Below are 57,133 nucleotides of genomic sequence, written 5' to 3'. Positions count from 1 at the left end.
CAGGTTCGCGGTCTCGGCCTCGGAGAGGTCGAGGTAGTAGCGCAGCACCAGCGCCTCCCGCTGCCGGGTCGGCAGGGTACGCAGCGCCGCCATCACCGCGTCGTGCTGGAGCAGGTCGAGCGCGCCGCTCTCCGCGCTCGGCGCGTCCGCCACCGGCCCGGCTCCGGCCAGATAGGCGGTCACCACCCGGCGGTGCCGCAGCGCCGACCGGCACCGGTTCAGCACGCTGGTCCGCAGGTAGCCGAGAGCGCGGTCGGCGTCGCGCAGCCGGGACCAGTGCCCGTGCAGCGCGACGTAGCCGTCCTGGACGATCTCCTCGGCCGCTCCCTGGTCGTGCAGGAGCAGCGTGGCGAGTCGTACCAGCGGACGGTAGTGCGCGGCGAAGAGGCTGCTGATGGCCTCGTCCGCCGACCACTGTGGTGGTGCCGGTCGTGTCATGGTCCTCCCGCCTGGCGGGTCGGAGACCAGTTGGGTCGTCACGGTTGCATGACGCGCTACCCCCCGTTCCGGTTTACCCGCCGCGGTGGTCCGACACCACTCGACAGGCCGGTGACGGGCGGAAATGCCCGGGTGATCGATGAGATTGTCTATGGATCTTCGTCGACGTGTGCCTATGCTGTCGGCCATGGCTCGCCGATCTCTGCCGGTCGCGCTCACGACCGCCACCGTTGTTCTCGCGGCCCTCGTCGGCTGCGCGCCCCAGAACCAACCCGCACCCAATCCGGCGCAGGCCGCCTGCACCAAGGCCGAGCTGAAGACGCGTACCCCGGGCAAGTTGACCGTGGCGACCGACGACCCGGCGTACGCGCCGTGGTTCGCCGACAACCTGCCCGGCAACGGCAAGGGCTTCGAGTCGGCGGTCGCCTACGAGGTCGCGAAGCAGCTCGGCTTCGCGAGGATCGACGTGCAGTGGGTACGGGTCAAGTTCGACACCGCGATCGCGCCGGGGCCGAAGGAGTTCGACTTCGACATCAACCAGTTCTCGATCACCGACGAGCGCAAGCAGGCGGTCGACTTCACCTCGCCGTACTACCTGGTCCGGCAGGCGGTCGTCGCCGGGAAGGGCTCCCGGATCACCGGGAAGACCCGGCTGGCCGATCTCCAGGGGGCCAAGCTCGGCGCGCAGGTGGGCAGCACCAGCTACCAGGCGATCACCGACGTGATCAAGCCGACGGTCAAGCCGCAGGTCTACAACACCAACGACGACGCGAAGAAGGCGTTGCAGAACGGCCAGCTCGACGGCATCGTGGTGGACCTGCCCACCGCCTTCTACATCACCTCGGCCGAGGTCAAGGACGCCACCATCGTCGGGCAGTTGCCACAGGTCGGGCTTCCGGAGGCCTTCGGCCTGCTGCTCGACAAGGACTCGCCGCTGACCGGCTGCGTCAGCGGTGCGGTCGACGCGCTCCGTGCCAACGGCACCCTCGGCAACCTGGAGCGGACCTGGCTCTCCGAGGTGGCCGGCGTAGCCGACATCACGTGACCCTGACCGACCACCACCCGTCACCGATCGCCCGCCAGCGGACCGCCTACCGGAAACGGCAGACGGTCCGCTCGGTGCTGGTCGCCGCCGCCTCGACCGGAGTACTCGGCACCCTGCTGGTGGTCGCGGTGACCGGGTCCCCCGGCTGGGCGCGGGTACGGGAGTCCTTCCTCGACCCACGCATCGGCCGGGCCGCCCTGCCGGAGATCCTCACCGGGCTCTGGCTCAACGTCCGGCTGCTCTTCTTCTGCGCCCTCGGCGCGCTCGCCCTCGGCCTGGTGGTGGCGGTGCTGCGTACCCTGCGCGGGCCGGTCTTCTTCCCGGTCCGGGCGCTGGCCGCCGGCTACACCTACACGTTCCGCGGGCTGCCGCTGATCATCGTGATCTACGTACTCACCCTCGGCGTGCCGGGGTTGCGGTTGCAGGGGATGCCACCGGTGCTGGTGCTCGGCGGGATCGCCCTGGTGCTGACCTACGGCGGCTACCTCGCCGAGGTGTTCCGGGCCGGCATCGAGTCGATCCATCCGAGCCAGCTCGCCGCCGCCCGGTCGCTCGGGCTCACCTACCGGCAGACGATGCGGCACGTGGTGCTGCCGCAGGCGGTCCGCCGGGTCGCCCCGCCGCTGCTCAACGACGTGGTCGCGCTGCAGAAGGACGTCGGGCTGGTCTCGCTGGCCGGTCCGATCGACGCGGTACGGGCCGCCCAGATCGCCACCGCCGAGAGTTTCAACTTCACCCCGTACATTGTCGCGGGGGTGCTCTTCGTGCTGCTCGCCGTGCCACTGATCGCGGTCACCGACTGGGTGACCCTGCGTGCCGCCCGCCGGCAGGCCGCCCGATGAGCACACCGGTGTTGAGCTGCCGGGGGCTGCGCAAGGTCTTCGGCGGGCACGTCGTACTCGACGACCTCGACCTGGACGTGACCGAGCACGAGGTGGTGGCGTTGATCGGCGCCTCCGGCTCCGGCAAGTCCACCCTGCTGCGCTGCGTGAACCTGCTGGAGGAGATCGACGACGGCACGATCCACCTGGACGGCGAACACGTCACCGACCCGCGCGTCGACCCCGACCTGGTACGCCGACGGATCGGCATCGTCTTCCAGGCGTACAACCTCTTCCCGCACCTGCGGGTGCTGGACAACATCACCCTGGCACCGGTCCGGGTGCACCGGCGGGACCGCGCCGAGGCCGAGGCGCAGGCCCGGGAGCTGCTCGCCCGGGTCGGGCTGGCCGAGAAGGCGGCCGACTATCCGGACCGGCTCTCCGGCGGCCAGCAGCAGCGGGTGGCGATCGTCCGGGCGCTGGTCAACTCGCCCCGGCTCCTGCTGCTCGACGAGGTGACCTCGGCGCTGGACCCGGAGCTCGTCGGTGAGGTGCTGACGATGATCCGGGACCTGAAGGCGGACGGCATGACCATGGTGCTGGCCACCCACGAGATGAGCTTCGCCCGCGAGGTCGCCGACCGGGTCTGCTTCCTCGACGGCGGACGGGTGATCGAGGAGGGGCCGCCGGAGCAGGTGCTCGGCGAGCCGACCCAGCCCCGTACCCGGCAGTTCCTCCGCCGGGTCATCGAGGCGGGCCGGCTCCAGGTCGGCTGACCGGCGGCCCGGGCCGGGCTACGGCCGGGCGGCGATCGCCCGGATCGCCACGGCGGCCTCCAGGGCCGCCGTGGTGGCCGCCCAGCCCTTGTCCTCGGCCGAGCCGGGCAGCCCGGCCCGGTCCCGGGCCTGCTCCAGGTCGTTCACCGTCAGCACGCCGTGCGCCACCGGCTTAGCACTGTCCAGCGCGACCCGGGTCAGCCCCTCGGTCACCGACTGGCACACGTAGTCGAAGTGCGCGGTGGCGCCCCGGATCACCACGCCCAGCGCGACCACGGCGTCGCAGCGCCGGGCCAGCGCCTGGGCCACCACCGGCAGCTCCACCGAACCGGCCACCCGGACCACGACCACGTCGTCCACCCCGCACGCCTTGGCCGCGGTCACCGCCCGGTCGACCATGTGGTCGGTGAGTTCGCCGTGCCAGCGCGCGGCCACCACCCCCACGGTCAGCCCGGACGCCTCCACCGTCGACAGTCCCGGCTCTCCGAACCCCGCCATCGTCACGCCAACCTTTCCGTCATCTCCGCGAGTTCCGTCAGCTCCCCGGCGTCGGCCGGAGCCTCCAACCCGTCCAGCAGGTGCCCCATCCGGTCCCGCTTGGTCCGCAGGTAGCGGACGTTCTCCGGGGTGGCCCGGACCGGCATCGCCTCCCGGCCCACCACGGTCAGCCCGTACCCCTCCAGCCCGGCCCGCTTGGCCGGGTTGTTCGTCAGCAGCCGCATCGAGCGGACCCCGAGGTCGTAGAGGATCTGCGCGCCGGTGCCGTAGTCCCGGGCGTCGGCGGGCAGCCCGAGGTCCAGGTTGGCGTCGACGGTGTCCCGGCCGAGGTCCTGCAACTGGTACGCCTGGAGCTTGTGCAGCAGCCCGATCCCGCGCCCCTCGTGGCCGCGCATGTAGAGCACCACCCCCCGCCCCTCGGCGGCGACCCGGGCCAGTGCGGCGTCGAGCTGCGGGCCGCAGTCGCAGCGCAGCGAGCCGAAGACGTCCCCGGTCAGGCACTCGGAGTGCACCCGTACCAGCACGTCCTGGCCGTCGCCGAGGTCGCCGTAGACCAGCGCGATGTGCTCGGCGCCGTCCTGCCGGGCCCGGTAGCCGACCGCCCGGAACGGCCCGTACGGCAGCGGCAGCCGGGTCTCGACCACCTGCTCGACGTCCGTCTCGGTACGCCGCCGGTAGGCGATCAGGTCCGCGATGGTGATCAGCGTGAGGCCGTGCTCGGCGGCGAACTTCTCCAGGTCGGGCAGGCGCATCATGGTGCCGTCGTCGTTGACCAGCTCGCAGAGCACCCCGGCGGGGCGTCCTCCGGCGAGCCGGGCGAGGTCGACGGCCGCCTCGGTGTGCCCGGGACGACGCAGTACGCCGCCGGTCTTGGCCCGCAGCGGGACCACGTGCCCCGGCCGGCTCAGGTCGGTGGCGTCGGTCGCCGGGTCGGCGAGCAGCCGGATCGTGTGCGCCCGGTCGGCGGCGGAGATGCCGGTGCTGACCCCCTCCCGCGCGTCGACCGTCACCGTGTACGCGGTCCCCCGCTTGTCCTGGTTGGTGTGGTACATCGGCGGCAGTTCGAGGCGGTCGCAGTCCTCCTCGGTCAGCGGCGCGCAGATGTAGCCGGAGGTGTAGCGGACCATGAACGCGACCAGTTCCGGAGTGGCCCGGTCGGCGGCGAAGATCAGGTCGCCCTCGTTCTCCCGATCCTCGTCGTCGACCACGACGACCGGTCGACCGGCCGCGATGTCCGCCAGTGCGGCTTCGATGGTGCCGAATTCGGTGCTCATGCCGGCCTCTCCGCCGCGCTCCGGGCCGCCATGAGGCTCATCCGCACCGAACCGGCTGATTCGCTCGCCCCGCTCGCTCATGCCACGGCCTCCAGTCCGTCCACCGGCAGTCGCCCGCCGGTCGTCAGCAGTCGTTCGACGTACTTGGCGAGGACGTCAACCTCGAGGTTGACCGGCTCGCCGACACCCTTGCGGCCGAGCGTGGTGGCGGCCAGCGTGGTCGGGATCAGCCCGACCGAGAAGGTCTGCGGGGTCAGCGCGGCGACGGTCAGCGAGACACCGTCGACGGTGATCGAGCCCTTCTCCACGACGTATCGCCCGAGGTCGGCGGGGAGACCGAAGGTGACCGTCTCCCACTGCTCGGCCGGCTCCCGCCCGATGATCTCGGCAACTCCGTCGACGTGCCCCTGCACCAGGTGGCCGCCGAGCCGGCTGCCGAGGGTGGCGGCCCGCTCCAGGTTGACCGGGTCACCCGGGCGCAGCGCCCCCAGCGCGGTACGCCGGAACGTCTCGCCCATCACGTCGGCGGTGAACGTGTCACCGTCGACGGTCACCACGGTCAGACAGACCCCGTTGACGGAGATCGAGTCGCCGTGCCGGGCGTCCGAGGTGACCACCGGGCCGCGGATCGCGACCAGCGCCGAGTCGCCTCCGGTGTCGTCCCGCCGGACCAGCTCGCCCAACTCCTCCACGATGCCGGTGAACATGCTCAGCCCTCCGTCTTCCGGGGATACGCGGTGACCCGCAGATCGGGGCCGACCGGTGTGACATCGGTGAACTCCAGGTCGATGACCTCGGAGATCGAACGCGCGCCCGCCTCGCCGAGCGCGGCCGGGCCGGCGCCGAGCAGCTTCGGCGCCAGGTAGCCGACCACCTTGTCGACCAGGCCGGCGGCGAGGAAGGCGCCGGCCAGGGTCGGGCCGCCCTCCAGCAGCGCCGCCCGGACGCCGCGCCGGTAGAGCTCGGCGAGCAGCCGGGGCAGGTCGACGTGGCCGTCCGGGCCGGTGCCGACCTCCTTGGCGGTCGCCACCCAGGTCGGTGCGGCGCCGTCCCGGACCCGGGCGTCCGACGGGGTACGGCCGGTGCTGTCCACCACCACCCGCAGCGGCTGCCGGATCGCCAGGCTGCCGTCGCGCAGGTTCCGCACGGTCAGTCTCGGGTCGTCGGCGAGCACGGTGCCGACCCCGGCGATCACCGCGTCGACGGTGCCGCGCAGCGCGTGCACGTCGATCCGGGCCGCCTCGGAGGTGATCCACATGCTGGTGCCGTCCGCCGCCGCGATCCGGCCGTCCAGGGTCGCCGCGTACTTCCAGATCAGGTACGGCCTCCTCCGGCGTACCGCCGTCAGCCAGGCCAGGTTGCCGGCCTCCGCCTCGGCGGCGCGTACCCCGACCTCGACCTCGACCCCGGCCGCCCGCAGTCGCTCGATCCCACCCGTCGCGATCGGGTTCGGGTCGGGCACCCCGACCACCACCCGGCGGACCCCGGCCGAGATCAGCGCCCCGCTGCACGGCCCGGTACGCCCGGTGTGGTCGCAGGGTTCCAGGGTCACCACGGCGGTACCGCCCCGGGCCCGCTCACCGGCCTGGGCCAGCGCGACGATCTCGGCGTGCGGCCCGCCGGCGTACGCGTGGAAGCCCTCGCCGACGATCTCGCCGCGCGGGTCGAGCAGCACGCAGCCGACCAGGGGATTGGGACTCGTCGTGCCAAGGCCGCGGGCCGCCAGCGCGATCGCCCGGCGCATCGCCTCGTCGGCGGAGACGCCCCCCATGCCGTTCCCTCTCCCTTGCCCGTCGTCGTAGCGCGCGGGCGGGACGCGGGAGGGGCACCGGCCGGTGGCCGGGCGTGCGGCGGCGGAGCATGGGGACGACGGCAGGCGCCGACCCCGGCGGACCGCGGGTCGGCGCAGACGCACCGGCCGGCGGACCCATCCGTCCCGCGCGCTGTCTCCCATCCGGACTGTCTGGGCGCGGAAACTGCCCGCCCCCAACCGTCGGCCCTGGGTTCTCACCAGGTCCACCGGGCGGCCGAAGCCGACCGGGTCGCGGGCTTACCGGGCTTGCGCCCGGATCACCGCCGGTTCGGAATTACACCGAGTCCCGCCAGCGCGTGGTGGGTACGGATCGAGTGTGACACGGAACCGGGGCTACCGGACCGGTGAGGCGACCCACCTCACAACAACGTGACCGTCGTCACTTCGCTCCGCGCCGCCGCTCCCCCGCGTCGGCGGCCGGTGCTCCCGGGGTACGTCGTCGGTCCATCGCCACGTACGAGCCGGGCTGGCTCTTGGCCACCGTCTTCATCTCGGAGGCGGCCGCGATCACCTCCAGCGGGTCGGTGAACCGGCGCTCCGGCACCGACAGCGACACCCCGATGGAGAGGGTGACCAGGTGGGCCCGCTGGATGTTGCCGCGCCGGTCCTTCAGCTCGACGTAGCCCCGCTTGGCGTCCTCCGGGTCGTAGAGTTCGTCGGCGGTCTTCTCGAAGTCGACCACCGCCCGCTCGGTCAGCGGCCGGACCTGCTCCGGAGCGCAGACGATCACGAAGTCGTCGCCACCGATGTGCCCGAGGAAGGCCGGCGGCAGCCCGACCGAGACCACCGCCCGGTGCAGGCTGCGGGCCAGCGCGCTGATGAACTCGTCGCCCCGGACGAAGCCGTACCGGTCGTTGACGCTCTTGAACCGGTCGATGTCGATGTAGCCGACCGCGTAGTCGACGCCGCTGCGTACCCGGTCGCCGATCTCCCGGCGGACCCGGGTGTTGCCGGGCAGCCCGGTCAGCGGGGAGACCTCGCGGAACTCCTTGTTGCGGCGCAGCGTGGAGCTGATCCGGGCGATGAGTTCGGCGGTGTCGAAGGGCTTGACCAGGTAGTCGTCGGCACCGGCGGTGAGTCCGTGCACCTTGTCCACGGTCAGGCCCTTGGCGGTGAGCATGATCACCGGCAGCGCCGAGGTCATCGGGTTGGCCCGCAGCCGCCGGGTCAGCTCCAGCCCGTCGATCCGGGGCATTCGCAGGTCGACCACGGCCAGGTCGGGGCGGCGCCGCTCGATCACCTCGAGCGCCTCCTGGCCGTCGCCGGCCTGCACCACGTCGAAGCCGTGCAGCTTGAGGTTGAACGAGACGAACCGGACGATGTCCTCGTCGTCGTCGACCACCAGGATCAGGTCGGGCCGCTCCTCGGCGACCCCGTCGACGCTCACGAGGCGGCGACGGCGCGCTCGGCGAGCCGCCGTAGCTGGGTCACCGCCGCGGCCGGGTCGGCAGCGCCGTAGACGGCGGTGCCGGCGACGAAGGCGTCCGCGCCGGCCGCCGCCGCCTGCTCGATGGTGTCGGCCGCGATGCCGCCGTCCACCTCGACCCGCAGCTCGAGGTGGCCGGCATCGACGTGCCGACGGGCGGTCCGGACCTTGTCGAGCAGCTCGGGGATGAACCGCTGCCCCCCGAAGCCCGCCTTGATAGTCATGATCAGCAATGTATCGAAGCTGGGCAGCAGGTCAAGGTACGGTTCGATCGGGGTGTCCCGGTCGATCGCCAGCCCGGCCTTCGCCCCCGCCGAGCGGAGGTCCTTGGCCAGCGAGACCGGGTTGTCGCAGGCCTCGACGTGGAACGTCACGTTGTACGCCCCGGCGTCGGCGTAGCTCGGCGCCCAGCGCCGCGGATCGTCGATCATCAGGTGTACGTCGAACGGCAGCGCGGTCACGGCCAGCAGGCTCTGCACCACCGGCAGCCCGATGGTCAGGTTCGGCACGAAGTGGTTGTCCATCACATCGACGTGCAGCCAGTCCGCCGTGGACTCCACCGCCTGCACCTCGTCGGCGAGCCGGGCGAAGTCTGCGGCGAGGATGCTGGGCGCGACGATCGGCGCTGGTACGGTCACCGCGCCAGTGTACGAATGCCGGTCACCTCGCGCGCCCGTCACCCTCTGATCGTGGCGGCACCCGAGAAGAACCGGTCCGGTGTGATCGGCAGGTCGCGTACGCGTACCCCGGTCGCGTGGTGCACGGCGTTGGCGATCGCCGCGGCGGTACCGACGATGCCCAGCTCGCCGATTCCCTTCGAGCCCATCGGATTGACGTACGGGTCCTCCTCGACCAGCGTGTGCACCTCCACGCAGCCGACGTCGGCATTGGTCGCGATGTGGTACTCGGCGAGGTCGTGGTTGACCACGTGACCGAACCGGGGATCGACCACGCACTGCTCGTGCAGCGCCATCGACAGTCCCATCGTCATCCCGCCGAGCAGTTGGGAACGGCCCGTCTTCGGGTTGATGATCTGGCCGGCGGCGAAGACGCCGAGCATCCGGGGCACCCGTACCTCGCCGGTCGCCTCGTGCACCCGGGCCTCGACGAACTGCGCGCCGAAGGCGTACATCGAGAAGCGTTCCCGGTCCGGGTTCGCCGGCATGTCGGCACTGACCTCGATGCCGTGCGGCGGCGGGTCGGCGTGCTCGGCCGCCACCCGGGCCCGGAGCCGGCGGGCGGCCTCGACCACCGTGCTGCCCCACGACGTCATCCCGGACGAGCCACCGGCGGACATCGCCGCCGGCAGGTCCGTGTCACCGATTCGCAGCACGACCCGGTCGACCGGTACGGCCAGCGCGTCGGCCGCGATCTGGGTCAGCGAGGTCCAGGTGCCGGTGCCGAGGTCGGCGGCGCCGATCGAGACGACGTACCGGCCGTCGGGCTCCATCCGGATCGTCGCCGAGGATCCGGGGAGCTGGTAGACGGGGTACATCGAGGCGGCCACCCCGGTGCCGACCAGCCAGCCACCGGCGGCCCGCCGGACCCCGGGAGTCGGGTCCCGGCCGGCCCAGCCGAACCGGCGAGCGCCCTCACGCAGGCAGGCCACCAGGTTGCGGGTGGAGAACGGCCGGTCCAGCTCGGGATCGAGCGGCGGTTCGTTGGCGATCCGGAACTCGACCGGATCCTGCCCGCAGGCGATCGCCATCTCGTCCATCGCCGACTCCAGCGCGTACATCCCCGGGGCCTTGCCCGGGGCGCGCATGATCGTCGGTACCGGCACGTCGAGCCGGACCATCCGGTGCGTGGTACTGCGGTGCGGCGCCGCGTACATCACCCGGGTCGGTGTGGCGGTCTGCTCGGCGAACTCCTTGTGCCGCGCGGTCTGCTGCACCACCTCGTGGCCGATCGCGACCAGCCGGCCGTCCGGGCCGGCACCGAGCCGGACCCGCTGTACCGACGGGGTGCGGTAGCCGACCTGGGAGAACATCTGCTGCCGGGTGAGCGCGAGTTTCACCGGACGGCCGGGTACGGCGAACGCGGCCAGCACCGCGAGCACCACGTCCGGATGGGTGTGCAACTTGCCGCCGAACGCGCCGCCGACGTGCGGCGAGACGATCCGGATCCGCTCCGGGTCGAACCCGAGGAGGGTGGCCAGCGACTCGCGCAGCCGGTGCACGCCCTGGGTGCCGACGTGCAGGGTGAGCCGGTCGTCGGCCCACTGGGCGATGGTGGAGTGCGGCTCCAACTGGGCGTGCTGATACCAGGCCGTGGTGTAGGTGGCGTCCAGGCGTACCGCCGCGTCGGCCAGCGCCGTCTCCGGGTCGCCGAGCACGCTGTCGGTGGCGAACCCGCCGTTGAGCACCTCCGGGGCGTACCGGTCCGGATGGTCGGCCCGCAGTACGACGTCGTGCGGGCTGGCCTGGTAGTCCACCCGGACCAGACCGGCGGCCCGACGGGCGGCCTCGGAGGTCTCCGCCACCACCCCGGCGACGAACTGCCCCCGGTACGCCACCTCGGGCGTTTGCAGGATCACCATCTCGGGGTCGTCGAACGAGGCGACCCGGGCGGCGTTCTCGTGGGTCAGCACGGTCAGCACGCCCGGCTCGGCCAGCGCCGCCGAGGTCTGCACCGCGACGACCCGGCCCGCCGCGACGGTGGCCTGCACCGGAAACAGATAGGCCGGCCGGTCGACGGGGTGCTCGAAGGCGTACCGGGCGGTCCCGGTGACCTTCGCCGGCCCGTCGAACCTGTCCAGCGGAGTGCCGATGGCCCGGACCGGCATTGTCTTCCCGTCCACACCTGCAATGTATGTAAGGAAGTGTCCCGACCCACCCGCTTCGGTGGAAGTCGAGCCGGATGCCGACCGGCGCCACCCGCGCCATTGCCGGCCGCCACCGGCGGCCGCGCCGCTGCCGGTTCAGCTTCGGCGCAGCTCAGCGCCGCCGCCGGTCAGCTTCGGCGCAGCTCAGCGCCGCCGCCGGTCAGCTTCGGCGCAACACCGCCAGGAACATCGCGTCGGTGCCGTGCCGGTGCGGCCAGAGCTGCACCGTCGGGCCGTCGCCGAGGCCGGGCATCCCGGCCGGCAGCAGCGGGCGGGCGTCGACGAAGTCGACCGGTACCCCGGAGCGCCGGGCCGCCTCGGTGACCGAGACGTGCGTCTCCACCACGTGCGGCGAGCAGGTCACGTACGCCACCACCCCGCCCGGACGGACCGCCCGGAGCGCGGCGCCGAGCAGCTCCCGCTGCAACCGGGTCAGCGCCGGCAGGTCGGAGGGCTGGCGGCGCCAGCGGGACTCCGGACGCCGCCGCAACGAGCCGAGACCGGTGCAGGGCGCGTCGACGAGTACCCGGTCGAAGGAGTCCTCCGGCAGGTCCGGGTCACGCCCGACGGTGCGCCCGTCGACGTTGAGCACGGTCACCGGCAGCCCGCGTACGGCCTGGGAGACCAGTCGGGCCCGGTGCTCGGCCACCTCGACCGCGGTCAGCGAGGCCCCCCGCTGGGCGGCGAGCGCGCCGAGCAGGCCGGACTTGCCACCCGGCCCGGCACAGAGGTCGAGCCACCGTTCGTCGGTACCCTCGACCTCGGCGGCGATGAGCGCGGCGGCCACCAGTTGGGAGCCCTCGTCCTGGACGTGCGCCCGGCCGTCGGCGAGCACCGCCAGCTCGCCCGGCGCTCCCCCGGCCAGGTAGACGGCGTACGGCGAGAAGGCGCCCGGCGCGCCGCCCACCTCGTCGGCGACCTCGACCGCGTCCGCCCGGCCCGGCCGGGCGCAGAGGTGCACCGGCGGCCGCTGGTTGTCCTCGATCAGCAGTCGGGTGGTCTCCCCCAGGTCTCCGCCGAGCGCCTCGGAGAAGGCCCGCACGATCCACTCCGGATGGCTGTAGGTAAGGGCCAGGTGCCCGATCGGGTCGGTCTCGGCCGACGGGGCCAGCTCGGCCAGCCAGGTGTCGAGGTCCTTGCCGGCGACCTCCCGCAGCACGGCGTTGGTGAAGCCGGCCGCGCCCGGTGCGAGGGAACGGACCAGGTCGACCGTTGAGGAGACGGCGGCGTGCGCCGGGACCCGGGTGTAGAGGATCTGGTAGGCGCCGAGCCGCAGCGCGTCCCGGGGCTGCGGGTCGATCCGCGCGACGTCCCGGCCGGCGGCGGCGGTGAGGATCGCGTCCAGGGTGCCCCGGACCCGCAGCGTGCCGTAGGTCAGCTCGGTCGCGAAGGCCGCGTCCCGGCCGTGCAGCCGCCGGTCGCGCAGGATGCCCGGCAGGACGAGGTTGGCGTACGCGTCGTCCCGGTGCACCGCCTCGATCGCCTCGTACGCCGCCTGCCGTGGCAGGTCGACCGCCGGCCGTGCCGCCCGGGGCGGACGCCGGTCCCGGTCCCACTGGCCCGCGCCCCGGCCGCCCCGGTCGGCGCCGCCCTGTCCGGTACGCCCCCGGGGGGCGTCCCGCCGCTGGTCGTCGCGCCGCTGGTCGTCCCGCTGCCGGTCGGTGCCGCCCTGCGCACGGTCCTCGCGTCCCCGGTCGGCTCCGGCCCGTGCGGTGCCGCCGACCTGTCCGGTACGTTCGCTCACCCGAAGTGCTCCCCACCGGCGACCCGTACGCCCCGGGCCCAGTCCGGTGCCGGCATCGCGCGCTTGCCGGCCGCGCGTACCTCGCCCAACTCCACCGGGGTGCTGGCGGTACCGGCCAGCACCCGGCCGCGCTCGACCAGCAACTCGCCGGGCTTGAGATCGGGACCGTTGCCGACCGGCCGCACCGGACCCAGCTTCACCCGGTCGCCCCGGAACCGGGTCCAGGCACCGGGCGCCGGAGTAGCGGCCCGGATCCGCCGGTCCACCGCGAAGGACGGCTCCGACCAGCGCACCTCACCGTCGGCGACGGTCAGCTTCGGCGCCAGCGAGACCCCGTCGGCGGGCTGCGGCACCGCGTGCGCGGTGCCCTGCCCGATCGCGTCGAGCACGGCGACCAGCAGGCCGCTGCCGCTGGCGGCGAGGCGCTCCAGCAGGTCACCGGCGGTGTCGGTGGGCCGGATCTCCTCGGTCACGGTGCCGAAGACCGGCCCGGTGTCCAGCCCGGCCTCCAGTTGGAAGACGCTGGCGCCGGTGACCTGGTCGCCGTGCAGCACCGCGTGCTGCACCGGCGCGGCACCGCGCCAGGCGGGCAGCAGCGAGAAGTGCAGGTTGACCCAGCCGTACGCCGGGATCTCCAGTGCCTCGGGTGGCACCAGCGCGCCGTAGGCGACCACCGGTACGCACTCCGGGGCGAGCTGGCGCAGCCGGTCGAGGAACTCCGGCTCCCGGGGCTTGGCCGGGGTCAGCACCTCGATGCCACGCTCGTCGGCCCAGGCCCCGACGGGTGACCGGGCCAGCCCCCTGCCGCGACCGGCCGGGGCGTCCGGCCGGGTGACCACGGCCAGCAGTTCGTGTCCGGAGGCGGCGATGGCGTCCAGGCTGGGCAGGGCGACGGCCGGGGTACCGGCGAAGATCAGGCGCACCGGCCGGGTCACCGACCCAGGCCGAACGGGCTGGCGGAGCGCTCCGAGCCGCCCAGCCCCAGCTTGGCGGCGAGGCCCTGGCGCCGGTTGGCCGGCGGGTCGTGCGGGCTGACCTTGATCACCGGCGGGGCGTCCTGGTCGTACCAGTCCGCCTGCCGGATCGCCTTCATCGCCTCCTTGCGCCCCTCGGCGTCGAGGCGGTCGAGGAAGAGCACTCCGTCGAGGTGGTCGGTCTCGTGCTGCACACACCGGGCCATCAGGCCGGTGCCGACGATCTGCATCGGGTCGCCGTACTCGTTGAAGCCCTTGGCGACCACGTTGAGCCGGCGCTTGGTGTCGAAGTAGAGCCCGGGGATGGAGAGGCAGCCCTCCGGGCCGTCCTGCTCGTCTTCGTCCGGGAACTCCAGTACCGGGTTGACCAGGTGTCCGAGCACGTCGTCGACGTCGAAGGCGAACACCCGCAGGCCCACGCCGAGCTGCGGCGCGGCCAGGCCGGCGCCGTTCTGCTCCCGCATCGTGTCGGTCAGGTCGGCGACCAGTTTGCGCAGCTCGGCGTCGAAGTCGACGACCGGTTCGGCCGGGGTGCGCAGCACCGGGTCCCCGAAGAGACGGATGGGCTGGACGGTCACGCGGGACGGCTCCTTCACGGATGGGATCGGTGGTGCCGTACCCAGTCTACGGGCGGACCAGGGGGACGACCGGTGCGCCGGCCCCCCGCCGGAGCCGGAGAGTACGACCGCAGGTTCGGCGCGAGCCGGTCGTGACGTCGGTCACGGCGCGGGGCGGGCCGCCCGGTGGGACGGGACGGTGCCGAGGGGCGGGCGACGGATCAGGGTTGGGTGCCCGGCTCGCCGGCCAGTACGGTGTCGGTGCGCTCGAGGATGTGCTCGGGGAGCGGAAGCTGGGTGCCGTGCGCGGCGTCCCAGTCGTAGATCACGCTCAGCCCGACCTCGGCCCGGAAGTACTCGATCGCGCTGAGCCCGCCGACCACGTGCTCGTCGCACTCGGCGACGAGTTGCCCCGGCACCAGCTTGAAGCCGTTGCGCAGCGCCGCACTGAGCCGGCGGTGGCCGTCGACCACGAAGAACTTCTCGCCGGTGTAGCCGATCCGCAGCGGCTCCAGCGCCTCCTCGCCCGCCTGTCCGACCTGGGCGACGAAGTCCGTCTCCCAGAGGCCGCGCAGCCCCTGGATCTCCTGGGTGGGGTAGATCCGGGCCGGGTCGAGCAGCAGCAGCGGCGGGGACTCCCGAAGGATCTGCTGGCCGAAGGAGCCCTCGTAGGCGGCGATGACGTGCTCGACCACCTCGTCCGCCGACGCCTTGGTGGTGTCGCAGATCAGGTCGTAGTTGCGCAGCTTCGCCTTGTCGACGCCGTACCGGACCAGGAAGCGGTTCCGCTCGCTCTCGCTGCGTTCGTGCAGCTTGGCCCGGGCCTCCTCGATCGAGGTGTAGCTCTCCGCCGGCCCGGACGGCCGGGCGAGCACCCGGCGGGCCGCCTCGGTCGGCTCGGTGATCATATGGATCTTGAGCGCGTCCTTGAAAAAGTGCCAGGCGAGCCGGCTGTCGACGATCAACTGCTCACCGGAGTCGGCGATGTCCTGCTGGAGCTGGTCGACGTAGCCGTCGACCGCCTGGTCCAGCTCGGCGTGCAGGTTGAGCTGGAGCGCGGTCATCTTCCGCTGCTGGGCCATCTCCCGATAGAGGTCGCCGACGCTGACCCGGCGCAGACCGAGTCGTTTGGCCAGCTCGATGGAGACGGTGCTCTTACCGCTGCCAAGGTCACCGTTCAGGACGATCGACTGCCGACCGGTCACGACCTACCCACCCCTGATCCCAGGTTATTCAAGATCAATAGTTGAACGCCGAACCGGCGCGGTCACTCTCCGTCACGCCTCTCGCGTGGAGCATGAGGGGCGATGGTATCACCCGGATCTCCGACCACAGGTCGGACTCTGAGTGCGCCCCCTACGGATACCCACTGCGGACCGTAGTCGAAACAACCCTCCGTGTCGGCTTCTCGGTCGGTACCCGGTCAGAAGGCGTCGATCGATTCCACCGTCGTCAATCGGTACCCGTCAGAAGATGTCCTGCGGGTCGACCTGGACCCGGACCGGCTGGCCGGCCTTGCGGGCCGTGCGGAGCGCGGCCGCCTCGTGCAGGGCGGCGGCCAGCGCGGCGGCCTGGGACCGGGGCACCCGGATCAGCATCCGCTCCTGTCCCTCCGGGGCCGGCACCGGACCGAGCACCTCGGCGGCCGGCGGCAGCCGGGCCTCGTCGAGCAGTTCCGCCACCGCCGCCGCCACCCCGGTCAGGCTGGCCATCCGGGCGGCCGGCGGGAAGCCCAGCTCCCGCCGCTCGGCCAGCTCCCGGCCGGCGAACCAGCCCGGATCCCAGCGCAGCAGCGCCTGCACCGGCGCCAGCGACCCGTCCGCGACCACCACCACCCGGCCGCCGGCGGCACCGGGCCGGGCCAGCGCCGCCGCCGCCAGCCAGCGCCGCAGCGCCTCCTCCCCGGCCCGCAGGTCCGCCCGGGTCAGCAGCGCCCAGGAGTCCAGCAGCAGCACCGCGCCGTAGCCGCCGTCGGCCACCGGCTCGGCACCGGGCGTCGCGATCACCAGGCCCGCGTCGCCGGGCACGGAACGCAGCACCTCCTCCCGCCCCGAGGTCCGCACCGGCACGCCCGGAAACGCCCGGCCCAGCTCCTCGGCGGTACGCCGGGCACCCACCACCGCCGCCCGGAGCCGGTGCCCGCCGCACTGTGGGCAGGCGTATCCGGCGGTCACCCGGGCGCACCACCGGCAGGCCGGAGGGGCGCCGGCCGAGCGCAGGGCGAGTGGACCGGAGCAGTGCGGGCAGCGGGCCGGCGCCCGGCACTGCGCGCAGGCCACCGCCGGCAGGTAGCCCCGCCGGGGCACCTGGACGAGTACCGGCCTGTCGGCCTGCAACGCCGCCCGGGCCGCGTCCCAGGCCAGGCTCGGCAGCCGGGCCGAGGCCGCGCCGGGATCACGGGCCAACTGCGGGTCGTCGCCGGTCGGGGTGATCCTCGGGGTACGCGACCGCAGCGTCGACCGGTCCGCCACGATCTCCCGCGCCCAGCCGGTCTCGACCAGCAGCCGCGACTCGGCGGTGCGGGCGTACCCGCCGACCAGCACCGCGGCGTCGCCGAGCCGCGCCCGGGTGAGCAGTACCTCCCGGGCGTGCGGGTACGGCGCCCGGGGCTCGGCGTGCAGGTCGTCGCCGTCGTCCCAGATCGCCACCAGTCCGAGGTCGGCGACCGGGGCGAACATCGCCGCCCGGGTGCCGATCACCACCGGCACCCGACCCCGGCAGGCGGCGAGGAAGGCCCGGTACCGCCGCGCCGGCCCGAGCGCCGCGGAGAGCGCCACGTGCCGCCCGGCGCCGAGCAGCCCGGTCAGCGCGGCGTCGAGTCGTTCCAGGTCGCGGGCGTCGGCCACCACCGCCACCACGCCCCGGCCGCCGCGTACGGTGGCCGCCGCCGCCTCCGCGAACCGGGTCGCCCAGTCCTCGCCGGGCAGCGCCGACCAGACCGCCCGGGGCGCCCGACCGTCGGCCAGGGCCCGCAGGAACCCGGGTCCGGCCGGATAGTCCCGCCAGCCCGCCTCGACGGGCCCGTCGGCGCCGACCAGCCCCTCGGCCCCGTCCGGAGTCGATCCGGCCAGTCCACCGACACCGTCCGGAACCGCTCCGGCCGGTTCGTCGGGACCCTCCGGAACCGCTCCGGCCGGTACCGCCGCCACGGGTTCCGGCCCGGTGTCGTCCACCGCCGGTGCCGGTTCCGGCGTGGCATGGGGGCCGGTCGACGGGGGCGGCGCGGTGGGCGGGGCGGCCTCGCGCTCGACCCGGGCGTGCCGGGGCGGGACGGCCAGCCGCAGCACGTCGGCGAGGTTGCCGGCGTACCGGTCGGCGACCGCCCGGGCCAGCCGGGCGATCTCCGGGGTCAGCACCGGCTCCGGCGAGACGACCCGCTCCAGGTAACTCAGCCGGCCCTCGTGGGCGGAGAGTTCGGCCCGGTCCAGCAACCAGCCGTCGACGAGCTGGCCGGCGAACCGCACCCGCACCCGGGTGCCCGGCCGGGCCTGGTCGGCGAGGTCGGCCGGGACCAGGTAGTCGAAGGGCCGGTCCAGGTGGGCCAGTGGCACGTCCACGCAGACGCGAGCGACCGGCAGCCCAGGTGCGGGCTGCCGGTCGCTGCGCTTGCTGGTGGTCAGGCTCCCGCGGCCGACTTGAGGTCGGCGGCGCGGTCCGTGTTCTCCCAGGTCAGGTCGGGCAGCTCACGGCCGAAGTGACCGTAGGCGGCGGTCTGCCGGTAGATCGGGCGGAGCAGGTGCAGGTCCCGGATGATGGCTGCCGGCCGGAGGTCGAAGACCTCGCCGACCGCCCGCTCGATCCGGTCCACCGGCACGTTCTCGGTGCCGAAGGTCTCGATGAAGAGGCTCACCGGGTGCGCCTTGCCGATCGCGTACGCGACCTGGACCTCGCAGCGCTCGGCCAGCCCGGCGGCCACCACGTTCTTCGCCACCCAGCGGGTCGCGTACGCGGCCGAGCGGTCGACCTTGGACGGGTCCTTGCCGGAGAACGCCCCACCGCCGTGCCGGGCGTACCCGCCGTAGGTGTCGACGATGATCTTGCGGCCGGTCAGCCCGGCGTCGCCCATCGGCCCGCCGATCTCGAACCGGCCGGTCGGGTTGACCAGCAGCCGGTAGCCGTCGATGTCGAGGCCCAGCTCCTCCAGCTCCGGGGCGATGACGTGCTCGCGGATGTCCGGGGTGAGCAGCGACTCCAGCGAGATGTCGGCGGCGTGCTGGCTGGAGACGACGACCGTGTCGAGCCGGACGGGGCGCAGCCCGTCGTATTCGATCGTGACCTGGGTCTTGCCGTCCGGCCGCAGGTACGGGATGGTCCCGTCCTTGCGGGTGGCGGAGAGCCGCCGGGCCAGCCGGTGCGCCAGGGCGATCGGCAGCGGCATCAGCTCGGGCGTCTCCGAGCAGGCGAAGCCGAACATCATGCCCTGGTCACCGGCGCCCTGGGCGTCCAGCGCGCTCTCCGACGAGCCGGAGCGCAGCTCGATGGCGCTGTCCACACCCTGGGCGATGTCCGGCGACTGCGAGCCGATCGACACGCTGACGCCGCAGGAGGCGCCGTCGAAGCCCTTCTTCGACGAGTCGTAGCCGATGCCGAGGATCGTCTCGCGGACGATCGCCGGAATGTCGGCGTACGCCTTCGTGGTCACCTCGCCCGCGACGTGCACCTGGCCGGTCGTGATGAGAGTTTCGACCGCGACCCGGCTACGCGGATCCTGGTCCAGCAGCGCGTCGAGGATGCCGTCGCTGATCTGGTCAGCGATCTTGTCCGGGTGGCCTTCCGTGACCGACTCCGAGGTGAACAAGCGACGTACCACGGTGCTCCTAAAGATCTCGAATTCAGTTAACGCGGCAGTGTAGTCACGGCCGCCTGGTCCCCTGACCGTGCCCGGTAAGCGTGCTACCCGGTCATGACAGCCCGGTTAAGCGCGTTACTACCAGATCCCAGACGCCGTCGGCGAGATCTTCCTTGGATTGCTCGGGAAACGCTGTCGTCGAACCGTCAGCACCGAGCACGACGGCGGTGTTGTGGTCGGCACCGAACACCTTGTCTGGGCCGACCTCGTTGACCACGATCAGGTCGGCGCGCTTGCGGCTCAGCTTGGCCCGGGCGTTCGCCTCCGCGTCGCTGGTCTCGGCGGCGAAGGCGACCAGCACCTGCTCCGGCCGCCGGCGCTGGCCCAGCTCGGCCGCGATGTCGGGATTGGCCACCAACTCGACGGTGAGCGCGTCGCCCCGGTCCGACTTCTTGATCTTGTTGGGCGCGTACGTCGCCGGCCGGAAGTCCGCCGGTGCCGCCGCCATCACCACCGCGTCGGCCGTCTCGGCCGCCTCCAGGGTGGCCTTGCGCAGCTCCTCGGTCGTGGAGACCCGGACCACGTCCGCCCCGGCCGGGTCCGGCAGCGCTACGTTCGCGGCGACCACCGTCACCTGGGCGCCCCGGGCCACCGCCGTCCGGGCGAAGGCGTAGCCCTGCTTCCCCGACGACCGGTTGCCGAGGAACCGCACCGGGTCCAGCGGCTCGCGGGTGCCACCGGCGGTGACCACCACCCGGCGGCCGGCCAGGTCCCGGGGCTCCGCGACGCCGCGGGCGAGCACCCGGCGGGACAGCGCGAAGATCTCGGCCGGGTCGGGCAGCCGGCCCTTGCCGGTGTCGACGCCGGTCAGCCGGCCGCTCGCCGGCTCGATCACCAGGACGCCGCGGCGACGCAGCGTCACGACGTTCTGCACCGTCGCCGGGTGTTCCCACATCTCGGTGTGCATCGCCGGGGCGACCACCACCGGGCAGCGGGCGGTCAGCAGGGTGTTGGTGAGCAGGTCGTCGGCGAGACCGTGCGCGGCCTTGGCCAGCAGGTCGGCCGTTGCCGGGGCGACGACCACCAGGTCGGCGGCCTGGCCGAGGCGGACGTGCGGCACCTCGTGCACGTCGGCCCAGACGTCGTCGGCGACCGGCTGGCCGCTCAACGCCGCCCAGGTCGGCGCGCCGACGAAGCGCAGCGCGGAGGCGGTCGGCACGACCCGGACCCGGTGCCCCGACTCGGTGAAGAGCCGAAGCAGCTCACAGGCCTTGTAGGCGGCGATGCCACCGCCCACCCCGAGAACGACCGCGGTCATCGCCGACGCCCGGACGACCCTACGGCTGGTCGGTCGGCTCGGCGGTGAGCAGACCGGCGTTGATCTCCCGCATCGCGATCGAGAGCGGCTTCTCCTGCGGGGTGGTCTCCACCAGCGGGCCGACGTACTCCAGCAGGCCCTCGCCGAGCTGGCTGTAGTAGGCGTTCACCTGGCGGGCGCGCTTGGCGGCGAAGATCACCAGGGCGTACTTCGAGGTGGTCTTCTCAAGCAGCTCGTCGATCGGCGGGTTGGTGATGCCTTCGGGACTGGCGATGGATCCCACGGGGATAAACCTCGGTGTCTTCTCGACCGCCGGGCGCGGCGGTCAGGTCGGAGTTGGCTCAGGTCTGTGCCCGCCTCGAATCCGCGTCGACCGTGTCGGCAGCACTCGGGTCGGTTTCCCGCGTCGGCGTTGCCTCAGGTCGGCGTCAGAAAGGACGAACCGAGCAAGCTTACCAGTTCATCCGCAGCACGCCCGAGCACGTCGTTCACGACCGTGGCGTCGAATTCGCGACCGGCCGTGTCGGCGTCGGACCGGGTCGGGGCCAGGTAGACCATTCGGGCCTGCGGCATCGCCGCCCGCACCTGGTACGCGCCGCGCAGGTCGATCGGGAGCAGCACCGGTTGGCCGGCCGACAGCCGGATCCGTACCGGCTCGCGGGGCGTGCCGTACCGGTGGACGCCGATCTCCGACCACTCCAGCAACTGCCCGCCGTCGAGTAGCCGGCCGAATTCGGCCCGGTCGAGGAAGCGGTAGTGCACCCCGTCGATCTCGTACCGCCGACGGGGGCGGGTGGTCACCGGGACCGGGAGCCACAACCGGGGCGACCGGGACCGGACAAGTTCCGTCACGCTGTCCTTGCCGGCCCCGGAGGGACCGGCAAGGACCGTGAGACGAGCCGCTGGGCGGACATCGTCATGCGTACCCACTGCTTGTTTCTACACGGCGAGTGGAACTAGTTCGCCGAGAATTCTCCAAGCAGTGCCTTGCGCTGCTGCTCACCGAGGCCACGGAGGCGACGGCTGTCGGCGATCTTGAGCTTCTCCATGATCTGGGTGGCCCGGATCTTGCCGATTCCCGGCATGGCCTGAAGTACGGCCGATACCTTCAGCTTGCCGACCACGTCGTCCGACTCCGCACGGTCGAGGACGGCGGCGAGGTTGGTCTTGCCCTGCTTGAGCTCTTCCTTGAGCTTCGCCCGGGCCTTGCGGATCTCCGCGGCCTTCTCCAGCGCGGCTGCGCGCTGTTCGGGGCTCAGTTGGGGGAGCGGCACCAGTTCTCCTCAGGTCCCTATCGCGACGGGCGGGACGCGCCGTCGCATCTGTGAAACGTGGTGTGCCTGGCAACCAAAGGGGTATGTGGTTCCCAGCGCCGGGAAAACTAGCGGCCAACGGAGGTTTCGGCAACGTGGGCACGCCATGATCATGTCAGCGTAACCGTGAGATCACTGACCGCCGCCGGTCAGCGCGGCCCGGCAATCGGCCAGCGCCCGCTCCGCGGCGGCCCGCAACGCGGCGGGCTCGGGACCCGCCCCGAGCACCTCCCGGGAGTACGACGGAAGCACCCGACGAAGCTCGTCGCCGAAGACCGTACGCAGGTCGTCGGCGCGTCCGCCCTGCGCGCCGAGGCCCGGGGCGAGCAGTGGTCCGCCCACTCCGGAGAGGTCGTGTCCGGTCTCGCCGATGGTGGCGCCGACCACCAGCCCGAAGCTGCCCAGCGGCTCCGCACCCGCATTGAGCTGCGAAATCTCTTCAATGATCGTTTGCGCGACGGTGCGCCCGTCCGCACCGACGGCGCGCTGGACGCTGGCGCCCTCGGGGTTGGAGGTGAGCGCCAGCACGAAGACGCCGCCGCCGTGCTTGCGCGCCGTGTCGAACATCGGGGCGAGCGAGCCGACCCCCAGGAAGGGGCTCGCGGTGACCGCGTCGACATACATCGGGCTGGATGGATCCAGGTACGCGTCGGCGTACGCGGCGACCGTGGAGCCGATGTCGCCGCGCTTGACGTCAAGCAGAACGAGCGCGCCGGCACCCCGCAACTGTCGGATAATTGACTCAAGTACGCCGACCCCGCGCGAGCCGAACCGCTCGAAAAACGCCGACTGCGGCTTGACCACCGCGACCCGGTCGCCGAGCGCCTCGACCACCGTCTCGGCGAACCGGGCCAGCCCGTCGACATCGTCGCGCAGCCCCCACCGGCTCAGCAGCGCGGGATGGGGATCGATGCCGACGCAGAGCGGCCCGCGCTCCGCCATCGCCCGGTGCAGTCGACTGCCGAAGGTCTCCATTCGCCTCTCCTCTCCGCCAGCGCCATGACCATCTGTCATGTCGCCGCGACCAACTGTCACGTCCCCGGTCGGCCGGTTCCGCCCCGCCCGCCTACCGCCTCGGGCGGATGGACTTCGGACGGCTCCGCCGCGCGTCGCCCCGCCCGGCGGCCCGACTCGTCCGGTCAGCCGGCCTGGGCGGCCGCGCCGATCGCCGCACAGATCAGCGCCAGGTCGTCCTCCCCGGTGACGTACGGCGGCATCGTGTAGATCAGGTCCCGGAACGGGCGCAGCCAGACCCCGTACGCCGCCGCGGCCTCGGTCGCCGCCGACATCTTCACGTCGTGGTCGAGTTGCACCACGCCGATCGCACCCAGCACCCGGACGTCGACCACCCCTGCGGCGCCCCGTAACGGCGCCAGGCCGGCCGAGAGCCCCGCGGAGATCCTCGACACGTCCACCGCCCAGTTTCCGGCCTCCAGCAGCCCGAGAGAGGCGTTTGCGACCGCACAGGAAAGCGGGTTCCCCATGAAGGTCGGGCCGTGCGCCAGTACCCCGGTCGCGGAGATGCCCTCGGCGACCCCCGGGGTGCAGAGCGTGGCGGCCAGGCTCAGGTAGCCACCGGTGAGCGCCTTGCCCAGACACATCACGTCCGGGGTCACCCCCGCGTGGTCCGCCGCGAAGAGCGCGCCGGTCCGGCCGAAGCCGGTGGCGATCTCGTCGAAGATCAGCACGATGTCGTGCGCGGTGCAGACCTCGCGGAGCAGCCGCAGGTACTCCGGGTTGTGGAAGCGCATCCCCCCGGCCCCCTGCACCACCGGTTCGACGATCACCGCGGCGAGTTCGCCGGCATGCCGGTGCAGCGCGTCGGCGAGCGCGGTCGCGTACCCGGGGTCGACCGGGGCGGCGAAGCCGGGCGGCGGCTCGGCGGCGAAGACCTGCCGGGGCAGTACGCCGGTCCAGAGCGAGTGCATCCCGCCGACCGGGTCGCAGACGCTCATCGGATGGAAGGTGTCCCCGTGGTAGCCACCCCGCCAGGTGGCCAGCCGGTGCCGCTGGGGCCGGCCCCGGCCCCGCTGGTACTGCAACGCCATCTTGACCGCCACCTCGACCGAGACCGATCCGGAGTCGCAGAGGAAGACGTGTTCCAGGCCGGGCGGGGTGATCTCGACCAGGGTGCCGGCCAGCCGGACGGCGGGCTCGTGGGTCAGCCCGCCGAACATCACGTGGCTCATCCGGCCGAGCTGGTCGGTGACGGCGGCGTCCAGCACCGGATGCCGGTACCCGTGGATCGCCGCCCACCACGACGACATGCCGTCGACGAGTTCCCGGCCGTCGGCCAGGCGCAGCCGGACCCCCTCGGCGCTCTGCACGACGAAGGGGTCGGTGCTGGCCGGCATCGGGGCGTACGGGTGCCAGACGTGTGCCCGGTCGGCCGTGACGATCTCCTCCGGGGTCACCGCCGCTCCCCCGGTCCCGCTGTGGCGGCCTCCCCGAGGCTCACGGCCGGCTCGCCCGGGCGACCGCGCGGACCAACCCCGGCCCGCCGTAGACGAAGCCGGTGTAGAGCTGCACCAGGCTGGCTCCGGCGTCCAGCAGCGCGGCGCCGTCCGCCGGGTCGAGGATGCCGCCGACCCCGACCACCGGCAGCGCCCCGCCGGTCTCGCGGCGCACGAAGGAGACCACCTCGCGGGTACGCGCGGTCAGCGGCCGCCCGGAGAGCCCGCCCGCCTCACCGGCCCGGTGCGCGTCGGACGGGGCGATCCCGTCCCTGCCCAGCGTGGTGTTGGTGGCGATCACCCCGGCGGCGCCCCGGTCCAGGCAGACCGCCAGCAGCTCGGCGATGGCCGGCTCGGTCAGGTCCGGGGCGATCTTGACCAGGACCGGCTTCTCCCCGACCAGGGCGGTCAGCAGCGCGTCGAGGTGCGCCCGGTCCTGCAACGCCCGCAACCCCGGCGTGTTCGGTGAGGAGACGTTGACCGCGAAGTAGTCGCCGTACGGCGCCAGCGCCCGGTACGAGGCGAGATAGTCGGCGACGGCGTCGTCCAGCGGGGTGACCTTGGACTTGCCCAGCGAGATGCCGAGCGGCACCCCCAGCGGCCGGCGCAGCGCGGCCAGCCGGGCGGCCAGCGCCTCGGCACCGGCGTTGTTGAAGCCCATCCGGTTGATCACCGCCGCGCTGGACGGCAGCCGGAACAGCCTCGGCCGGGGGTTGCCCGGCTGCGGGTGCGCGGTGACCGTACCCACCTCGACGAAGCCGAAGCCGAGCGCGGGCCAGGCCGGCAGCGCGGCACCGTCCTTGTCCATCCCGGCGGCCAGCCCGACCGGGTTGGGGAACCTGACCCCGAAGACGGTACGCGGGGCGGAGACGGCGTACCGGGCCCGCAGCACGGCCAGCGCGGCCGGGCTGCGGGAGAGCCCGGCCAGCCGGCGCAGGGTCCACTCGTGCGCGGTCTCGGCGTCACCGCCGCCGAGCCGGAACAGCACCGGCCGGACGATCCGGTCGAAGACCGCTCCCCCGCCCGTCGGGCGCCGCCCCTGCTCCGCCGTTGCCGTCGGCACGCTCACTCGCCGGCCCGCAGCGCCGCGTGCAGCTCCTGCAACGGCCGGACCGCCATGTCGCCGCGGATCAGCGCCTCGATCCCCATCACCGCCGCCGCCGCGCCGGGCACGGTGGTGATGCACGGGGTGTCCGCGCCGACCGCCGCGCTGCGGATCTCGTAGCCGTCGGAGCGGGCACTCGCGCCGGAACCCTGCGGCGTGTTGATCACCAGATCCACCTCGCCGGCCGCGATCAGCGAGACGGCGTCCGGCGAGTCGGCGCCCTCCTCGTAGTGCTTGCGGATCAGCGTGCAGGAGATGCCGTGCCGGCGCAGCACCTCACCGGTGCCGGTGGTGGCGACGATCTCGAAGCCGAGGTCGGCGAGGCGCTTGACCGGAAAGATCATGCCGCGCTTGTCCCGGTTGGCCACCGAGACGAAGACCTTCCCCCGGACCGGCAGCGAGCCGTACGCCGCCGCCTGCGACTTGGCGAAGGCGTGCCCGAAGGCGGTGTCGATGCCCATCACCTCGCCGGTGGACTTCATCTCCGGACCGAGCAGCGAGTCGATGCCCTTGCCGGTCGGGGTGCGGAACCGCTTGAACGGCAGCACCGCCTCCTTCACCGCCACCGGTGCGTCGACCGGCGTCGTCGTGCCGTCGCCGGTCGGCGGGAGCAGCCGCTCGGCGCGCAGCTCGGCGATGGTGGCGCCGAGCATGATCCGGGCGGCCGCCTTGGCCAGCGGCACCGCCGTCGCCTTGGAGACGAACGGCACGGTACGCGACGCCCGGGGGTTCGCCTCCAGCACGTAGAGGGTGTCGTCCTTGAGCGCGTACTGCACGTTGAGCAGGCCGCGCACCCCGATCCCCCGGGCGATCTGCACGGTGTAGTGGCGTACCGCCGCCAGGTGCGAGCTGGCCAGGGTGATCGGCGGCAGCGCGCAGGCCGAGTCGCCGGAGTGGATGCCGGCCTCCTCGATGTGCTCCATCACCCCGCCGACGTAGACCTCGCCGTCGGCGTCGCAGAGCGCGTCCACGTCGATCTCGATCGCGTCGTCGAGGAAGCGGTCGACCAGTACCGGATGGTCCGGCGAGATGTCGGTGGCCCGGGCGATGTACCCGCGCAGCGTCTCGTCGTCGTAGACGATCTCCATGCCCCGGCCGCCGAGCACGTACGAGGGCCGGACCAGCACCGGATAGCCGATCTCGGCGGCGATGCCCTGGGCCTCGGAGAAGGAGGTGGCGGTGCCGTGCGCCGGGGAGCGCAGCCCGGCCCGGTCCAGCAGCGCGCCGAACGCGCCCCGCTCCTCGGCCAGGTGGATCGACTCCGGGCTGGTGCCGACGATCGGCACCCCGGCGTCCTTGAGCCGCTGCGCCAGGCCCAGCGGGGTCTGCCCGCCGAGCTGCACGACCACGCCGACCACGCCCGGCCCGCCGGCCGCCCTGCCGGAGCTGTCCTCGGAGTGCCAGACCTCCAGCACGTCCTCGAAGGTCAGCGGCTCGAAGTAGAGCCGGTCGGCGGTGTCGTAGTCGGTGGAGACGGTCTCCGGATTGCAGTTGACCATCACCGTCTCGTAGCCGGCGCCTTCGACACCGGGACCGGACGCAGCGGCTGAGCCCAGCGGCGCGCTCCGCAGCGCCTGTACGGCGTGCACGCAGGAGTAGTCGAACTCGATGCCCTGGCCGATCCGGTTCGGCCCGGAGCCGAGGATCAGCACCTTGGGCCGGTCCGAGGCGGTCACCTCGGTCTCTTCCTCGTAGCTGCTGTAGTGGTACGGAGTACCGGCGGCGAACTCGGCGGCGCAGGTGTCCACGGTCTTGTAGACCGGGCGTACCCCGAGCCGGTGCCGGAGTGTCCGTACCCCGTCCTCGGCGGCCAGCTCCGGGCGGAGCGCCGCGAGCTGCCGGTCCGAGATGCCGGCCCGCTTGGCCCGCCGCAACAGCTCCTCGTCGAGTACGGCCGCGGCGACGATCTCGGCGCGCAGCTCGACCAGTCCGGCGATCTGGTCCAGGAACCAGGGGTCGATCCCGCCGGACGCCTCCGACACCTGCGCCACCGAGGCGCCGAGCCGCAGCGCCCGCTCGACGGTGTAGAGCCGCCCGTCGTGCGGGGTGCCCAGCGCCGCGAGGGTGTTCTCGCACGTGGCGCCGGCCGGGTCCGGCACGCTCCAGAAGCCGCCCTCCCTGGTTTCCATCGAGCGCATCGCCTTGTTCAGCGCCTCGGGGAAGTTCCGGCCCAGGCTCATCGCCTCGCCGACCGACTTCATCGTGGTGGTGAGTTCCTTGTCCGCCGCCGGGAACTTCTCGAAGGCGAACCGGGGGATCTTCACCACCACGTAGTCGAGGGTCGGCTCGAACGCGGCCGGGGTCTTCAGGGTGATGTCGTTCGGGATCTCGTCCAGGGTGTAGCCGACGGCCAGCTTCGCGGCGATCTTGGCGATCGGGAAGCCGGTCGCCTTGGAGGCCAGCGCCGACGAGCGGGAGACCCGGGGGTTCATCTCGATCACGACGAGCCGGCCGTCGCGCGGGTTGACCGCGAACTGGATGTTGCAGCCGCCGGTGTCCACCCCGACCTCGCGGAGCACCGCGATGCCGAGGTCACGCAGCCGCTGGTACTCCCGGTCGGTCAGGGTCATCGCCGGTGCGACGGTGACGCTGTCCCCGGTGTGCACCCCCATCGGGTCGACGTTCTCGATCGAGCAGACCACCACGACGTTGTCGTGCCGGTCCCGCATGAGTTCGAGTTCGTACTCCTTCCAGCCGAGCACGCTCTCCTCGATGAGTACCTCGTGCACCGGGCTGGCCGAAAGCCCTGCCCCGGCGATCCGTTCCAGGTCCTCGTCGGTGTGCGCCATCCCGGAGCCGAGGCCACCCATCGTGAACGACGGCCGGATCACCACCGGCAGGCCCAGTTCACCGACGGTCGCCCGGACCTCGTCCATCGAGTGGCAGACCCGGCTGCGCGGGGTCTCGCCGCCGGCCTTGGCGACGATCTCCTTGAAGAGCTGCCGGTCCTCGCCGCGCCGGATCGCGTCGATGTCGGCGCCGATCAGCTCGACGCCGTACTTGGCGAGCACCCCGGACTCGTGCAGCGCGACGGCGGTGTTCAGCGCGGTCTGGCCACCCAGGGTGGGCAGCAGCGCGTCGGGCCGCTCCTTGGCGATCACCAGCTCGACGAATTCCGGGGTGATCGGCTCGACGTAGGTGGCGTCGGCGAACTCCGGGTCGGTCATGATGGTCGCCGGGTTGGAGTTGACCAGGCTGACCCGCAGCCCCTCGGCGCGCAGTACCCGGCAGGCCTGGGTACCGGAGTAGTCGAACTCGCAGGCCTGGCCGATCACGATCGGCCCGGAGCCGATCACCAGTACGTGCTTGAGGTCTGTCCGCCTGGGCATCAGGAGCCCTTCTTCTCGATCAGTTCCGCGAAACGGTCGAAGAGGTAGTCCGCGTCGTGCGGGCCGGCCGCCGCCTCCGGGTGGTACTGCACGGTGAACGCGGGTACGTCCTTGGCCCGCAGCCCCTCGACCACGTTGTCGTTCAGGCAGACATGACTCACCTCGACCCCGCCGAAGTCGGTGTCGATCACCTGGTTCAGCGGCGCGTCGACCGCGAACCCGTGGTTGTGGCTGGTCACCTCGACCTTGCCGGTGGACTGGTCCAGCACCGGCTGGTTGATGCCCCGGTGCCCGTACCCCAGTTTGTAGGTGCCGAAGCCGAGCGCCCGGCCGAGGATCTGGCTGCCGAAGCAGATCCCGAAGAGCGGAACCTGCCGGCGCATCACCTCGCGGGCCAGCCCGGCCGGATGGTCGGCGGTGGCCGGGTCGCCCGGGCCGGGCGAGAAGAAGACCGCGTCGGCGCCGGTGGCCAGCAGGTCGTCGATGCTGGACGAGGCCGGCAGCACGTGCGTGGTGACCCCGCGCGCGGCGAGCCGGCGCGGCACGTTCCGCTTGATCCCCAGGTCGAGCGCGGCGACCGTGAACCGGTGCTCTCCCTCGGCCTGCACCACGTACGGTCGCGGCGTGGTCACCTCGGCGGAGAGGTCGGCCCCCTCCATCCGGGGTGCCTCGCGGACCCGGGCCAGCAGTTCGTCCGGGTCCTCGGTCAGGCTGGAGACCCCGACCCGCATCGCGCCGCGCTCGCGCAGGTGCCGGGTGAGCGCCCGGGTGTCCACCCCGGCGATCCCGACCACGCCCTCGGTGGCGAGCCGGTCCTCCAGGGCGCCGGTGGCCCGCCAGTTGGAGCCGATCCGGGCGGGGTCCCGGACGACGTACCCGGCCACCCAGATCCGGCCCGACTCGTCGTCCTCGGGGTTCACCCCGGTGTTGCCGATGTGCGGCGCGGTCTGCACCACCACCTGGCGGTGGTACGACGGGTCGGTCAGGGTCTCCTGGTAGCCGGTCATCCCGGTGTTGAAGACCGCCTCGCCGAAGGTCTCCCCCACGCTGCCGTACGCCTCGCCCCGGAAGGTCCGGCCGTCCTCCAGGACCAGGATCGCCGGTCGCCGCCGACCCATCACCGCACCGCCTTTCCGTCCAGTACCGTCGGCTCGCCGCGCAGGAAGGTCGCGACGATCCGGCCGGGCAGGGTGAGTCCGGCGTACGGGGTGTTCCAGCTGCGGCTGGCCTGCTCACCCGGGTCGATGGTGCGGCGGGCCGCCGGATCGACCAGGGTCAGGTTGGCCGGTACCCCGACTGCCGGGTCGCGGCCGTGCTCGACCAGCCCGGCGATCCGGGCCGGGGTCCGGGACATCCGCTCGGCGATCAGGTCCCACCGTTCGCCGAGTACGTCGAGCAGCACCGAGAGCGCCGTCTCCAGCCCGAGCATCCCCGGCCGGGCGTACGCCCACTCGCACTCCTTGTCCTCCAGCGCGTGCGGGGCGTGGTCGGTGGCGACGATGTCGACGATCCCCTCGACCAGCGCCTCGCGCAGCGCGGTGACGTCGGCGGCGGTCCGCAGCGGCGGGTTCACCTTGAACACCGGGTCGTAGCTGGCTGCCCGTTCGTCAGTGAGCAGCAGGTGGTGCGGGGTCACCTCGGCGGTGACCCGTACCCCGCGCTTCTTGGCGTGCCGGAGCACCTCGACGCTGCCGGCGGTGGAGAGGTGGCAGACGTGCAGCCGGCTGCCGACGTGCTCGGCCAGCAGCACGTCCCGGGCGATGATCGCCTCCTCGGCAACCGCCGGCCAGCCGGTCAGGCCGAGCCGGGTCGAGACCTCGCCCTCGTGCATCTGGGCGCCCTCGGTCAGTCGGGGCTCCTCGGCGTGCTGCGCGATGACCCCGTCGAACGCCTTGACGTACTCCAGGGCCCGGCGCATCAGCCGGGGGTCGGCGACGCAGTGCCCGTCGTCGGAGAAGATCCGCACCCGCGCGGCCGACTCGGCCATCGCGCCCAGCTCGGCCAGGTGCTGGCCGGCCAGCCCGACGGTGACGGCGCCGATCGGCTGCACGTCGACCAGTCCGGCCTCGCGGCCGAGCCGCCAGACCTGCTCGACCACCCCGGCGGTGTCGGCGACCGGCGAGGTGTTCGCCATCGCACAGACGGCGGTGTAGCCCCCCAGCGCCGCCGCCCGCGAGCCGGACTCGACCGTCTCGGCGTCCTCCCGGCCCGGTTCCCGCAGGTGCGTGTGCAGGTCGACCAGGCCGGGCAGCGCGACCAGCCCGTCACCGTCGACCACCCGCGCCCCACGGGCGGCCAGGCCCCGGCCCATCTCGGCCACCACGCCGCCGGTGAGCAGCAGGTCGGTCGGCTCGGCGCCGACCACCCGCACGCCCCGGATCAGGTACGCGGCTTCCGGATCACCTCCGGCGGTGTACTCGGTCATCACTTCATTCCCCCCAGCAGCAGGTACAGGACGGCCATCCGGACGGAGACGCCGTTGGTGACCTGTTCGACGATCGTGGAGCGGGGCGAGTCGGCCACCTCGGGCGCGATCTCCATCCCGCGGTTCATCGGACCCGGGTGCATCACGATGGCGTGGTCCGGCAGCCGGGCCATCCGGGGCCCGTCGAGCCCGTACCGCCGGGCGTACTCCCGGGCGGACGGGAAGTAGGAGTCGGCCATCCGCTCCCGCTGCACCCGCAGCATCATCACCACGTCCGAGGTGGGCAGCACGGCGTCGAGGTCGTACGACACCTCGGTGCCGGGCGCCAGCGCCGTGCCGATGTCGACCGGGATCAACGTCGGCGGGCCGACCAGGGTCACCTTGGCACCCAGGGTGGCCAGCAGCAGCACGTTGGAGCGGGCGACCCGGCTGTGCAGCACGTCACCGACGACCGCGACGGAGAGCCCGGCGACCCGCCCCAGCCGGGACCGCATCGTGTACGCGTCCAGCAGTGCCTGGGTCGGGTGCTCGTGGGTGCCGTCCCCGGCGTTGAGCACCGAGCCCTCGACCCAGTTGGCGAGCCGGTGCGGCGCCCCGGAGGCGGGGTGCCGGATCACCACCGCGTCGGCGCCCATCGCCTGGAGGGTCAGCGCGGTGTCCTTCAGGCTCTCGCCCTTGGAGACGCTGGAGCCCTTGGCGGAAAAGTTGATCACATCGGCGGAGAGCCGCTTCGCCGCCGCCTCGAAGGAGATCCGGGTCCGGGTGGAGTCCTCGTAGAAGAGGTTCACCACGGTACGGCCGCGCAGCGCGGGCAGCTTCTTCACCTCGCGGCCGGCCACCGTCGCCATCTCGGCGGCGGTGTCCAGGATCAGCGTCGCGGTGGCCGCGTCGAGATCCGCGCCGGAAAGTAGGTGCTTGAGCACTATGCGGCCCCTCCGATCAGCTTGACCTCGTCGGCGCCGTCGGTCTCCGCGAGAGTCACCTTGACGCTCTCGGCGAGCGCCGTCGGGATGTTCTTCCCCACGTAGTCGGCCCGGATCGGCAACTCCCGGTGGCCCCGGTCGACCAGCACGGCGAGCTGCACCGAGCTCGGCCGGCCGAGGTCGCTGAGCGCGTCCAGGGCGGCCCGGACGGTCCGGCCGGAGAAGAGGACGTCGTCGACCAGGATCACCCGTTTGCCGTCGATCCCCTCCGGGGGGACCTGGGTCGGGCCGATCGCGCGTACCGCGTGCCGACGGAGATCGTCACGGTAGAGAGTGATATCCAGCACACCCACCGGTACGTCGATGCCCTCGAAGGCATTGATCCGGGCGGCCAGCCGGCGGGCCAGCGGGGCGCCCCGGGTGGGGATACCGAGCAGTACGGTACCGGCGGCGCCCTGGGTCTTCTCCAGGATCTGGTGTGCGATTCGGTCCACCACCCGGGCCAGTTCGGCACTGGTCAGGATGACCTTCACGGACGGTGGTGAGACCGGCTGCGGCTGAGCAGCCTGCGGGTACGCCACGGCGGACCCCCTTCCCCGCCTCACGGGACGGGTCGTTAAAGGACGTCGGATTCCGGCGCTTGCCTGAGCAGGCCCGAGCCGGGGCTCTAGTCACGTTACCACTGGCCACAGGGCCGGCTTCGGCGGGCCGCTGACCGTCGGGTCAGCGAGCCGAAACCGCCCGGCTGAACACGATCTTTGTAATAGGTAGGTAACTAGCACTTGACCACGTGTCGTAATCCCCGTACCGTCACGCTCCGTAGCGATCGCTGGGGAGATCCCCGACCAGCACTGGGAGTGCCGAATGCCCTCTGAATACGCCAAGTCGTTGGGCGCGCGCCTGCGCTCTATCCGTCAGCAGCAGGGATTGTCCCTGCAGGGGGTGGAGGAGAAGTCAAACGGGCGGTGGAAAGCCGTCGTGGTCGGCTCGTACGAGCGGGGCGACCGGGCGGTGACGGTCTCCCGTCTCGCCGAACTCGCGGACTTCTACCGGGTGCCCGTCTCGGAGCTGCTGCCGGACGGCAGTGGCGTCCGTCACGAGCCGACGAACAAGATCGTGCTCGACCTCGAGCGGTTGTACGACGAGGCCTCCGAGGACCTCGCCTACGTCGCCCGCTATGCCCGGGCCATCCAGCAGCAGCGCGGTGACTACAACGGACGGGTGCTGTCGATTCGCGCGGACGACCTGCGGGCGCTCGCGATCGTCTACGACTCCTCCCCCTCCGGCCTGATCGAGCGACTCACCGAGCACGGCGTGCTCGTCGCCGACCCCCGGGCGCTCTTCGCGTCCTGATTCCCCCGACTCGCGGGGTCCGTGCCCACCGGGCGCGGGCCCCGCGAGCCGTTTCTGCCCCCGGATTCCCGGTTCCGGTTTCCGCCCGGTGACCGCACCGAACGCCGATTTCCCGGTCAGCCCCGCCCACCGGGGCGACCGCAGGCTCCGGTGGGCGCACAAACGGGGCGGCTCGACCACAGACACTGCCCGGGAGGCCGGCAGCCGGCACCGCGACGCCGGACCGTCCTCCCGGCGGGCAGGTGACGGCTCAGCGCGTCGCGTACTCGGCGATCCGGCCCAGGAGACCGTTGAGGAACCGGGGGGAGTCGTCGGTCGACATCTGCCGGGCCAGCTCGACGGCCTCGCTGATCGCCACCGCGTCGTCGATCTCGTCGAGGTAGAGCAGCTCGTAGATGGCGATCCGGGCGAGGTTGCGGTCGACGACCGGCATCCGGTCCAGCGTCCAGCCCTCGGCATAGCTGTCGATCAGCTCGTCGATCCGGGCCTGGTGCTCCGCCACGCCCTCGATCAGACCGATCGCGTAGTCCAGGTGCTCCGGGCGCGGCTGTTCCAACCGACGGAGATAGCCGACCAGCACCTCGGCGACGGGTCTGGCCCGCATGTCCGCCTCGTAGAGCACGTCAAGGGCCCGCTTGCGCGCCTTGCGGCGGGCGGGCATCTGCTGCTTGGGGCCCTCCGCCATCAGGCTCGGCCGAGATAGCGGCCGTCGCGGGTGTCGACCTTGATCTTCTCGCCGGTGGTGATGAAGAGCGGCACCTGGACGGTGGCGCCGGTCTCGACCGTCGCCGGCTTGTTGCCGCCGGTGGACCGGTCGCCCTGTAGGCCGGGCTCGGTGTAGGTGATCTCCAGCACCACGCTGGTCGGCAGCTCGACGTAGAGCGGGACACCCTCGTGGGTGGCGACGATCGCCTCCGCCTCGGGCAGCAGGTAGTTGGCGGCCTCGCCGACCGTGCCGCCGGGCACCGGAATCTGGTCGTACGTCTCCAGATCCATGAAGACGTAGTCCTCGCCGTCGGCGTACAGGTATTGCATGGTGCGCTTGTCGACGGTGGCCGTGTCGACCTTCGTACCCGCGTTGAACGTCTTGTCGACCACCTTGCCGGAGAGCACGTTCTTCAGCGTGGTGCGGACGAAGGCACCGCCCTTGCCGGGCTTGACGTGCTGGAACTCCACGACGGCCCAGAGTTCGCCGTCGAGGTTGAGGACCAGACCGTTCTTCAGGTCGTTGGTGGTGGCCATTTCCTGCCTTGATCTTTAATTCGGGCGGACAGACCCGGCAAGTCTACTAGGGGTGTCCAGTTGATCAGGACCAGCCCGTTTCGACCCCCGCGACGGCCGGTCAGCCGTTGGAGCGGTCCCGCAACGCGGCCAGGTGGAGCAGGGCGAGCCGGTAGCCGTCGACGCCGAGGCCGCAGATCACCCCGGTCGCCACAGCCGAGACCACCGAGTGGTGCCGGAACTCCTCCCGGGCGTGGATGTTGGAGATGTGCACCTCGACCAGCGGGCCACGCAGCATCGCGCAGGCGTCCCGGACCGCGTAGGAGTAGTGCGACCAGGCGGCCGGGTTGAGCACCACCGCCGCCTCCTCGTCGGCCGCCTGGTGCAGCCAGCCGAGCAACTCCGCCTCGACGTCGGTCTGCCGGACCCGCACGTCCAGCCCCAGCTCCCCGCCGGTCGCCTCGCAGCTCGCCACCAGGTCGGCATAGCTGGTGGCGCCGTACACCTCGGGCTGCCGGATGCCGAGCCGGCCCAGGTTGGGTCCGTTGAGCACGTAGACCCTCATCCGGCCACCTCGGCGTACGCGTCGCGCAGCAGTTCGTCGACCGGACCGTCCAGGATGGCGGGCTCGGCCAGCCCGTCCAGCACCACGAACCGCAGCCGGTTGCCCCTGGTCTTCTTGTCCACCCGCATCGCGGCCAGCAGCTCCGGCCAGGCGTCCGCCCGATAGCTCGTCGGCAGCCCGAGCGTGGCGAGAACCGTACGGTGCCGGGCCGCCGTCGGCTCGTCGAGCCGGCCGGCCCGCCAGGCCAGCCCGGCGGCGTAGACCAGGCCGACCGAGATCGCGTGCCCGTGCCGCCAGCGGTAGCCCTCGACCTTCTCGATCGCGTGCCCGAGGGTGTGGCCGTAGTTGAGGATCTCCCGCCGGCCCGCCTCGCGCAGGTCGCCGGAGACCACCTCCGCCTTGACCCGGATCGCCCGCTCGACCAGCTCGCGGACCACCTGCCCGGTCGGGTCCGTCGCGGCGGTCGGGTCGGACTCGATCAGTTCGAGGATGGCCGGGTCGGCGATGAAGCCGCACTTCACCACCTCGGCCAGCCCGGCCGCCAGGTCGACCGCCGGCAGCGAGTCCAGCATCGCCAGGTCGCAGAGCACCCCGACCGGCGGGTGGAAGGCACCGACCAGGTTCTTGCCGGCCGCGGTGTTGACCCCGGTCTTGCCGCCCACCGCCGCGTCGACCATGCCGAGCAGCGACGTCGACACCGGTACCCAGCGCACGCCGCGCAGCCAGCAGGCGGCGACGAAGCCGGCCAGGTCGGTCACGGCACCGCCGCCGACCCCGACCACCGCGTCGGTACGGGTGAAGCCCGCCGCGCCCAGCCGCGCCCAGCAGCCGGCAGCGACCTCGATGTCCTTGCCCGCCTCGGCGTCCGGCACCGGCACGGTCAGCGGGTCGGCCCCGGCGGCACGGAGCCGCTCGGCCAGCTCGTCGGCGTGCGCCTTCAGCGGCGGGGCGTGCAGCACGGCGACGCGCTCGGCACCGTCCAGCAGGGGCGGCAGCGCGGCCAGCAGGTCCCGGCCGACGAGGACGTCGTACGGCCGGTCGCCGCCGACCGGAATTCGGGTCAGCTCGTCCATCGGGCTAGAGCCTAGAGGATCGGGTCCGCCGCCAGTGGCGGTCGGCGGGCCGCGTACCCGGCGAGCGTGCCGGCGTAGCCGGCGACGGCGGTACGCAGCTCGTCCGGGCGCAGCACGGTGAACGGCCAGCCCAGCCCGGCGAGAAGCTGGGCCATCCCGGTCAGGTCCTCGGCCCGGGCCCGCAACAGGATGCCGTCGGCGGTGGCGGTCAGCTCGGCGGCGCTGCGCGGCACCCGGCGCCGGGCCTGCTCCAGGTCGGTCTCCAACAGCACCTCGACCTCCCAGCGGTACGGCACCGCGGCCAACGACCGGGTGACGTGCCCGACCGGATCGAAGCCCTCCGGCACGGTGAAGGTGTCGGTGTCGGTGCCGGTGGAGACCGAGGTGATCCGGTCGAGCCGGAAGGTGCGGATCTCGTCGCGCCGGTGGTCGTGGCCGGTGACGTACCAGCGACCGGCGTGGAAGACCAGGCCGTACGGGTCGAGTTCGCGCACCGACACCTCGCCGCGCCAGGAGCGGTAGTCGATGGTGACCCGGTGCCGGGAGCGGGTCGCCGCGCCGAGCGCGAGCAGGGTCGCGGTGGCCGGGCGGGGCGCGTCGGCCGGCCGTCGGAGGCTGAAGCCGAGGCTGCGGGTCAGGCCGTCGAGCCGGTCGGCGAGCGGTCCGGGCAGTACCCGGCGGATCTTCGCCTCGGCGAGCCCGGTGGCGGGTGCGGCGGTGCCGAGCCCGAGCTGTTCGGCGGCGACCAGTCCGAGCAGTACGGCCACCGCCTCGTCGTCGGTGAGCATCAGCGGCGGCAGCCGGTAGCCGGGCTGGAGCCGGTAGCCGCCGTACCGGCCTCGAGCGGCGGTCACCGGGATGCCGAGTTCGACCAGAGTGTCGGCGTAGCGCCGGACGGTCCGCTCGTCGACACCGAGCCGGGCGGCCAGTTCGGCGCCGGTGAGCCGGTGCGAGCCCTGCAACAGCTCCAGCATCCCGAGTACCCGGGCGGCGGGGTGTGGCACGGGTCACTCTCCTTATCCGGGCGGAAGTCGCCCGGATTCGACCGTACCGTCAGCAGCAGATCGTCCGACAGAAGGAGCAGACAGATGGCCACGTTCGTCCTCGTCCCCGGTTTCTGGCTCGGCGCCTGGGCCTGGCGGGAGGTGACCGAGGGGCTGCGCGCGGCCGGGCACCGGGCGTACCCGCTGACCCTGACCGGCCTGGCCGACCGGGCCCACCTGGCCGGCCCCGACGTGGGTCTGGAAACGCACACCGCCGACATCGTCGGACTGGTCGAGGCGGAGGAGCTGCACGACGTCGTACTCGTCGGGCACTCCGGCGGCGGGATGCCGGTGCAGCAGGCGGCGGACCGGCTCCCCGACCGGATCGCCCGGGTGGTCTACCTGGACAGCGGACCGCTGCCGGAGGGTACGGCGCAGTTCGACACCAACCCGCCGGAGGAGCAGGCGCGGCTCCGGGCACTGATCGGCCACGGACATCTGCTGCCGCCGCCGGACTGGGACCCGGCCACCGACCCGAACCTGACCGGGCTGGACGACGCGGCCCTGGACCTGCTCCGCCGCCGCGCCACCGCCGAGCCGCTGCGGGCCGCCACCGACCCGGTGACGATGCCGCACGGCGGCACGGTGCCGACCGCGCTGATCGCCTGCACCTTCCCGGTGGAGACGGTCCGGCAGATGGTCGCGCAGGGCCACCCGTTCTTCGCCGGGTTGGTCGGTGCCGACCTCTACGGCCTGCCGACCGGGCACTGGCCGATGTTCACCGAGCCGAAGCGCCTGACCGAACTGCTGGACCGGATCGGTCAGCCCGGTCGGCCACCGGCCTGAACATGATCTGCTCGGCGGCCACGGCCGTCGACCGTGAGCAGCGACCGTCCGGCGCCCGGTCGGCGTTCCGCACCGGCACGGTCGACCGACCTCTGGCGTGGGGGCGCGCAGCCACCCGTAACCGATTCCTGCCGACACAGAGTGTGAGCCGCCACACAGCATTGCGGTCAGCGAGGAAGTGGTTTCGCTCCGTATGGTGAAGATTCATTCCTATCAACACGTTCGGGGGATTCTATGAGCAAGCTCCGAGAATCGAGCTGGGCAAGGCGCGGGGGCGTCGTCGCTCTGGCCGCGGCCGCCATGGTCGCGATCGCAAGCACCCCTTCGTACGCCGCCGTGTCGTTGTCGACCACCGGGGCGGCGGGTCGCGCTGTCTACGCCGGCGACAACATCCACCGCCTCTACGCCAAGGATCCGTTGACGGACGGCCACTGCGCCCAGTGGCAGATTCGGCTGCCGGGCGGCCAGTGGCAATGGAGTGGCGACCGGGCATGTAGCTCCAGCGAGGAATACGTGTCAGCGACAGCCTCGGGCAACCAGATCCGAATCTGTCGTACCGGCGTCGGCAACTGCTCCGCCGCCTACCAACTGCGCCCGGGCGCGTAATCCAGGATGGCCCGTCCGCGGCAGCCAGCCTCGGTCGGGCCATCGCCGGCTCCGGCGATGACGCCGCTGGACCAGATCGCTCCGGACCGGTGCCAGTGGACCAAAGTGTCCACGACCTAGGTCGACTCGCTGGCGAGACCCGCCAAGATCTCGTCGGCGACCTGCTCCGGGGTCCGGCCGTCGGTCACCACTATCTGCGTGGCCACCTCGGTGTAGAGCGGGCGCCGCTGGTCGAGCAGGTGCTTCAGGGTGGCCCGGGGGTTGATCGCGAGCAGCGGCCGGCCGGTGCCCAGGCCGACCCGCTTGACCGCGTCCGGCAGCTCCACCGAGAGGTAGATGACCCGGTGCCCGGCGAGTGCGGCGCGGTTCTCCTCGGCGAGGATCGCGCCGCCGCCGAGCGCCAGCACCCCGTCGAAGGAGGCCAGCGCCTCCGCCACGGCGGCCCGTTCCAGGGTACGGAAATGGTCCTCGCCGTCGTCGACGAAGATCTCCGGTATCGGTTTGCCGGCCGTCGCCTCGATGTCGGCGTCGGTGTCCCGGAAGTCGACCCCGAGACCCTTGGCGACCAGCAGCCCGGTGCTGGTCTTGCCGGCGCCCATCACGCCGACCAGGACACAGGCCGGCGCCATCAGCCGTGCTCCCGTTCCGTTCGCGACTGCGGGGCTCGCAAACCCGGCTCACTCCTCGCGCTCACCGGATCACCAGGTTGTCGAGGTAGCCGGCGAGGTTGCGGCGGATCTCGGCGACCGAGTCGCCGCCGAACTTCTCCAACGCCGCCTCGGCCAGTACCAGCGCGACCATCGTCTCGGCGACGATCGCGGCGGCGGGTACGGCGCAGACGTCGGAGCGCTGGTTGATCGCGGTCGCCGGCTCGCCGGTCGTGACGTCCACGGTGGAGAGTGCCCGGTTGAGCGAGGAGATCGGCTTCATCGCGGCGCGTACCCGCAGTGGCTCGCCGGTGGTGATCCCGCCCTCCAGGCCGCCGGCCCGGTCGGTGACCCGGCGTACCCCGGTCGCGGTGGGGACGATCTCGTCGTGCGCCACCGAGCCGCGGGACCGGGCCTGCTGCCAGGCGTCGCCAATCTCCACACCCTTGATGGCCTGGATGGACATCAGCGCCGCGGCGAGCCGGGCGTCGAGCTTGCGGTCCCACTGCACATGGCTGCCCAGCCCTGGCGGCACCCCGTAGCCGAGCACCTCGACGATGCCGCCGAGGGTGTCGGCGTCGGCCTTGGCGGCGTCCACCTCGGCGACCATCCGGGCGCTGGCCTCCGGGTCGAGGCAGCGCAGCGGGTCGGCGTCGATCCGCTCGGCGTCCTCCGGCCGGGGCTGGAGCCCGGGTTTGGCTGCCACCGAGCCGAGTTCCACCACGTGCGAGACGATCTCGATGCCGAGCGCCTGCCGGAGCAGGGCCCGGGCGACGGTGCCGACCGCGACCCGGGCGGCGGTTTCGCGGGCGCTGGCCCGCTCCAGGATGGGCCGGGCGTCGGTGTGGCCGTATTTCTGCATGCCGGCCAGGTCGGCGTGCCCGGGTCGGGGGCGGGTGAGCGGCGCGTTGCGGGCCTGCCCGGCGAGCAGCTCCGGGTCGACCGGGTCGGCCGCCATCACCGTCTGCCACTTCGGCCACTCCGAGTTGCCGACCCGGATAGCCACCGGGCTGCCCAGGGTCAGACCGTGCCGGAGTCCGCCGATGATCTCGACCTCGTCCCGCTCGAAGGCCATCCGGGCGCCCCGGCCGTAGCCGAGCCGGCGGCGACCCAACTGGCGGACGACCTCCTCACTGGTCACCTCGACCCCGGCCGGCAACCCTTCCAGCACCGCAACCAGGGCGGGACCATGGGACTCCCCCGCCGTCAACCAGCGCAACACGACCAACCCTCTCCTCGTCGCGACCGGGCCGGCCGCCCGCCGGTCAAGTTTGGCACGGCCCCGGTCCGCTGCCGCGCACCGCCCGCGCCGTCCCGTTCTACGGACTGGCGGTCTCCGGCGGGCCGGGCGGCCGGTCGGCACGTTCCTGGTCGGCGAGGAGGTCGGCGAGGCGCCGCAGCTGGTCGGCGGCCCGGACGATGTCCCGCCGGGCCGGCTCGTCGAGCCGGTGCAGCGCGTCGAGCAGCAGGTCCCGCCGGTGTGCGACGTAGTCGCCGATCCGCAGGTGTGCGGCCGGGGTCAGCCGGAGCCGGACGATCCGCCGGTTCTGCGGGTCCCGGGTGCGCTCCAGCAGGCCGGCGCCGGCGAGGTCGCCGACCAGGGTACTGACCGTGTTGGCGGCGGTGTGCAGCCGCTCTGCGGCCTCCTTCACGCTGATCCCGGGGCAGCGTTCGACCAGCCGGAGCACCTCCACCTGGGCGTCCGGCAGCGGTGTCCGGCCGGTACGCCGGCTGGTCGACCGGCGCAGCACCCGGTGCAGGTCGGCCACCGCGCCGCCGAGCGTCTCCGCCGCGCCGACCGTCGCCTCGTCGGTCATCCTCGCCCCCGTCGTCTCCTCGGCCGGCACCGTCCCGGCGTCGGCGCGCCGATGGCCGTGTCGGTGCTCGGCAGTGCCGCGCTCTCCGCACTGATGGTCCTCACCCTCGCCGGGGGAAGGAGGACGGGGGCCGACCGAGCCGGCGGCGAAGCGGCCGAAGCGGGTGAGCCGGTGAAAACCGAACGAACGGGTACGCCCGCCGGTCCCGCCCCGGCAGAACACACATGAGCGCCCCGCCGCCCGGGTGGTCCGGATAGCGGGGCGCTGGTCGTGTCTCTGCCGGCTACGGCCGCCGGGCTACCTCGCCGACGAACGCCCGCCAAGCGGTCGAACCGAAGGTCAGGGTGCCGCCATCCCGATCCTTGGTGTCCCGGACCAGCACCCGGCCCGGAAGATTGTCGGCAACCTCGACACAGGCACCGCCATTCGGGCTGCTACGGCTGCTCTTTCGCCAACGCGGCTCCATGGTCATCAATCACCCTCAGGATGAAGTCTCTGGTTTCTGACCAGGGTAGCGCCACGGCGCAGATGGATTCCCACGCGCGCCCCAGGTACAAGAGGTCTCGGACCTTGGCCGCTACGTCCCCGGACAGTTGATGGTCGACGTAGGCGACGGACGCGCCGTCCGTCAGTGTGGCGACGGCGAACGCCCCGGCATGCCCCACGTGCAGGCCGGCCGTGAACGGCACCATCCTGACGTGCACGTTCGGCCGGTGACCGACGTCAACAAGGTGCTCGAGCTGTCGCTTCATAACCCCGGGGTCGCCGTGCCGCAATACAGCCTCGCCGATGATGGCGGTGAGGACGACCGGAGTCGGTCGGTCGAAGACGGCCGCTTGCCGCCTGATCCTTGTCCGAACCGCTTCCTCGACCTGATCCGCAGTGTGGGGTCCTGCGGCCGTCACCGCTCGCGCGTACTCGTCCGTCTGGAGCAGGCCAGGAATTACGGACGGTTCAAACCACCGCAGGATGACCGCGCGCGCCTCGTTCTCCTCCCACGGACGCAGCCATGGAGCGACCGAATCTCCCCGAGACCTGTCGGCCACACGGACCAGTTCGCCGCCGGCGCCAAGTGCGCGGTCAAGAGCGTCCGCCATGCCGTCGGCGGGGACGCTCCGGCCCGACTCGTAGTGACCGATTTGAGAGCCACTGACGTGTACCTCAGCCCCACGGCGTCCTGCGACATTCCGCGCTCCACCCGAAGCCTGCGCAACAGGTGACGAAACTCGTTCGTGTCGGCCAACTATCCCCCTCGGTCTGGTTGTAGGCCACTACTGCTCTCAGCACATCTTCCGTCACCACAGGGTCACGATCCAGGGTGGAGGGCAGACGGAGGAGCTTGCGAACACGGCCCGTCCATTCCCTGGAGGGCGTCCCATTGCGCTCCCCGGATTGGCCGCCTCCGTCAAAGGGGCGGGGACCGACTCAGAGGCACTGGCGGTCCCCGCCTTCGAATCTCCGAGACCCCGAGAGGTGATCCGATGGCGCTGGAAAGGCGACAACAACACCGACGAGACTGGCGGCGGCTGTGGCTGTACTGCCGATGTGGCCACCGCTGGGCCTGCCCAGACTCACTCAAACGGATTCCGCTGCCATTCGGCCCCCCGCTGCGCCCGATGACCGAAGCGGAGTACCGGGCCGGCATGAAGGCGTTCTCACCCAAGGTCACGCGGTCGGAGCCGATCGGTCCGCCGCCACCGGGCTCGCGCTGGGCACGGCACGGCCGGGATCCGCTCTGGAACTCGCCGGCCGGTCCACACCGGATCGGCCGAACCGGCGCACCGACACCGGCCCGGACCAACCGGGGCCACTACCGGGAACGAACGTCCGATGCCGAGCGCGCCGGTCGGATGTAGCGGTGATCGGGCCGCAGGAGCGCTGGTACCGGCACATGCGACGGCTCGCCCAGCGTCGCTACCCGACCGGCAGACACATTCCGACGCAGTCGTACAGCTGCGAAACCTGCCGGGACCCCTGGCCCTGCGCGCCCGCCCGCCCGGCCCTGATGATCGGGTTCAAAGGGAACCGAGTCGGGCTGATGATGTACCTCGGCGTACACCTCACCCGCGCACTGCGATCCATGCCCGACACGCACCCCGCGCTGATCGCCGGACAGATCCTCTACTGGGTGCCCCGGCGCCGCCCATGACCTCTCTCAGCACCCGATCGGCCCGCCTCGGTTCGCCGCCTTCCCCCGGCGCTCCGGGGCGGGCTGCTGCGAGCCCCGCCAGTCGAGCATCCGAACCACGTCGACCACGCGACCCGGGTCCGCTCAGTGCCCGGCGCGCGCGGCGGCGAGGGCGGAACGCATCTCGTGCACCGGGGCCGAAACCCCGGTGAACTGCTCGAACTGCCCGACCGCCTGGGCGAGCAGCAGGTCGAGGCCGGAGACGATCCGGCAGCCGGCCGCCGCCGCAGCCGCGGCCAGCGGAGTCGGCCACGGGTCGTAGACGACGTCGAAGAAGACCGTCTCGGGCCGCCAGGACCGGGCCGCCGCCGCGAACCCGTCGGCGGCCCCCTTCGGCACGGTGGAGATCACCAGATCCGCGCCGTCCCGCTCGCTCGGAGCCGCCCACTCCGCGATCTCGAACCGCAGCCCGAGCGTGCCGGCCAGCCGGGCCAGCTCCGCACCGGCGGCGGGCCGGCGTACCCGGCAGGTGACCCGGCGGGCGGCCAGTTGGACCGCGGCGGCGAGCGCGGCCCGGGCCGTACCGCCGGCACCGAGCAACACCACCTCCGCGCCGGCCGGCACACCGGCGCCGGTCAGCACGTCGACCATCCCCGGTACGTCGGTGTTGTCGGCGGCCCAGGAGCCGTCCGGCCGGCGTACCAGAGTGTTGGCGGCACCGATCGCGGCGGCGACCGGCGAGACCTGGCCGGCCACCGCGAGCGCCGCCTCCTTCAGCGGCATGGTCAGCGAGAGCCCCGCCCATTCCGGGCCGAGCCCGGCCACCAGGTCGGGCAGCTCCGCCTCGGCGCACTCGATCGCCGTGTAGGACCAGCCGGTCAACCCGGCGGCCGCGTAGCCGGCGTTGTGGATCACCGGGGAGAGCGAGTGCGCGATCGGCTTGCCCAGCACCGCCGCCCGGCGCTGGGCGCTCAGCACGTCGTCACCTCAGAGCACGCCGTTCTCGCGGGCCTTCTGTTTGTTCCGCTCGTGCTCCTCGTTGGTGGTGGCGAACTCGGAGTGGCCCTCCTTGTCGACCGCCACGAAGAACAGCCAGGTCCCCTTCGGCGGGTTCATCGCCCCTTCCAGCGCCTTCTGGCCGGGGTTGTTGATCGGCCCGGGGGGCAGCCCGGCCTTGCCGTGCATCCGGTACGGGTTGTTCTTGTCGAAGAGTTCCGCGTCCGTCATGTCCCCGGACCGCTTGGTCTTCTTGCCGGTCCGCTCCCAGTAGTAGTTGACCCCGACGTCGAACTCCAGGCAGCCGGTCAGGCCGTTACCGTTCTTGCAGTAGTGGGCCTCGCTGTAGATCCGGTTGTAGGCCACCCGGGCGACCTTGCCGAGGTCGTCGGCGTTGCCCGCCTCGGCCTGGGCCAGCGACGCCACGATCAGCGCCTCGTACGGGCTGATCTCGCGCTCCTTCCGCACCCGGTCGGCGAAGTCGATCTCCTCGGCCACCGACAGGAAGCGTTGCACCATCAGCTTGAGGATCGCCTCGGCACTGGCGTTCGGCGGAAGCTCGTAGGTGTCCGGGAAGAGGAAGCCCTCGATCGACTTGTCGGCCTTCTGGCCGTCGTCGCGCTTGAACCAGAAGTCCGCGATGCCGAGCCCCTTCAGGTCCTTGGCGGCGGTCTCGAAGTCCTTGACCGGGAGCTTCGTCTCGGCCGCCAGCGCCTTGAAGATCTGCTTGACGGTGGCGCCCTCCCTGACCAGGAAGCCGTTGACGAGCTTGTTCTTCAGGTCGAGCAGCAGGCCGAGCGCGGCCTTCGCGTTCATCTCCTTGCGGACCTTGTAGGTGCCCGGCTGGATGTTCTGGCTCCGCGAGTTCTCCTGGGCCGCCTCGATGAACGCCTTGGTGCTCTTGACGACGCCGGCCGCGACCAGCGTGTTGGCGATCTCGGCGATGCTCTGGCCCTCTTCGACCTGGACCTGGACCTCACCGCTGCCGCTGCCGTCGTAGTCCGGCGTGACGAAGTAGCCCTGCACCCGGTCGAAGCCGTACCAGCCGGCGCCCCCGAGGACGCCGAGCAGCACGAACGTCATCAACAGCGCCGCGACCGTGCGGCCCCGCCCGCCACGCTTCTTCTTGCCGTCGCGCTTGCGCTGCGCGCCGCGCCGGTGGCGTCCCTTCTCCGCACGCTCGTCGAACGCGAGCTCCAACTCGTCGATCATCCCGTCCGCCTCCGCTGCCTGTCCAGCCAGCTCTGCAGAATCTCCACCGCGGCCGCCTGATCGACCACCGCCCGTTGACGCCGTCCTCGGACGCCCCGCTCGGCTAGCCTACGAGAAGCCACGACGGTCGACATCCTTTCATCCACCAGATCGACCGGCACGGGCGCGATCGCGGCGGCCAGCCGCTGGGCGTACGCCTTCGCCTGGGTCGCCGCCGGTCCGTGCACCCCGGCGAGGTTCACCGGCAGCCCGACCACCACCGTGACCACCTCGTGGAGTTCGACGAGCCGCGCGAGTTCTGAGATATCGGCCGGAACCGCCTCAATACCGGTCTTCAGGTCCCGGGCCAGCGTCACCAGCGGGGTGGCCAGGATCCCGTCCGGGTCGGAGAGCGCCACGCCCACGCGTACCTGGCCGACGTCCACGCCGAGTCGTACGCCACGGGACGGGACGGTCATCGCGTCCCGCCGCAGGCAGAGCCGGTGTACGGACCACCAGGTCCGCGACGGGGTCGGACCCGAGACGATGCGCTCGGGGAAGGTCGGTTCATCGTGCTACGCCACCGGAAAACTGGTTCATCCGATTCCTGTCGGCCGGCCCGGGGCAACTCCGCCCGGCCGGCGGGCCGTCGTGGCTGGAGATCCAATCACAACGGCCCGCCGGGGAGCAAACAGTGCCCGAGGTCACGCCTCGACTAGCGCCTTCTCGACCGCGGCCAGCAGGCTCGGCGCCTCACCGGCCGGCAGGCCGCCGCCCTGGGCCAGGTCGGCGTTGCCGCCGCCCCGGCCGGAGAGCGCGGCCTTGACCAGGACCGCCGCCGAGACGCCCCGGTCCTTGGCCGCGCCGTTCACCGCCACCACCAGTGACGCCTTGCCGTTCGCCCGGGCCGCCACCGCGACCACCGCCGGACGGGCCGCGTCGATCTTGCCCCGGATCTCCTGCGCGAGGGTACGCACGTCGTTGCCGGCCGCGCCCTCCGGCGCCTCGGTGCCGACGAAGGCGACCCCGCGGATGTCCCGGGCCGCCGAGGCGAGCGCCGCCGCACCGCCGAGCACCAACTGGGCGCGCAGCTTCTCCAGCTCCCGCTCGGCGTCCCGGAGCTGGGCGACCGTCTGCTCGACCCGGTCCGCCACCTGGTCGCCGGGGACCCGGTACAGCTCGGCCAGCCGGGAGACCAACAGGTGCTCCTTGGCCAGGAACCGGAACGCGTCGAGACCGACCAGCGCCTCGACCCGGCGTACCCCGGAGCCGATCGAGGACTCGGAGAGGATCTTCACCAGCCCGAGCTGGGCCGAGCGGGCCACGTGGGTACCGCCGCACAGCTCCCGGGCGTAGTCGCCGACCTCGACGACCCGCACCTCGTCGCCGTACTTCTCGCCGAAGAGCGCCATCGCGCCGAGCCGGCGGGCCTCCTCCTGCGAGGTGATGAAGGCGTGCACCTCCAGGTCGGCCAGGAGCACCTCGTTGACCTGCTGCTCGACGTCGTGCAGCACGCTCGGCGCCACCCCGGTCGGGGTGTTGAAGTCGAACCGCAACCGCCCCGGGGCGTTCAGCGAACCGGCCTGGGTCGCCGACTCGCCGAGGAAGTTACGCATCGTCTGGTGCACCAGGTGGGTCGCGGTGTGCGACCGGGAGATCGCCCGGCGGCGTACCACGTCGATCTCGGCGAGGCCGGCCTCACCGGTGCGAACCTCGCCCCGGACCACCCGGGCCCGGTGCACGATCAGCCCCGGGATCGGCTGCTGCACGTCGAGCACCTCGACCTGACCGGCGCCGACGGTGACCAGGCCGACGTCCGGCTGCTGACCGCCACCCTCGGCGTAGAACGGGGTCGCGTCCAGCACCAGTTCGATCGTGTCGCCCTCGCCGGCCACCTCGACCGGCACGCCGCCGGCACCGAGCAGCGCCCGCACCGACGACTCCCGGGAGACCTCGGTGTAGCCGGTGAACTGCACCGGCCCGCCGGAGTCGAGCACCGAACGGTACGCCGACAGGTCCACGTGCCCGGTCTTGCGGGCCTGCGCGTCGGCCTTGGCCCGGGCCCGCTGGTCGGCCATCAGCCGGCGGAACCCGTCCTGGTCCACCGAGAGACCCTGCTCGGCGGCGATCTCCAGGGTCAGGTCGATCGGGAAGCCGTACGTGTCGTGCAGCTGGAACGCCTTGTCGCCCGAGAGCTTCGCCCCGCCCGCCGAACGGGTCTCCGCGATCGCGGTGTCCAGGATCGTCGTACCGGCCCGCAGGGTGGCCAGGAACGCGTCCTCCTCGGCGTAGGCGTACGAGGAGATCCGGTCGAACTCGCTCGCCAGCTCCGGGTAGGACGGGGACATGCAGTCCCGGGCCACCGGCAGCAGCTCGGGCAGCGCCCGCTCCTGCCAGCCGAGCAGCCGGATCGCCCGGATCGCCCGCCGCATGATCCGGCGCAGCACGTAGCCGCGCCCCTCGTTGGCCGGGGTCACCCCGTCACCGATCAGCATCAGCGCGGTCCGCACATGGTCGGCGACCACCCGCAGCCGTACGTCGTCCGGGTGCGACTCGCTCGCCGCGTGCCCGGAGTGCGCCCCGTACCGCCGGCCGGTCAGCTCGGCCGCCCGGTCCAGGATCGGCCGCACCTCGTCGATCTCGTAGAGGTTGTCGACCCCCTGGAGAATGGCGGCCATCCGCTCCAGGCCCATGCCGGTGTCGATGTTCTTCGCCGGCAGGTCGCCGAGGATCGGGAAGTTCTCCTTGTCGGTGCCCGGACCCCGCTCGAACTGCATGAAGACGAGGTTCCAGAACTCCAGGTAGCGGTCCTCGTCGACCGCCGGCCCGCCCTCGGCACCGTACGCCGGGCCCCGGTCGTAGTAGATCTCGGAGCAGGGCCCGCACGGCCCGGGAATCCCCATCGACCAGAAGTTGTCCGCCTTGCCCCGCCGGACGATCCGCTCCGCCGGCACACCGGTCTTGCGCCAGATCGCCTCGGCCTCGTCGTCGTCCAGATAGACCGTCGGCCAGATCCGCTCCGGGTCCAGCCCGAAACCGCCCTCGGCGACCGGCTTGGTGACCAGCTCCCAGGCGAGCGCGATCGCGCCCTCCTTGAAGTAGTCACCGAACGAGAAGTTCCCGTTCATCTGGAAGAAGGTGCCGTGCCGGCTGGTCTTGCCGACCTCGTCGATGTCCGGGGTACGGATGCACTTCTGCACCGACACCGCCCGCCGGAACGGCGGTGTCTGCTGCCCGAGGAAGTACGGCACGAACTGCACCATGCCGGCGTTGACGAAGAGCAGGTTCGGGTCGTCGATCGCCGGCAGCGGAGCGGACGGCACCACCGTGTGCCCGTTGGCCTCGAAGTGCGCCAGGTAGCGCCGCTTGACTTCCGCCGTTTTCATCTCGTGCCTTCCTCCGGAAACCTCATCTGGTGCCATCCTCCGGAAACAACTCGCGGTCGCCGATGCGCGGGTCCTCGCGCAGCTCCTCGAACTGGTCGTCGAACGCGACGCCCTCGGCGAACGCCTGGTGGATCTGCTGCTCACGCTCGGCCATGCCGTCCCGGACATCGTCCGCGAAGTCCCGCAGGGACTGCACCAGACCACCGGCCGACTCCGCCAGCGAATTCGCGATGCCACCCGGCGTGTACGCCTGTGCGGTGCGGGTCAGCTTGCGGACCACCAGGGCGCCGACGGCCAGCCCGATGCCCAGCCAGAGCAGTCGTCTCATGGCCTCATCCTTCCTCCGTACCGGATCGCCGTGTGCGGCGGGTCAGCGTGCGCCGCGCCGGGCGGCCCGACGCTGCTGCTTCAGGGTGGTACGGACCTCGCGCTCCTGTTCGGCGTGCCGCCGGGCAGAGGCGGCCTTGCGCACGCCGTACCCGAAGGCGGCCACCTTGACCAGCGGGTTCGCCGCCGCCGCCGAAACCACGGTGCTCAGGTTGGCGATGTTGGCGGTGACGTTCTGGGCGTGACCGGTCATCGTGTCGATCTTGGCGAGCTGGATGTTCACCCCGTCCAGCGAGGTGTGCACCTGCCCCAGCGCGGTGTTCACGTTCTCCACCGTGACGTTCATGTTGGCGAGCAGCGGCGCCGTGCGGTCATTGATGTCGTTGATCGCCTGGGTCGCCGCGTCCACCGTGTTGCCCAGCCGCCAGATCGGCCTGGCCAGCACCAACACCAGCATCAGGAACGCACCGGCAGCGACGAGCGCAGCGATCTGGCCGATCTCTCCAGCGTCCACCCGTTGTCCTCCTCTATGCACCGTCTCGGATATCGCGCGCGACCGTCTCACCCGGACGTCCGGCGCCGTCCCACGACGGTTACCCGGAATGCCCTTCGGAGTACCAACCCCGAACCCTACCGTCGGTGACGACCGACGGCCTCACGACGGGGTGGGTGTGGGCGTCAGCCCGCCGAGCGGATCGTCGGTGAAGAGCGGATCCGGGTCCACGCCGGTGAGTGACGGATCAGTGGTCGGCTGCGGGCCGACCCGATCGTCCGCGATCGCGTTGCGCACCTTGATCGAGACGAGCGCACCGTCGCAGTTCACCCCCCCCGGCCCGGTCGCGGCCGGCGACGGCGCCGCGCCCGGCACGGAGAGCACCGGGTCGGGGCAGGCCGGCTTCCGTACCCACATGTCGAGGGTCAACTCGTCCCGGCGCCAGCAGGTGTAGTGCCCCTCCACCGGCTGTTCCGGGCAGAGCGCCACCTTCCACGGCCGCCATCCCTCGCGGGTCAACGCGGCCTCGTAGACCTGCGCCGTCTCCTCCCACGCCCGGTCCGACTCGACGGTCCGCTCCCGGAAGCGGCACTCGATGAAGCACCACCGGCTGCCGCTCACCCCGTCGACCGTGTCGGTGGCGGCCCAGGCCGGCACCGCCAGCGCGTCGAGGGAGTTGAACACCGGATCCCGGGTCGCGGCCCGGACCCCGAAGTACGTCGGCAGGGCGCCGAGCACCAGCAGGCTGGCCAGGAGCAGCGCGATCGTCTTCAACCGACGCTGTTCGCGGAGTTGCCGCCGCAGCTCCGCCCGGGCACCCCGGGCCGGCTCCGCCGACGGTTGCGCCGGGTCGGGGAGGTCCGGTCCGCCGTCGGGGCGGGGTCCGGCGACCGGCGGCGCGACCCCGGAACGGGCCGTCCCGTCGGAGCGGGCCGGACCGTCGGAACGGGGCGGACCGTCGGAGCGGGAGGCGCCGCCCGGGCGTACCGGTGGGCGGGTCGGGGACTCGGGCCGGACCGCCTCGTCCCGGGACGGGCCGTCCGGCAGGCCCGGTGCGGGCCGGACCGTCGGCGCCCGACCGGCCTGGACCGGGGCGGGACGCACGGGCGTACCGGCGCCGGGCTCCCGGGCCGGTCCGGCCGGTGGGGCGGAACCGGGTCCAGGGTGGACGGGTGCGACGGGTCCCCGGGCCGACGCCCGAGCAGCGCCGCCGGGAGCGTCGCCCCGGCCGGGTGCCGGCGGACCGCTCCGGTCGGCCGGCACGGCAGGGTACCGGCCGCCCGGCGCAGCGCGCCGCTCCGCCGGTTCCACCGGGGTTCGACCGAGCCCGGTGACCCGTGGAGATCCCGGCTCGGCAGCCGGCTCGACCGGCCGGGGGGCGCCGCCGCGCGGCGGTGCGGTGCGGGAAGCACCCGGCGCCACTGGCACACCGGCTCCGGACGGGCCTCCGGCGGCCGGAAGATCGCCGCGTGCCCCGGCGCCGAGCGGTGGTGCGACGGCGCCGTGCCGCCCGGGTACGACCGGCGGCAGTCCACCGTGCCGGCCGCCGCCCGTGCCGTCGGCCTCGAACGGCGGCCCGGACGGGGTCGCAGTGCCGGGGCGGCCCCGGGGAATCCGTCCGCCGTCCCGGGAGTCGTCGGTCGACGGTGCCCCGTGCCGGCCCGGGCCCGGGTGCCCGGCGTCGAAGCCGTCCGGCCCGGAGGGTGGCCGGTTGGCGGCCCTGCCCGGCCTGGTCACCGAACCCGGCCCGGCTACCGGCCGGCTGCCCGGCTCCGGGCCGGCCGGACCACCCGGGACCGGACCACCCGGGACCGGCGGATACCCGGGCGCCCCGGCTCCGGACGCCGGGGCCGGTGGCCCGTATCCGGCGGCCGGGGTGACCGGGCGGACACCGCCCCGACCAGCCTTGCGGATCCAGTCAGCGGGCCGCTCGGGATGACCGGGCGGGCGGGTCTCCCGCTCGCCGGCCGAGTGCGCGCCACCCGGGACGGAACGCGCTCCCGAGCCGGGCGGACCGCTGGCCGCGGCGTGTGCACCGCCACCGGCCGAGTGCGCCGCATCAGCGGAGTGCGTACCTCCGGGGGCGGAGTGCGCTCCCCCGCCCGTCGAGGAGGCGCCGGGGCTCGCCGAGGGTGCCCCGCCGGAGGGGGGCGTACCGGCACCCGTGGAGTAGCCGGCGGCGGAGTGCGTACCGGCGTCGGCGGCGTGCGCCCCGGAGGGCGGCACAACGGCGCCGGGGCGACGCGCGCCCAGGACCGGACCGCCGCGTCCCGGCCCGCCCTGGTCGCGCTCGGCGGCACCTGGCCGACCCGGTACGGCCGGAGCGGTCGGAACCGGCGGGGCGTTGCCGGAGGCCGGTACGACGAATTCCCCGCTGGTCGGCGCGGCCGGCGGCCCGACCCGCCCGCCGGAGCCCGGCAGGCTGCCCGGACCGGCGAAGTCACCGGCGGCGGAGCCGGCCGGCCGGCCGTGCCGACCGTCGCCGGGCTCGGTGGGCGGGGCCGCCCGGCGGCCCGGGGACGGCTCCTCCGCACGGCCGCCCGCTGCCCGCCGCCCCGCAGCCGGCTCGACCGGTGCGGCGCCGTGCCGGGGCTGGTGCCCGGCGGGCGGTACCGGCTCACCCGGCCACGGTGCGGCGCCGGGCCGCATCGCCGGCTCGCCCCGGTCGCTGCCGGGGCGATGCTCCGGCGCCGGTCCGGACCAGGCCGTCGGAGCGGGCTCGGCCGGACGGCCCGGTCGGCCGAGCGGTGGTGCCGGCACGACCGGCGGGACCACGGAGGTCGGTGGCGGCGGGACGGCCGGGGAACGCGGCTCGGCACGCGGCGGCTGGGGACCGGGGCCCCGCACGGGCGGGGCCGGCTCGGCAGATTCCGGTGCGCGGCGGGGCGGTACCGGCGGCTCCGGCTCGTCCCGGCGCCGGCCGGGCCCGGCCATCGGATCCGCCGACGGCGATCCGGGCGACGGCACCGAGCCGGTGTCGTCCGGACCGGCCTCCGGCAGCCGTTCGTAGGCGGCGGGGACCCGGGCCGGCGGGTCGGCCGGGGTGGTGCCGTCGGCCGGGCCGATGTCGACCTTCTGCTCCTTGGCGGTACGCAGGTCGGTGATCCAGCCGAGCTCCTCGCCGCTTACCTCCGGCTGCTCGGGCGGAGTCTCCTCCGACCTGCCCCGGCCCCAGCGGCGTCCCTTGCCCCGTGGTTCCCGCCGCTCGTCGTGGCCGTCCTCGCCCCGGTCCGAACCGCGCGATCTCACTGGTCTTCCTCCCCCTCGGGCGTCCCGCCGCCGTCTGCTGTCACCCTGCCGTTCACGGCATCCTCCGGTGCCTCGCCGTTGGCGGCACCGTGCGGCACCTCGCCGTTCGCGGCTTCCCCCGGCACCCTGCCGTTCGTGGCACCGTCCGGCACCTCGCCGTTCGCGGCTTCCCCCGGTGCCTCGTCGGGGGCTGTCGCCGGGGCCCGCCTGCCGGGGCCGCCCCCACCTCCGGCTTGCTTGGCAGTGCCGCCGGTCGGCGGCGGGCCCTGCCCCCGGACGATCCGGCGCAGCAGTGGCAGCCGGGTTTCGACGGCTCGCTCCGCGCCGTGTCCGCTCGGCCGGTAGTAGTCCACCCCGACCAGGTCGTCCGGGACGTACTGCTGGGTGACCACCCCCCGGTGGTCGTCGTGCGGATAGCGGTAACCGGTGCCGTGCCCCAGTCCCCGTGCCCCGGAATAGTGTGCGTCGCGCAGCGCCCGGGGCACCGAACCGCCCCGACCGGCCCGTACGTCGCCGATCGCCGCGCCGATCGCCGTGGTCGCCGAGTTGGACTTCGGCGCGGTGGCCATGTGGATGACGGCGTGGGCGAGGTTGAGCTGTGCCTCGGGCAGGCCGACGTACTCGACGGCGTGCGCCGTGGCGGTGGCGACGCTCAGCGCGGTCGGATCGGCCATCCCGACGTCCTCACTCGCGAAGATCACGATCCGCCGGGCGATGAACCGGGCGTCCTCGCCCGCCACCAGCATCCGGGCCAGCCAGTGCAGCGCCGCGTCCACATCGGAACCCCGCATGCTCTTGATGAAGGCGCTCACCACGTCGTAGTGGGCGTCGCCGTCGCGGTCGTAACGGACCGCGGCCACGTCGACGGCCTGCTCGGCGGTGGCCAGGTTGATCACGGTCTCGCCCAGGGCCGTGGCCGAGCCGGCCGCCGCCTCCAGCGCGGTGAGCGCCTTGCGTACGTCCCCTCCGGCGAGCCGGACGAGGTGCTCCTCGGCATCGGGAGCGAGGGTGAGCGCGCCGGCCAGTCCGCGCTCGTCGACGACGGCTCGGCGGAGCAGTCCCCGTACCGCGTCGTCGTCCAGCGATTGCAGGGTGAGCAGTACGCACCGGGAAAGCAGCGGCGAGATGACCGAGAAGTACGGATTCTCCGTGGTCGCCGCCAGCAGGGTGACCGTACGGTCCTCGACCGCGGCCAGCAGGGAGTCCTGCTGGGTCTTGCTGAACCGGTGCACCTCGTCGATGAAGAGTACGGTCGGACGCCCGCCGGCCCGCCGCTCGCGACGGGCGGTGTCGATCACCGCGCGGACGTCCTTCACCCCTGCGGAGAGCGCCGACATCGCCACGAAGCGTCGCTCGGTGGCCCGGGCCACCAGGTGCGCGATGGTGGTCTTGCCGCTGCCCGGCGGCCCCCACAGGATCACCGACATCGGTGACGCGCCGGTCACGAGCTGTCGCAGTGGTGCCCCGGGTGCGAGCAGATGGTCCTGCCCGATCAGTTCGTCCAGGCTGGCCGGACGCATCCGGACCGGCAGCGGCGAGTCGGCGGAGGGTACGGTGAAGCCGTCGGCGGCGGTCCCGGCCGGCGCGCTGCGCCCGCCCGCGGGATCGACGAGTGAGAATAGGCCGTCGGACTCCATCACGAAGACATTACCGGCCCGGTTTCCGGTGCCGGAAATGCACCGATAACCGGGCCGGTCGTGGTTCCGACGGACATCAGCCTCGACCGGGCCGGCGACCCCGGTACCACCGTCCGCCACCGCCGCCACCGGCGGTGCGTGGGCCGCGACCCACTCCGGCGAGGTAGAGGGCGAGGCAGAGCAGGCCGATCAGCACCAGGGTGGAGAAGTTGAACAGGTCGGGCGCGCCCAGGTTCTCGTCGAACAGGTCCAGCAGCAGCGCGAAGGCGAAGACTCCGGCGGCGATATAGGCAAGCATGTGTTCCTCCGGCGGGGGTCCCAGTAGGTCGGCCAGGATGTACCCGACGGCGACCCGGGCCAATCCCCCGGCCGCCGCCCCGGCCAGCGAAGCTCGGGGGGACGGCCGGCGAAGCCGGGGGGATGGCACGGGTCCCGGCCGGGACACCCCGTCGAGCCAGCGCACCGCCACCCCACCGCTCAGGTCCGGCTCGGCCTGCCGAACCGTGGTCGCGTCCTTCGCCGGTGCGGGAGCGAGAACCACCGGGCCGACCGGCGCTAGCCGTGGCTCGACGTCACCGAACCGCTCCCCTGGACCTCGATGGCGGTCGGCACCGATCCCGCCGGACCCGGCTCGGCCGGAGCCGATGCCGAAGTACCGGGCCCGGACGGATCTGGCTGGGCGGGGACCGGAGCACGGCGGTTCGCCCACCAGGCCGGCAGGTAGAGCGGTGCGGCGGCGGCCAGTACGATGCCGCCCACCACCATCGCCGTGCTCACCGAGGTCGCTGCGGCCAGCGAGGTGAGCACGACGCCGCCGAGCGCGCCGGCCGGCTGGGCCACCATCGAGTTCAGCGAGATGACACTGTTCCGGTACGGGCCGTCGACCTGCCGGTGCAGCAGCCCTGCGTGCAGCGGGTTGGACGCGCCGTGCACGGCGTAGCAGAGCAGGTAGGCCGCGATGATCCCGACCGGCCCGGCGAGCAGTCCCATCCCGACGACCGTGGCCCCCTGGAGGATCCGGAGCAGCCCGGCACTGACCGGCACGCCCAGCCACCGGCTCGCGTACGCGATCAGCGCCGCGCCGCCCGCCGAGGCGAGCCAGGCCACCGAGGCGGTCGGACCGAGCAGCGCCGCCGCCCGGTCCGGGTTGCCGAGCACCTCGGCGAGCCGGACCGGCAGCAGCGTCTCGAAGGTGACCATCCCGAAGCCCCAGAACAACTCCACCGCGATCAGCGCGAGCACGATCCGGGAGCGGCGGGCCAGCCCCAGGGCACCGCCGATCGCGCCGGGCACCGCTCGGAGCGAGCCGCGCAGCGCGGCGACACCGGCTGCCGGGCGCACCTCCACCAGCAGCAGGAGCATGGTGGCCAGGGCGACCACCTCCAGGGTGATCGCCACCAGCACCGGCAGGGTGAGCGCGCTGATTCCGCCGACCGGGCCGAGCGCGACGAGGCCGCCGCTGAGCAGCGCGCCGGCACCGATGCAGACGCCGAGGACGACGCCGCCGGCGCTGAGGCCGCGCTCGATCGGCGCGTCGGGGTCGGCGGCCAGGGCGGCGTCGACGTACCAGGACTCCAGCGGGCCGCTGTCCAGGGCCCGGAAGATGCCCTGGAGCAGGAACACCAGGAGGAACAGCACGAAGGAGTCGGCCGTCAGCAGGAGCAGGAGCGATCCGAGGTTGACCAGCGCCGCCCCGACCAGCACCGGTTTGCGTCCCAGCGCGTCGGCGAATCCGCCGGTCGGCAGCTCCAGCGCGAGCACCATCAGGCCCTGCGCGGCGGCGACGAACCCGACCTGCGGCAGGCTGAGCCCGCGTTCCAGCAACAGCAGCATGAGCACCGGGATCAGCAGCCCGGTGGGCAGCCAGCGCAGCCCGTGCAGGATCAGGTAGCGCCGCCGGACCTGCCGGCCGGTCAGCGCGGTCACGGCCGCTCTCCGTCCTCGTCGACTCCGCCGGCCAGGGGTATCCGGGCGCGCACCGGGAAGCTGTGCAGGTAGAGCAGGACCTGCTCGGTGCCGTCCCCCGGCTCCGGCAGGTCCACACCGTCGACCCCCGGTACGGCGTGCTGGTAGCGGTCGACCACCGCGTGCAGTTCGTCGTTGAGCTGGCGCAACTGTGCCGGGGTCAGCCGGAGCAGCACGTCGGAGAAGGTGGCCGCGTCACGCCACTCGACCGGGAATTCGTGCTGCTCGGTGATCCAGCGCTCGGTCAGGTCGGCGTGCAGCCGTACCGCGTGCCGGTGCAGCCAGTCGGCTGCCGCCAGCGCGTCCGGATCGCCGTCGAAGTTGCTCCGGCGCCAGCTGCTGAACTGGTGTGCGGCCCGCCACCAGCGCTGCCGTCCGGATCCCCGGTCCGGCTCCTCCACCACCAGCCCGGCGTCGGCGAGCTGCCGCAGGTGGTAGCTGGTGGCGCCGCTGTTGGTGCCGAGCGCCTGGGCCAGCCGGGTCGCGGTGGCCGGACCGTCGGAGCGGAGCGCGATCAGCAGCCGGGCGCGCAGCGGATGGGCCAGGACGCGGATCTGGGTGCTGTCCAGCGCCACCACCGAGGGCGAGAGCTGGTCGGGAGGCGACGACTCGGGTTCCATGCGTGCACAATAACTGTGCACAAACGTTGTGCACAATAGTTGTGCACAGAATCTGTGCACGCGTGTGGAGCCCGGAAACCACAGAGACGTGGGGGGCGGGGCCGGGGGCCCCGCCCCCCCCCCCCCCCCCCCGGCCCCCCCCCCCCCCCCCCCCCCCCCCCCGCCCCCCCCCCCCGCCCCCCCCC

54 protein-coding genes and 1 riboswitch (1 of these 55 cut by a window edge) are annotated in these 57,133 nt (G+C 72.8%); of the genes, 7 read left to right on the top strand and 47 right to left on the bottom strand.

Annotation, left to right across the window (positions count from 1 at the left end):
- On the bottom strand, positions 1 to 438 hold the 5' portion of the coding sequence (locus tag V1634_RS25670; protein ID WP_331210446.1) for a SigE family RNA polymerase sigma factor. It extends 84 nt beyond the left edge of the window; only the first 438 of its 522 coding nucleotides appear in the window; the start codon lies at positions 436 to 438; its stop codon lies beyond the left edge, outside the window.
- 187 nt (positions 439 to 625) lie between these two features.
- Here V1634_RS25670 and V1634_RS25665 point away from each other — a divergent pair, with 187 nt between their 5' ends.
- From V1634_RS25665 to V1634_RS25655, 3 genes are read left to right on the top strand one after another with little or no spacing between them, the layout of a single operon-like run.
- Positions 626 to 1,483 (top strand): ABC transporter substrate-binding protein, encoded by an 858-nt coding sequence (locus V1634_RS25665; protein ID WP_331210445.1) that lies wholly within the window; start codon positions 626 to 628, stop codon positions 1,481 to 1,483.
- Positions 1,484 to 1,485: 2 nt separating this feature from the next.
- Positions 1,486 to 2,325, top strand: a complete 840-nt coding sequence (locus V1634_RS25660; RefSeq protein ID WP_331210470.1) for an amino acid ABC transporter permease — start codon at positions 1,486 to 1,488, stop codon at positions 2,323 to 2,325.
- Positions 2,322 to 3,080: an amino acid ABC transporter ATP-binding protein gene (locus V1634_RS25655; RefSeq protein ID WP_331210444.1), complete on the top strand. Its 759-nt coding sequence runs from the start codon at positions 2,322 to 2,324 to the stop codon at positions 3,078 to 3,080. Before V1634_RS25660 ends, V1634_RS25655 begins: the two co-directional genes overlap by 4 nt.
- An 18-nt stretch (positions 3,081 to 3,098) precedes the next feature.
- Here V1634_RS25655 and ribH read toward each other — a convergent pair whose 3' ends face one another.
- The 25 genes from ribH to pyrR form a co-directional block, all read right to left on the bottom strand.
- Entirely contained in the window at positions 3,099 to 3,578 is a 480-nt protein-coding gene (gene ribH / locus V1634_RS25650) for a 6,7-dimethyl-8-ribityllumazine synthase (RefSeq protein WP_331210443.1), read from the bottom strand.
- A 2-nt stretch (positions 3,579 to 3,580) separates the two neighbouring features.
- The gene (locus V1634_RS25645) at positions 3,581 to 4,852 is read right to left on the bottom strand and encodes a bifunctional 3,4-dihydroxy-2-butanone-4-phosphate synthase/GTP cyclohydrolase II (RefSeq protein WP_331210442.1); all 1,272 of its coding nucleotides are present in this window, start codon (positions 4,850 to 4,852) and stop codon (positions 3,581 to 3,583) included.
- Between the two features lie 77 nt (positions 4,853 to 4,929).
- Positions 4,930 to 5,559: a riboflavin synthase gene (locus V1634_RS25640; protein WP_331210441.1), complete on the bottom strand. Its 630-nt coding sequence runs from the start codon at positions 5,557 to 5,559 to the stop codon at positions 4,930 to 4,932.
- 2 nt (positions 5,560 to 5,561) lie between these two features.
- Positions 5,562 to 6,623, bottom strand: a complete 1,062-nt coding sequence (gene ribD, locus V1634_RS25635) for a bifunctional diaminohydroxyphosphoribosylaminopyrimidine deaminase/5-amino-6-(5-phosphoribosylamino)uracil reductase RibD (RefSeq protein WP_331210440.1) — start codon at positions 6,621 to 6,623, stop codon at positions 5,562 to 5,564.
- A gap of 167 nt (positions 6,624 to 6,790) precedes the next feature.
- Positions 6,791 to 6,963: riboswitch (FMN riboswitch) on the bottom strand.
- A gap of 81 nt (positions 6,964 to 7,044) precedes the next feature.
- Positions 7,045 to 8,052: a GGDEF domain-containing response regulator gene (locus V1634_RS25630; RefSeq protein WP_107262798.1), complete on the bottom strand. Its 1,008-nt coding sequence runs from the start codon at positions 8,050 to 8,052 to the stop codon at positions 7,045 to 7,047.
- Positions 8,049 to 8,729, bottom strand: coding sequence for a ribulose-phosphate 3-epimerase (gene rpe, locus V1634_RS25625; protein WP_331210439.1), 681 nt, complete (start codon positions 8,727 to 8,729; stop codon positions 8,049 to 8,051). The genes V1634_RS25630 and rpe overlap by 4 nt, the downstream gene beginning before the upstream one ends.
- A gap of 38 nt (positions 8,730 to 8,767) precedes the next feature.
- Positions 8,768 to 10,891: a xanthine dehydrogenase family protein molybdopterin-binding subunit gene (locus V1634_RS25620; RefSeq protein ID WP_331210438.1), complete on the bottom strand. Its 2,124-nt coding sequence runs from the start codon at positions 10,889 to 10,891 to the stop codon at positions 8,768 to 8,770.
- 184 nt (positions 10,892 to 11,075) lie between these two features.
- A complete protein-coding gene (locus tag V1634_RS25615) occupies positions 11,076 to 12,659 on the bottom strand; it encodes an RsmB/NOP family class I SAM-dependent RNA methyltransferase (protein ID WP_331210437.1) in 1,584 nt (527 codons plus the stop codon).
- Positions 12,656 to 13,582 carry a methionyl-tRNA formyltransferase gene (fmt, locus tag V1634_RS25610; protein ID WP_331210469.1) on the bottom strand — a complete coding sequence of 309 codons (927 nt, stop codon included), beginning with the start codon at positions 13,580 to 13,582 and terminating at the stop codon, positions 12,656 to 12,658. Before fmt ends, V1634_RS25615 begins: the two co-directional genes overlap by 4 nt.
- Before the next feature lie 8 nt (positions 13,583 to 13,590).
- Positions 13,591 to 14,211 (bottom strand): peptide deformylase, encoded by a 621-nt coding sequence (def, locus tag V1634_RS25605; RefSeq protein ID WP_407951853.1) that lies wholly within the window; start codon positions 14,209 to 14,211, stop codon positions 13,591 to 13,593.
- 200 nt (positions 14,212 to 14,411) lie between these two features.
- Complete coding sequence (locus V1634_RS25600) at positions 14,412 to 15,395, bottom strand: AAA family ATPase (protein ID WP_331210436.1); 984 nt, start codon at positions 15,393 to 15,395, stop codon at positions 14,412 to 14,414.
- A 261-nt stretch (positions 15,396 to 15,656) separates the two neighbouring features.
- A complete protein-coding gene (locus V1634_RS25595) occupies positions 15,657 to 17,747 on the bottom strand; it encodes a primosomal protein N' (RefSeq protein WP_331210435.1) in 2,091 nt (696 codons plus the stop codon).
- Between the two features lie 59 nt (positions 17,748 to 17,806).
- Positions 17,807 to 19,000: a methionine adenosyltransferase gene (gene metK, locus V1634_RS25590; protein WP_107262802.1), complete on the bottom strand. Its 1,194-nt coding sequence runs from the start codon at positions 18,998 to 19,000 to the stop codon at positions 17,807 to 17,809.
- A 91-nt stretch (positions 19,001 to 19,091) separates the two neighbouring features.
- Entirely contained in the window at positions 19,092 to 20,297 is a 1,206-nt protein-coding gene (gene coaBC, locus V1634_RS25585) for a bifunctional phosphopantothenoylcysteine decarboxylase/phosphopantothenate--cysteine ligase CoaBC (protein WP_331210434.1), read from the bottom strand.
- A gap of 19 nt (positions 20,298 to 20,316) precedes the next feature.
- Positions 20,317 to 20,580: a DNA-directed RNA polymerase subunit omega gene (gene rpoZ, locus V1634_RS25580; protein ID WP_101366725.1), complete on the bottom strand. Its 264-nt coding sequence runs from the start codon at positions 20,578 to 20,580 to the stop codon at positions 20,317 to 20,319.
- Between the two features lie 134 nt (positions 20,581 to 20,714).
- Positions 20,715 to 21,227 carry a nucleoside/nucleotide kinase family protein gene (locus V1634_RS25575; protein ID WP_331210433.1) on the bottom strand — a complete coding sequence of 171 codons (513 nt, stop codon included), beginning with the start codon at positions 21,225 to 21,227 and terminating at the stop codon, positions 20,715 to 20,717.
- Between the two features lie 26 nt (positions 21,228 to 21,253).
- Positions 21,254 to 21,571: an integration host factor, actinobacterial type gene (gene mihF, locus V1634_RS25570; RefSeq protein ID WP_101366727.1), complete on the bottom strand. Its 318-nt coding sequence runs from the start codon at positions 21,569 to 21,571 to the stop codon at positions 21,254 to 21,256.
- Between the two features lie 171 nt (positions 21,572 to 21,742).
- Entirely contained in the window at positions 21,743 to 22,585 is an 843-nt protein-coding gene (pyrF, locus tag V1634_RS25565; RefSeq protein WP_331210432.1) for an orotidine-5'-phosphate decarboxylase, read from the bottom strand.
- 164 nt (positions 22,586 to 22,749) lie between these two features.
- Positions 22,750 to 24,024 carry an adenosylmethionine--8-amino-7-oxononanoate transaminase gene (locus tag V1634_RS25560; RefSeq protein ID WP_331210431.1) on the bottom strand — a complete coding sequence of 425 codons (1,275 nt, stop codon included), beginning with the start codon at positions 24,022 to 24,024 and terminating at the stop codon, positions 22,750 to 22,752.
- A gap of 40 nt (positions 24,025 to 24,064) precedes the next feature.
- Positions 24,065 to 25,126 carry a quinone-dependent dihydroorotate dehydrogenase gene (locus tag V1634_RS25555; RefSeq protein ID WP_331210430.1) on the bottom strand — a complete coding sequence of 354 codons (1,062 nt, stop codon included), beginning with the start codon at positions 25,124 to 25,126 and terminating at the stop codon, positions 24,065 to 24,067.
- Between the two features lie 2 nt (positions 25,127 to 25,128).
- Entirely contained in the window at positions 25,129 to 28,497 is a 3,369-nt protein-coding gene (gene carB / locus V1634_RS25550; RefSeq protein ID WP_331210429.1) for a carbamoyl-phosphate synthase large subunit, read from the bottom strand.
- Positions 28,497 to 29,615: a glutamine-hydrolyzing carbamoyl-phosphate synthase small subunit gene (carA, locus tag V1634_RS25545; RefSeq protein ID WP_331210428.1), complete on the bottom strand. Its 1,119-nt coding sequence runs from the start codon at positions 29,613 to 29,615 to the stop codon at positions 28,497 to 28,499. The genes carB and carA overlap by 1 nt, the downstream gene beginning before the upstream one ends.
- The gene (locus V1634_RS25540; protein ID WP_331210427.1) at positions 29,615 to 30,922 is read right to left on the bottom strand and encodes a dihydroorotase; all 1,308 of its coding nucleotides are present in this window, start codon (positions 30,920 to 30,922) and stop codon (positions 29,615 to 29,617) included. Before V1634_RS25540 ends, carA begins: the two co-directional genes overlap by 1 nt.
- Positions 30,922 to 31,845, bottom strand: coding sequence for an aspartate carbamoyltransferase catalytic subunit (locus V1634_RS25535; protein ID WP_331210426.1), 924 nt, complete (start codon positions 31,843 to 31,845; stop codon positions 30,922 to 30,924). Before V1634_RS25535 ends, V1634_RS25540 begins: the two co-directional genes overlap by 1 nt.
- A complete protein-coding gene (gene pyrR, locus V1634_RS25530; RefSeq protein WP_331210425.1) occupies positions 31,845 to 32,426 on the bottom strand; it encodes a bifunctional pyr operon transcriptional regulator/uracil phosphoribosyltransferase PyrR in 582 nt (193 codons plus the stop codon). Before pyrR ends, V1634_RS25535 begins: the two co-directional genes overlap by 1 nt.
- A gap of 283 nt (positions 32,427 to 32,709) precedes the next feature.
- Here pyrR and bldD point away from each other — a divergent pair, with 283 nt between their 5' ends.
- Entirely contained in the window at positions 32,710 to 33,198 is a 489-nt protein-coding gene (gene bldD, locus V1634_RS25525) for a transcriptional regulator BldD (RefSeq protein ID WP_101366736.1), read from the top strand.
- A 250-nt stretch (positions 33,199 to 33,448) separates the two neighbouring features.
- On the opposite strand, the gene nusB is transcribed toward bldD, so the two are convergent.
- The 5 genes from nusB to V1634_RS25500 form a co-directional block, all read right to left on the bottom strand.
- Positions 33,449 to 33,859 carry a transcription antitermination factor NusB gene (gene nusB, locus V1634_RS25520; protein ID WP_331210468.1) on the bottom strand — a complete coding sequence of 137 codons (411 nt, stop codon included), beginning with the start codon at positions 33,857 to 33,859 and terminating at the stop codon, positions 33,449 to 33,451.
- Positions 33,860 to 33,882: 23 nt separating this feature from the next.
- Positions 33,883 to 34,440, bottom strand: coding sequence for an elongation factor P (gene efp, locus V1634_RS25515; protein ID WP_107262813.1), 558 nt, complete (start codon positions 34,438 to 34,440; stop codon positions 33,883 to 33,885).
- Between the two features lie 100 nt (positions 34,441 to 34,540).
- Complete coding sequence (gene aroQ, locus V1634_RS25510; RefSeq protein WP_331210424.1) at positions 34,541 to 34,984, bottom strand: type II 3-dehydroquinate dehydratase; 444 nt, start codon at positions 34,982 to 34,984, stop codon at positions 34,541 to 34,543.
- Positions 34,981 to 36,057 carry a 3-dehydroquinate synthase gene (gene aroB, locus V1634_RS25505; RefSeq protein ID WP_331210423.1) on the bottom strand — a complete coding sequence of 359 codons (1,077 nt, stop codon included), beginning with the start codon at positions 36,055 to 36,057 and terminating at the stop codon, positions 34,981 to 34,983. The genes aroQ and aroB overlap by 4 nt, the downstream gene beginning before the upstream one ends.
- 11 nt (positions 36,058 to 36,068) lie before the next feature.
- Positions 36,069 to 37,061 (bottom strand): helix-turn-helix transcriptional regulator, encoded by a 993-nt coding sequence (locus V1634_RS25500; protein ID WP_331210422.1) that lies wholly within the window; start codon positions 37,059 to 37,061, stop codon positions 36,069 to 36,071.
- Between the two features lie 84 nt (positions 37,062 to 37,145).
- On the opposite strand from V1634_RS25500, the gene V1634_RS25495 reads away from it, so the two are divergent.
- Positions 37,146 to 37,886, top strand: coding sequence for an alpha/beta fold hydrolase (locus V1634_RS25495; RefSeq protein WP_331210421.1), 741 nt, complete (start codon positions 37,146 to 37,148; stop codon positions 37,884 to 37,886).
- Positions 37,887 to 38,120: 234 nt separating this feature from the next.
- Positions 38,121 to 38,492 carry a hypothetical protein gene (locus tag V1634_RS25490; RefSeq protein ID WP_331210420.1) on the top strand — a complete coding sequence of 124 codons (372 nt, stop codon included), beginning with the start codon at positions 38,121 to 38,123 and terminating at the stop codon, positions 38,490 to 38,492.
- Between the two features lie 116 nt (positions 38,493 to 38,608).
- On the opposite strand, the gene V1634_RS25485 is transcribed toward V1634_RS25490, so the two are convergent.
- The 5 genes from V1634_RS25485 to V1634_RS25465 all read right to left on the bottom strand — a co-directional run bounded on the left by V1634_RS25485 (position 38,609) and on the right by V1634_RS25465 (position 42,203).
- Positions 38,609 to 39,121, bottom strand: coding sequence for a shikimate kinase (locus V1634_RS25485; RefSeq protein ID WP_331210419.1), 513 nt, complete (start codon positions 39,119 to 39,121; stop codon positions 38,609 to 38,611).
- A gap of 61 nt (positions 39,122 to 39,182) precedes the next feature.
- The gene (gene aroC, locus V1634_RS25480) at positions 39,183 to 40,361 is read right to left on the bottom strand and encodes a chorismate synthase (protein ID WP_331210418.1); all 1,179 of its coding nucleotides are present in this window, start codon (positions 40,359 to 40,361) and stop codon (positions 39,183 to 39,185) included.
- Between the two features lie 97 nt (positions 40,362 to 40,458).
- Positions 40,459 to 40,956 (bottom strand): MarR family winged helix-turn-helix transcriptional regulator, encoded by a 498-nt coding sequence (locus V1634_RS25475; protein ID WP_331210417.1) that lies wholly within the window; start codon positions 40,954 to 40,956, stop codon positions 40,459 to 40,461.
- 283 nt (positions 40,957 to 41,239) lie between these two features.
- Positions 41,240 to 41,422, bottom strand: a complete 183-nt coding sequence (locus V1634_RS25470; protein ID WP_407951854.1) for a DUF397 domain-containing protein — start codon at positions 41,420 to 41,422, stop codon at positions 41,240 to 41,242.
- Positions 41,391 to 42,203, bottom strand: coding sequence for a helix-turn-helix domain-containing protein (locus tag V1634_RS25465; protein ID WP_331210467.1), 813 nt, complete (start codon positions 42,201 to 42,203; stop codon positions 41,391 to 41,393). Before V1634_RS25465 ends, V1634_RS25470 begins: the two co-directional genes overlap by 32 nt.
- Positions 42,204 to 42,814: 611 nt before the next feature.
- Here V1634_RS25465 and V1634_RS25460 point away from each other — a divergent pair.
- Entirely contained in the window at positions 42,815 to 43,105 is a 291-nt protein-coding gene (locus V1634_RS25460) for a hypothetical protein (RefSeq protein ID WP_331210415.1), read from the top strand.
- Between the two features lie 123 nt (positions 43,106 to 43,228).
- Here the strand turns inward: V1634_RS25460 and V1634_RS25455 are convergent, their stop codons facing one another.
- The 11 genes from V1634_RS25455 to V1634_RS25405 form a co-directional block, all read right to left on the bottom strand.
- Positions 43,229 to 44,059, bottom strand: coding sequence for a shikimate dehydrogenase (locus tag V1634_RS25455; protein WP_331210466.1), 831 nt, complete (start codon positions 44,057 to 44,059; stop codon positions 43,229 to 43,231).
- 12 nt (positions 44,060 to 44,071) lie between these two features.
- Positions 44,072 to 45,292: an endolytic transglycosylase MltG gene (gene mltG / locus V1634_RS25450; protein ID WP_331210414.1), complete on the bottom strand. Its 1,221-nt coding sequence runs from the start codon at positions 45,290 to 45,292 to the stop codon at positions 44,072 to 44,074.
- On the bottom strand, positions 45,289 to 45,750 hold the full coding sequence (gene ruvX, locus V1634_RS25445; RefSeq protein ID WP_331210413.1) for a Holliday junction resolvase RuvX: 462 nt from the start codon (positions 45,748 to 45,750) through the stop codon (positions 45,289 to 45,291). The genes mltG and ruvX overlap by 4 nt, the downstream gene beginning before the upstream one ends.
- Positions 45,751 to 45,975: 225 nt before the next feature.
- Complete coding sequence (alaS, locus tag V1634_RS25440) at positions 45,976 to 48,657, bottom strand: alanine--tRNA ligase (RefSeq protein WP_331210412.1); 2,682 nt, start codon at positions 48,655 to 48,657, stop codon at positions 45,976 to 45,978.
- Between the two features lie 22 nt (positions 48,658 to 48,679).
- The gene (locus tag V1634_RS25435) at positions 48,680 to 48,985 is read right to left on the bottom strand and encodes a hypothetical protein (RefSeq protein ID WP_331210411.1); all 306 of its coding nucleotides are present in this window, start codon (positions 48,983 to 48,985) and stop codon (positions 48,680 to 48,682) included.
- Between the two features lie 42 nt (positions 48,986 to 49,027).
- Positions 49,028 to 49,498, bottom strand: a complete 471-nt coding sequence (locus V1634_RS25430; protein WP_331210410.1) for a DUF948 domain-containing protein — start codon at positions 49,496 to 49,498, stop codon at positions 49,028 to 49,030.
- A 141-nt stretch (positions 49,499 to 49,639) separates the two neighbouring features.
- Positions 49,640 to 50,281: a hypothetical protein gene (locus V1634_RS25425; RefSeq protein WP_331210465.1), complete on the bottom strand. Its 642-nt coding sequence runs from the start codon at positions 50,279 to 50,281 to the stop codon at positions 49,640 to 49,642.
- Between the two features lie 2,441 nt (positions 50,282 to 52,722).
- Positions 52,723 to 54,363: a replication-associated recombination protein A gene (locus V1634_RS25420; protein WP_331210409.1), complete on the bottom strand. Its 1,641-nt coding sequence runs from the start codon at positions 54,361 to 54,363 to the stop codon at positions 52,723 to 52,725.
- Positions 54,364 to 54,439: 76 nt separating this feature from the next.
- Positions 54,440 to 54,904 carry a hypothetical protein gene (locus V1634_RS35520; RefSeq protein ID WP_407951852.1) on the bottom strand — a complete coding sequence of 155 codons (465 nt, stop codon included), beginning with the start codon at positions 54,902 to 54,904 and terminating at the stop codon, positions 54,440 to 54,442.
- A 14-nt stretch (positions 54,905 to 54,918) separates the two neighbouring features.
- Complete coding sequence (locus V1634_RS25410) at positions 54,919 to 56,289, bottom strand: MFS transporter (RefSeq protein ID WP_331210408.1); 1,371 nt, start codon at positions 56,287 to 56,289, stop codon at positions 54,919 to 54,921.
- Entirely contained in the window at positions 56,286 to 56,948 is a 663-nt protein-coding gene (locus tag V1634_RS25405; RefSeq protein ID WP_331210407.1) for an ArsR/SmtB family transcription factor, read from the bottom strand. Before V1634_RS25405 ends, V1634_RS25410 begins: the two co-directional genes overlap by 4 nt.
- Positions 56,949 to 57,133: the final 185 nt, after the last annotated feature.

Source organism: Plantactinospora veratri, assembly GCF_036421995.1.
Lineage (GTDB): Bacteria > Actinomycetota > Actinomycetes > Mycobacteriales > Micromonosporaceae > Plantactinospora > Plantactinospora veratri.
Note: the sequence above shows the minus strand (reverse complement) of the source record. Positions and strands in the feature narration are given on the sequence as shown.

Coding starts and splice junctions, on each gene's coding strand:
- pyrF (WP_331210432.1), bottom strand. CDS start 22,585: ATGGAGACCTTCGGCAGTCGACTGCACCGGGCGATGGCGGAGCGCGGG.
- V1634_RS25665 (WP_331210445.1), top strand. CDS start 626: ATGGCTCGCCGATCTCTGCCGGTCGCGCTCACGACCGCCACCGTTGTT.
- aroQ (WP_331210424.1), bottom strand. CDS start 34,984: ATGAGGGTCTACGTGCTCAACGGACCCAACCTGGGCCGGCTCGGCATC.
- V1634_RS25640 (WP_331210441.1), bottom strand. CDS start 5,559: ATGTTCACCGGCATCGTGGAGGAGTTGGGCGAGCTGGTCCGGCGGGAC.
- V1634_RS25655 (WP_331210444.1), top strand. CDS start 2,322: ATGAGCACACCGGTGTTGAGCTGCCGGGGGCTGCGCAAGGTCTTCGGC.
- carA (WP_331210428.1), bottom strand. CDS start 29,615: ATGGGTCGGCGGCGACCGGCGATCCTGGTCCTGGAGGACGGCCGGACC.
- aroB (WP_331210423.1), bottom strand. CDS start 36,057: ATGGACGAGCTGACCCGAATTCCGGTCGGCGGCGACCGGCCGTACGAC.
- V1634_RS25420 (WP_331210409.1), bottom strand. CDS start 54,363: ATGGAGTCCGACGGCCTATTCTCACTCGTCGATCCCGCGGGCGGGCGC.
- coaBC (WP_331210434.1), bottom strand. CDS start 20,297: ATGACCGCGGTCGTTCTCGGGGTGGGCGGTGGCATCGCCGCCTACAAG.
- V1634_RS25540 (WP_331210427.1), bottom strand. CDS start 30,922: ATGACCGAGTACACCGCCGGAGGTGATCCGGAAGCCGCGTACCTGATC.
- V1634_RS25435 (WP_331210411.1), bottom strand. CDS start 48,985: ATGAGACGACTGCTCTGGCTGGGCATCGGGCTGGCCGTCGGCGCCCTG.
- V1634_RS25405 (WP_331210407.1), bottom strand. CDS start 56,948: ATGGAACCCGAGTCGTCGCCTCCCGACCAGCTCTCGCCCTCGGTGGTG.
- V1634_RS25495 (WP_331210421.1), top strand. CDS start 37,146: ATGGCCACGTTCGTCCTCGTCCCCGGTTTCTGGCTCGGCGCCTGGGCC.
- V1634_RS25485 (WP_331210419.1), bottom strand. CDS start 39,121: ATGGCGCCGGCCTGTGTCCTGGTCGGCGTGATGGGCGCCGGCAAGACC.
- V1634_RS25470 (WP_407951854.1), bottom strand. CDS start 41,422: ATGGAGCCGCGTTGGCGAAAGAGCAGCCGTAGCAGCCCGAATGGCGGT.
- alaS (WP_331210412.1), bottom strand. CDS start 48,657: ATGAAAACGGCGGAAGTCAAGCGGCGCTACCTGGCGCACTTCGAGGCC.
- V1634_RS25475 (WP_331210417.1), bottom strand. CDS start 40,956: ATGACCGACGAGGCGACGGTCGGCGCGGCGGAGACGCTCGGCGGCGCG.
- bldD (WP_101366736.1), top strand. CDS start 32,710: ATGCCCTCTGAATACGCCAAGTCGTTGGGCGCGCGCCTGCGCTCTATC.
- mltG (WP_331210414.1), bottom strand. CDS start 45,292: ATGATCGACGAGTTGGAGCTCGCGTTCGACGAGCGTGCGGAGAAGGGA.
- V1634_RS25645 (WP_331210442.1), bottom strand. CDS start 4,852: ATGAGCACCGAATTCGGCACCATCGAAGCCGCACTGGCGGACATCGCG.
- carB (WP_331210429.1), bottom strand. CDS start 28,497: ATGCCCAGGCGGACAGACCTCAAGCACGTACTGGTGATCGGCTCCGGG.
- nusB (WP_331210468.1), bottom strand. CDS start 33,859: ATGCCCGCCCGCCGCAAGGCGCGCAAGCGGGCCCTTGACGTGCTCTAC.
- ruvX (WP_331210413.1), bottom strand. CDS start 45,750: ATGACCGTCCCGTCCCGTGGCGTACGACTCGGCGTGGACGTCGGCCAG.
- ribH (WP_331210443.1), bottom strand. CDS start 3,578: ATGGCGGGGTTCGGAGAGCCGGGACTGTCGACGGTGGAGGCGTCCGGG.
- V1634_RS25490 (WP_331210420.1), top strand. CDS start 38,121: ATGAGCAAGCTCCGAGAATCGAGCTGGGCAAGGCGCGGGGGCGTCGTC.
- efp (WP_107262813.1), bottom strand. CDS start 34,440: ATGGCCACCACCAACGACCTGAAGAACGGTCTGGTCCTCAACCTCGAC.
- ribD (WP_331210440.1), bottom strand. CDS start 6,623: ATGGGGGGCGTCTCCGCCGACGAGGCGATGCGCCGGGCGATCGCGCTG.